General features: G+C 56.0%; 44 protein-coding genes, 1 pseudogene and 1 riboswitch. Of the genes and pseudogenes, 23 read left to right on the top strand and 22 right to left on the bottom strand.

All coding sequences use genetic code 11. The annotated features are described in order from the left end of the window. Positions 1–230 precede the first annotated feature (230 nt). Positions 231–1,328, top strand: a complete 1,098-nt coding sequence (locus H7848_RS15810; protein WP_208353373.1) for a glycerol dehydrogenase — start codon at positions 231–233, stop codon at positions 1,326–1,328. Between the two features lie 95 nt (positions 1,329–1,423). On the opposite strand, the gene H7848_RS15805 is transcribed toward H7848_RS15810, so the two are convergent. The 3 genes from H7848_RS15805 to H7848_RS15795 all read right to left on the bottom strand — a co-directional run bounded on the left by H7848_RS15805 (position 1,424) and on the right by H7848_RS15795 (position 3,934). Continuing rightward, positions 1,424–2,419 (bottom strand): GSU2403 family nucleotidyltransferase fold protein, encoded by a 996-nt coding sequence (locus H7848_RS15805; RefSeq protein WP_208353372.1) that lies wholly within the window; start codon positions 2,417–2,419, stop codon positions 1,424–1,426. A gap of 562 nt (positions 2,420–2,981) precedes the next feature. Next, a complete protein-coding gene (gene gspG, locus H7848_RS15800; RefSeq protein WP_208353370.1) occupies positions 2,982–3,416 on the bottom strand; it encodes a type II secretion system major pseudopilin GspG in 435 nt (144 codons plus the stop codon). Further along, on the bottom strand, positions 3,416–3,934 hold the full coding sequence (locus H7848_RS15795; protein ID WP_208353368.1) for a prepilin peptidase: 519 nt from the start codon (positions 3,932–3,934) through the stop codon (positions 3,416–3,418). The genes gspG and H7848_RS15795 overlap by 1 nt, the downstream gene beginning before the upstream one ends. Between H7848_RS15795 and H7848_RS15790 the strand changes: the two genes are divergently transcribed. Then, positions 3,933–4,658: a hypothetical protein gene (locus tag H7848_RS15790; protein ID WP_208353366.1), complete on the top strand. Its 726-nt coding sequence runs from the start codon at positions 3,933–3,935 to the stop codon at positions 4,656–4,658. The genes H7848_RS15795 and H7848_RS15790 overlap by 2 nt on opposite strands. Before the next feature lie 837 nt (positions 4,659–5,495). Here H7848_RS15790 and H7848_RS15785 read toward each other — a convergent pair. The 3 genes from H7848_RS15785 to H7848_RS15775 form a co-directional block, all read right to left on the bottom strand. Beyond that, entirely contained in the window at positions 5,496–5,672 is a 177-nt protein-coding gene (locus H7848_RS15785; RefSeq protein ID WP_208353363.1) for a hypothetical protein, read from the bottom strand. A 262-nt stretch (positions 5,673–5,934) separates the two neighbouring features. Then, on the bottom strand, positions 5,935–6,204 hold the full coding sequence (locus H7848_RS15780; protein WP_208353361.1) for a head-tail connector protein: 270 nt from the start codon (positions 6,202–6,204) through the stop codon (positions 5,935–5,937). Then, complete coding sequence (locus H7848_RS15775; protein WP_208353358.1) at positions 6,201–6,554, bottom strand: hypothetical protein; 354 nt, start codon at positions 6,552–6,554, stop codon at positions 6,201–6,203. Before H7848_RS15775 ends, H7848_RS15780 begins: the two co-directional genes overlap by 4 nt. A 206-nt stretch (positions 6,555–6,760) precedes the next feature. On the opposite strand from H7848_RS15775, the gene tig reads away from it, so the two are divergent. Beyond that, positions 6,761–8,092, top strand: coding sequence for a trigger factor (tig, locus tag H7848_RS15770; RefSeq protein WP_208353354.1), 1,332 nt, complete (start codon positions 6,761–6,763; stop codon positions 8,090–8,092). A 160-nt stretch (positions 8,093–8,252) separates the two neighbouring features. After that, the gene (locus H7848_RS15765; protein ID WP_208353352.1) at positions 8,253–8,645 is read left to right on the top strand and encodes a c-type cytochrome; all 393 of its coding nucleotides are present in this window, start codon (positions 8,253–8,255) and stop codon (positions 8,643–8,645) included. Between the two features lie 48 nt (positions 8,646–8,693). Here the strand turns inward: H7848_RS15765 and H7848_RS15760 are convergent, their stop codons facing one another. Together H7848_RS15760 and H7848_RS15755 are read right to left on the bottom strand one after the other, a co-directional pair. Then, positions 8,694–9,152 carry a flavodoxin family protein gene (locus H7848_RS15760; protein WP_208353349.1) on the bottom strand — a complete coding sequence of 153 codons (459 nt, stop codon included), beginning with the start codon at positions 9,150–9,152 and terminating at the stop codon, positions 8,694–8,696. Between the two features lie 91 nt (positions 9,153–9,243). Continuing rightward, positions 9,244–9,930, bottom strand: coding sequence for a D-lyxose/D-mannose family sugar isomerase (locus tag H7848_RS15755; RefSeq protein ID WP_208353347.1), 687 nt, complete (start codon positions 9,928–9,930; stop codon positions 9,244–9,246). Between the two features lie 77 nt (positions 9,931–10,007). Between H7848_RS15755 and H7848_RS15750 the strand changes: the two genes are divergently transcribed. Beyond that, positions 10,008–10,346: a hypothetical protein gene (locus H7848_RS15750; protein ID WP_208353344.1), complete on the top strand. Its 339-nt coding sequence runs from the start codon at positions 10,008–10,010 to the stop codon at positions 10,344–10,346. Positions 10,347–10,446: 100 nt separating this feature from the next. Here H7848_RS15750 and H7848_RS15745 read toward each other — a convergent pair whose 3' ends face one another. Next, positions 10,447–11,226, bottom strand: coding sequence for a gamma-glutamyl-gamma-aminobutyrate hydrolase family protein (locus H7848_RS15745; RefSeq protein ID WP_208353342.1), 780 nt, complete (start codon positions 11,224–11,226; stop codon positions 10,447–10,449). 111 nt (positions 11,227–11,337) lie between these two features. Beyond that, the gene (hspQ, locus tag H7848_RS15740) at positions 11,338–11,664 is read right to left on the bottom strand and encodes a heat shock protein HspQ (RefSeq protein ID WP_208353340.1); all 327 of its coding nucleotides are present in this window, start codon (positions 11,662–11,664) and stop codon (positions 11,338–11,340) included. Positions 11,665–11,745: 81 nt separating this feature from the next. Between hspQ and H7848_RS15735 the strand changes: the two genes are divergently transcribed. Then, the gene (locus H7848_RS15735; RefSeq protein WP_208353339.1) at positions 11,746–12,627 is read left to right on the top strand and encodes an AEC family transporter; all 882 of its coding nucleotides are present in this window, start codon (positions 11,746–11,748) and stop codon (positions 12,625–12,627) included. Between the two features lie 76 nt (positions 12,628–12,703). Next, positions 12,704–13,297, top strand: coding sequence for a transglycosylase SLT domain-containing protein (locus tag H7848_RS15730; protein ID WP_208353337.1), 594 nt, complete (start codon positions 12,704–12,706; stop codon positions 13,295–13,297). Positions 13,298–13,863: 566 nt separating this feature from the next. Here H7848_RS15730 and H7848_RS15725 read toward each other — a convergent pair. The 6 genes from H7848_RS15725 to H7848_RS15700 all read right to left on the bottom strand — a co-directional run bounded on the left by H7848_RS15725 (position 13,864) and on the right by H7848_RS15700 (position 20,071). Further along, positions 13,864–14,829, bottom strand: coding sequence for an ABC transporter ATP-binding protein (locus H7848_RS15725; RefSeq protein ID WP_208353335.1), 966 nt, complete (start codon positions 14,827–14,829; stop codon positions 13,864–13,866). Continuing rightward, positions 14,826–15,806, bottom strand: coding sequence for an ABC transporter ATP-binding protein (locus H7848_RS15720; protein ID WP_208353333.1), 981 nt, complete (start codon positions 15,804–15,806; stop codon positions 14,826–14,828). The genes H7848_RS15725 and H7848_RS15720 overlap by 4 nt, the downstream gene beginning before the upstream one ends. Next, entirely contained in the window at positions 15,806–16,732 is a 927-nt protein-coding gene (locus H7848_RS15715; RefSeq protein WP_237072792.1) for an ABC transporter permease, read from the bottom strand. Before H7848_RS15715 ends, H7848_RS15720 begins: the two co-directional genes overlap by 1 nt. Positions 16,733–16,769: 37 nt before the next feature. Next, positions 16,770–17,789 (bottom strand): ABC transporter permease, encoded by a 1,020-nt coding sequence (locus H7848_RS15710; RefSeq protein WP_208353379.1) that lies wholly within the window; start codon positions 17,787–17,789, stop codon positions 16,770–16,772. A 103-nt stretch (positions 17,790–17,892) separates the two neighbouring features. After that, a complete protein-coding gene (gene dacB, locus H7848_RS15705) occupies positions 17,893–19,377 on the bottom strand; it encodes a D-alanyl-D-alanine carboxypeptidase/D-alanyl-D-alanine endopeptidase (protein ID WP_208353329.1) in 1,485 nt (494 codons plus the stop codon). A 73-nt stretch (positions 19,378–19,450) separates the two neighbouring features. Continuing rightward, entirely contained in the window at positions 19,451–20,071 is a 621-nt protein-coding gene (locus tag H7848_RS15700) for a nicotinate-nucleotide adenylyltransferase (protein ID WP_208353327.1), read from the bottom strand. Positions 20,072–20,171: 100 nt separating this feature from the next. Here H7848_RS15700 and H7848_RS15695 point away from each other — a divergent pair, with 100 nt between their 5' ends. Genes H7848_RS15695 through H7848_RS15685 form a run of 3 tightly spaced genes read left to right on the top strand, consistent with a single transcriptional unit; the run spans position 20,172 to position 23,155 of the window. Then, complete coding sequence (locus H7848_RS15695) at positions 20,172–21,221, top strand: glycosyltransferase family 2 protein (protein ID WP_208353324.1); 1,050 nt, start codon at positions 20,172–20,174, stop codon at positions 21,219–21,221. Between the two features lies 1 nt (position 21,222). After that, a complete protein-coding gene (locus tag H7848_RS15690) occupies positions 21,223–22,668 on the top strand; it encodes an NAD-dependent succinate-semialdehyde dehydrogenase (RefSeq protein ID WP_208353322.1) in 1,446 nt (481 codons plus the stop codon). Next, a complete protein-coding gene (locus H7848_RS15685) occupies positions 22,622–23,155 on the top strand; it encodes an RNA pyrophosphohydrolase (RefSeq protein ID WP_208353318.1) in 534 nt (177 codons plus the stop codon). The genes H7848_RS15690 and H7848_RS15685 overlap by 47 nt, the downstream gene beginning before the upstream one ends. A 4-nt stretch (positions 23,156–23,159) precedes the next feature. Here H7848_RS15685 and H7848_RS15680 read toward each other — a convergent pair whose 3' ends face one another. Both H7848_RS15680 and metK read right to left on the bottom strand, forming a co-directional pair. Then, positions 23,160–23,636: a hypothetical protein gene (locus tag H7848_RS15680; RefSeq protein WP_208353316.1), complete on the bottom strand. Its 477-nt coding sequence runs from the start codon at positions 23,634–23,636 to the stop codon at positions 23,160–23,162. A gap of 21 nt (positions 23,637–23,657) precedes the next feature. Then, a complete protein-coding gene (gene metK, locus H7848_RS15675) occupies positions 23,658–24,839 on the bottom strand; it encodes a methionine adenosyltransferase (RefSeq protein ID WP_208353314.1) in 1,182 nt (393 codons plus the stop codon). Between the two features lie 5 nt (positions 24,840–24,844). Continuing rightward, positions 24,845–24,893: riboswitch (SAM-SAH riboswitch) on the bottom strand. A gap of 154 nt (positions 24,894–25,047) precedes the next feature. Here metK and pth point away from each other — a divergent pair. Continuing rightward, positions 25,048–25,731, top strand: coding sequence for an aminoacyl-tRNA hydrolase (pth, locus tag H7848_RS15670; RefSeq protein WP_208353312.1), 684 nt, complete (start codon positions 25,048–25,050; stop codon positions 25,729–25,731). Beyond that, positions 25,728–26,753, top strand: coding sequence for a DUF2332 domain-containing protein (locus H7848_RS15665; protein WP_208353310.1), 1,026 nt, complete (start codon positions 25,728–25,730; stop codon positions 26,751–26,753). Before pth ends, H7848_RS15665 begins: the two co-directional genes overlap by 4 nt. Here H7848_RS15665 and H7848_RS15660 read toward each other — a convergent pair. Next, positions 26,741–27,430 carry an HD domain-containing protein gene (locus H7848_RS15660; protein ID WP_237072791.1) on the bottom strand — a complete coding sequence of 230 codons (690 nt, stop codon included), beginning with the start codon at positions 27,428–27,430 and terminating at the stop codon, positions 26,741–26,743. The two genes, H7848_RS15665 and H7848_RS15660, sit on opposite strands and share 13 nt — an antisense overlap. On the opposite strand from H7848_RS15660, the gene H7848_RS15655 reads away from it, so the two are divergent. Continuing rightward, positions 27,429–27,818 carry a c-type cytochrome gene (locus H7848_RS15655; RefSeq protein WP_208353308.1) on the top strand — a complete coding sequence of 130 codons (390 nt, stop codon included), beginning with the start codon at positions 27,429–27,431 and terminating at the stop codon, positions 27,816–27,818. The genes H7848_RS15660 and H7848_RS15655 overlap by 2 nt on opposite strands. Before the next feature lie 4 nt (positions 27,819–27,822). On the opposite strand, the gene gltX is transcribed toward H7848_RS15655, so the two are convergent. Next, positions 27,823–29,145, bottom strand: a complete 1,323-nt coding sequence (gene gltX / locus H7848_RS15650) for a glutamate--tRNA ligase (RefSeq protein WP_208353304.1) — start codon at positions 29,143–29,145, stop codon at positions 27,823–27,825. Between the two features lie 111 nt (positions 29,146–29,256). Here gltX and H7848_RS15645 point away from each other — a divergent pair, with 111 nt between their 5' ends. The 3 genes from H7848_RS15645 (at position 29,257) to H7848_RS15635 (ending at position 32,233) form a co-directional block, all read left to right on the top strand. Continuing rightward, positions 29,257–30,186 (top strand): MBL fold metallo-hydrolase, encoded by a 930-nt coding sequence (locus H7848_RS15645; RefSeq protein WP_208353301.1) that lies wholly within the window; start codon positions 29,257–29,259, stop codon positions 30,184–30,186. An 84-nt stretch (positions 30,187–30,270) separates the two neighbouring features. Then, complete coding sequence (locus tag H7848_RS15640) at positions 30,271–31,557, top strand: lipoprotein-releasing ABC transporter permease subunit (RefSeq protein WP_208353298.1); 1,287 nt, start codon at positions 30,271–30,273, stop codon at positions 31,555–31,557. Then, positions 31,550–32,233 (top strand): ABC transporter ATP-binding protein, encoded by a 684-nt coding sequence (locus H7848_RS15635; protein WP_208353295.1) that lies wholly within the window; start codon positions 31,550–31,552, stop codon positions 32,231–32,233. The genes H7848_RS15640 and H7848_RS15635 overlap by 8 nt, the downstream gene beginning before the upstream one ends. A 561-nt stretch (positions 32,234–32,794) precedes the next feature. Here the strand turns inward: H7848_RS15635 and H7848_RS15630 are convergent. Together H7848_RS15630 and H7848_RS15625 are read right to left on the bottom strand one after the other, a co-directional pair. Further along, positions 32,795–34,176: pseudogene (locus tag H7848_RS15630) on the bottom strand (transposase). Between the two features lie 263 nt (positions 34,177–34,439). Then, positions 34,440–35,060, bottom strand: a complete 621-nt coding sequence (locus H7848_RS15625) for a TetR/AcrR family transcriptional regulator (protein ID WP_208353291.1) — start codon at positions 35,058–35,060, stop codon at positions 34,440–34,442. 106 nt (positions 35,061–35,166) lie between these two features. Here H7848_RS15625 and H7848_RS15620 point away from each other — a divergent pair, with 106 nt between their 5' ends. From H7848_RS15620 to H7848_RS15590, 7 genes are all read left to right on the top strand, one after another. Next, a complete protein-coding gene (locus H7848_RS15620) occupies positions 35,167–37,407 on the top strand; it encodes a xanthine dehydrogenase family protein molybdopterin-binding subunit (RefSeq protein ID WP_208353288.1) in 2,241 nt (746 codons plus the stop codon). Further along, positions 37,404–37,862 (top strand): (2Fe-2S)-binding protein, encoded by a 459-nt coding sequence (locus H7848_RS15615; protein WP_208353286.1) that lies wholly within the window; start codon positions 37,404–37,406, stop codon positions 37,860–37,862. The genes H7848_RS15620 and H7848_RS15615 overlap by 4 nt, the downstream gene beginning before the upstream one ends. Continuing rightward, entirely contained in the window at positions 37,859–38,815 is a 957-nt protein-coding gene (locus H7848_RS15610) for an FAD binding domain-containing protein (RefSeq protein ID WP_208353284.1), read from the top strand. The genes H7848_RS15615 and H7848_RS15610 overlap by 4 nt, the downstream gene beginning before the upstream one ends. Further along, positions 38,812–39,324 (top strand): hypothetical protein, encoded by a 513-nt coding sequence (locus H7848_RS15605; protein ID WP_208353282.1) that lies wholly within the window; start codon positions 38,812–38,814, stop codon positions 39,322–39,324. Before H7848_RS15610 ends, H7848_RS15605 begins: the two co-directional genes overlap by 4 nt. Then, positions 39,261–39,974 carry a flavin reductase family protein gene (locus tag H7848_RS15600; protein ID WP_208353281.1) on the top strand — a complete coding sequence of 238 codons (714 nt, stop codon included), beginning with the start codon at positions 39,261–39,263 and terminating at the stop codon, positions 39,972–39,974. Before H7848_RS15605 ends, H7848_RS15600 begins: the two co-directional genes overlap by 64 nt. A gap of 238 nt (positions 39,975–40,212) precedes the next feature. After that, on the top strand, positions 40,213–40,572 hold the full coding sequence (locus H7848_RS15595; protein ID WP_208353279.1) for a YdeI/OmpD-associated family protein: 360 nt from the start codon (positions 40,213–40,215) through the stop codon (positions 40,570–40,572). A 65-nt stretch (positions 40,573–40,637) separates the two neighbouring features. Further along, complete coding sequence (locus H7848_RS15590) at positions 40,638–41,279, top strand: exonuclease domain-containing protein (RefSeq protein ID WP_208353375.1); 642 nt, start codon at positions 40,638–40,640, stop codon at positions 41,277–41,279. The last annotated feature ends 323 nt before the right edge of the window (positions 41,280–41,602 follow it).

Here is a 41,602-nt window from a genome sequence, read left to right as displayed (position 1 = left end):
CGAGACGCCGCCGAACGCACGATAGAGGCAACATGGCGCAGGATCGGTAAGCTGCTCGACCGCTTCACCCCGCAGGAATGTGCGAATTACCTTGTCAACTCAGGATACGCTTCAACCTGATCTCATCTTGCTCTAGTATCCCAAAATGGGCACCTTAAATGAAAATCGAACGCTCCATAAAGTGAGACCAAAAACACCAATGAGATTGAATAAGAAAAGGACAGACTGATATGTTGACGACTGCAATATTTCCAGGCCGCTATGTGCAAGGCGCCCATGCCTTGTCTATTTTAGGAGAGGAAGCGGCGCGCTTTGGTACCCGGCCACTGGTTGTCGAGGATGCTTTTGTTGTCAATCATCTGCATGATAGCGTGACAGCAGCGCTTGCTGACATGCCCGCAGCCACTTTTGAGCAATTTGGTGGAGAATGTTCTCAAAATGAAATTGATCAGTTAGTTGAGCAAGGCCGTAAAGCCTCCTGCGATGTGGTCATTGGGATAGGTGGTGGCAAAACACTTGATGCATCCAAGGCCGCCGCCCATGCGTTAGAATGTCCGATTATCATTATTCCGACTATCGCCTCAACCGATGCTCCCTGCAGCGCACTTTCTGTCATCTATACCTCTGAAGGGGCGTTCGAGCGCTATCTGATCCTGCCTCGAAACCCTGATGTCGTATTGGTCGATACTGCTATTATTGCACGGGCACCGGTACGCTTTCTTGTGGCCGGTATTGGTGATGCGCTTTCAACATGGTTTGAGGCGGAATCCTGTCAGATTAAGCGTGCCAGCAATATGACCGGTCGACCTGGCCCAATGAGCGCCCATGCGCTGGCGGGTCTGTGTTATGACACCATTCTCGAATATGGCATGCTTGCAAAGGCTGCAGTTGAGGCGCAAAGCGTCACGCCCGCGCTGGAGCACGTTGTTGAAGCGAACACTTTGCTCTCAGGCCTGGGCTTTGAAAGCGGCGGCCTTGCAGCCTGTCATGCGATACACAACGGACTGACCGTCCTGAAACAGACACATGACTACTGGCATGGCGAGAAGGTTGCGATCGGTGTTCTGGCAGCATTGTTTCTAACAGGCAAACCAACGGCTCAGATAGATGAAGTGTTCACATTCTGTGCGTCTGTTGGTCTGCCTACGACACTTGCCGACCTCGGTCTGAAGGATGTCACAGATGAACAACTGATGCAGGTCGCTGAAGGTGCCTGTGCCCCTGGGGAAACGATCCATAATGAACCAGTCGAGGTGTCCCCAGAAGCCGTTTTCTGGGCCCTTCGTACAATGGATGTAGAAGGACGGCGCCGAGCCACCATGGCATGATATAAGATATGTTACAACAATGGGAGGGCGTGACGAACTTATCGGGAGTTGATATGGACCATGGGTGCAATCTGTTTTGTCAGTCGAATAAAGTTCTATCCTCTCATTTCGATTATCGCGGCGACATCAGGGCGCTGCTTCAGTGAGGCTTGTATAGCTTGCTGCCATTTCGAACCGCGGGACATTGCATCATTGAAGGCGGTTTGCAATTCATAGGGCCGTGCCTCGGCCAGAACTTCAACCAGGGCCGCCGCCTGTTGCAGGTCTTTTTGCGATTTTGCACGATGCGTCCCGGTGCGTGCGGATGCGACAATCAGCTTGTGGATTGCATAACGTTCAGGCGCCGGGATGCGAACCAGGATGCCCTCACGATACAGCACGACCGCCTCAATCGGATCAGTCAAACTGAACTCCAGATAGGGCAACGCCTGCGCCCACACGCCAAGCCCCTTATGATGCACAATCGCTTCGCCGCCCCGTTGCCGTGGCGTCAGAATATCCAGAACCGTGCCGTCCTGCATCGACCACCGCACCGGGTGCTTTTCCATCGGGCTTGCGACCGGCTGCAACCCAATCGCATCAATCGGGTTGAACAGGCTGATCTGCGCATCAGTGATGATGCTGACCGATCGCGTTGCAGCAACATCCACATCCTCGGTCATGGCCAGGGCATCCTTTAGCCGAACCCCAAGTTCAAGCGCATAAAGCCCGAAAGCATGGGTGCCCGCCAGCACACCGCCTTTCTCAAACAAACCGGTACGGGACAGTGCGTTGATCAGCTTGCCCGTCCCGATGGCAGGAACAGGCAGACGCGCGGCACGCAGCTGCGCAACAAGGGCACTGACCTCTTGGCGCCAGGCTTGTAAATCGTCCTGCTGGCGCTTGATGACCTCAACCCGTTTCCGATTTTCGGGCGTGTCCGGACCAATCCGGCGTTCCAGCACACGGTCGCCCATCCGCTGACGGGCCACCCAATAGCCATCCCTGGTTTGCAAAAGGCTGCCCTCTAGATCGGGCACCGGCCTGCGGCGATGGCGGTCCAGCACATCCTGATAGGTGGTCTGCAGCCCAAGCGGAATCGTTTCGATCATGAATACTCCTTTGCCTACACAAATATTTTTTCCGTGTAGGTAAAGCAAGGGCTGATCCTGTCCAAAAATCCAAGGCCAGCTCTAAAATGCCACTCTAGCCGAAAAATAAATGCAATATCTCATACAGCAATGTCGATATATGCTTCGATTGTTTAACTCTTTATACTTTAAGCTATTGATTTAAATCATATTTGTTGATGATCTAACCAATGGAATTCCAAAACTGCACTTTTCTCAGCACTTTGAAACACCTGAATTTTCCATTTACGTGAAAAAATCTCTGACTGAGAGAAGCACGGGTCTAGGGCTGCTGCTGTTCCAAGTTTTACCCTCCCCCCCATGACAGAAATGCCGCCGATCATCTCAAAAAGCCTTTGATCTGCAGCTGTCTAGTCTTAGTCAAATAGTCTAGCTGTACACGATACTGGTTGGGATCTGGCCACAACAGACTGTCTTGTCCTGTCTTTTCTTTTATCTGTCATTGTCTCTGTCGTAGCGGAAGTCCGAAAGTGTCTTGAACTGTCCGAATCTGTCCGATGGACACTTCAGGACAGTTTTTAGATCAAAAGCTTACATCCGTATCTTCGCCCGTACCGCCGCGGGACCCGTCACGGCCCAAAGATTGGATCGTGAACGCCCCTTGCCCTGTCGGTTCTTCATATACATAATCCCGCCCCCACGGATCAACCAGTGCATCCGCAGTCGGCATATAGGGGCCCTGCCACGCAGCCTCGCCTGCGGGGGCATTAACCAGCACACCCAAGCCTTCGGACGTCGTCGGATAGCGGCCCATGTCAATATAGAACAGCTGCACCGCCTCGCCCAGGTTTTTCACCTGCAGCTCGGCCGTCTCGGTTTTGGCCCGACCCAGATACCCCACCAGTCGCGGACCAACCACAGCGGCGATCAACGCAATAATCGACAGAACAATCAGCACCTCAAGAATAGTGGCCCCGGCCCTGCGACCCATCTTCTGCAAGGGTTTGACAATGCGCATCAAGAAACTCCTGTCAGCCAAACGGCCCATGCCGAAAAACAAAGAAACGGCCCAAAAGCGACCGCCGATTGCTGCGACCCCTGAAATTGACCGCCCTTAAGTACAGCATTTATCAAAAGCATGCCGATGCCCGCAATGGCCGCCGCGAAAACAACCCAGATTGTGCCGTAAAAACCCACCCAGGCCGCGATGCCCGCGATCAGCTTCACATCGCCAAACCCCAGGCCATCCCATCCGCGATAGCGCCGATAAAACGCAGCCACAGCCCAAAACAGCGCGGCCCACAGCACAGCGCCTGCCACATGCCAAACCAAAACACCCGCGCCATACGCAACGGCCAGCCCGGTCACAAACAGGAACAGACTGGCCAGATCCGGGATCTCGAACCGTTCGAAATCCACCACGCTGGCCCAGATCAGACACGCCCCCAGCACCACACTGAACCACGGGCCCTGCAGCACCGCGAATGCGCCTGCATAAACAACACCATGCAATAAAATCAGAACAGGTCGCGACATGATTTCCAAAAGCCGTTCAATCCGCTATCCAAGTGCCATGTCACAGACCCCTTGGAAAGCCAAAAACCGCGCTGGTTTTGCCCTTGTCACCGTACTGTTTTCACTGGCAGTACTGACCGTGCTGCTGGCCGTGGCCAGCGAACGCACCATGACCCGCCTGCAAGAGGCATCGCTGGACCGCCAGGTCGCGCTGACCGGCCACACCAACCGCGACACATTGCGCCTGTCGATGGCGCTGCTGACCAACAACCAGCCCCCTGCGACTGAAGACATCCGGTTCCAGGATGTCGGTGGCCTGATCGATCTGAACACCGCCTCCCCTGACCTGCTGGAGTTACTCTTCGACGATCTAACCGAAACCAGCGCTGACCGCGACGCCGCCCTGCGCGCTTATCGTGACTGGCGCCGTCTGGGGCGCCGCCTGATCCGGGTCGAGGATCTGCCCCGCATCACCGGCCTGCCCTGGCAGGTCACCACACGCCTGCACCAGATCGCGACCGTTCAGTCCGGCCGGACCGGCATCGCCCCCGATGTGGCTCCTCTGGCTGTGCTGGAACTGGTCACAAGCCAGACCGGCACACGCGATCAACTGTCCGAACTCGTCGCTCCTGCCTTTTCCACACCACCCTCAAACGCCAATTACGTGATCTACAGAGATGGCCGCCTGATCGGCGCCGTCCACGCGCCCCAGGGCGGCACCCCCCGCATTCTGTCCAGTCAGTAAAGCCCAGACTTCACTAAGAAGCTTGATAATATAACAATTCTCAATCCAGCCCAACAACTGGCTCATAGAGTTTTCTGTAGGGGCAACATCGATCAGTGCCTCACCTTGCGCAAAAATTCCGAAGTCTCTGACTTGGTTCTGCTGTAACTTTATATAGGCGCCATTGAAGCCGTTGCCAAAAAGGTCAAACTGATGATGCGATGACTTGGCAGGCGGCAGCGCTGAATAATCTGCCTTCAACAGCTTCCTTTCCTCTCTGTGCCATTTCAAAAATCCTCAATATCTGTCTTGCTCTTTGGTGAGTCTCTGAGCAGAAGGCATAGGACGACTGCCCACGAGCGCGCGGCTCCTGGCAGTCCCTATGCCTCCAGCGTCTAGAGCCTGCTCTTCGGAGCCGTCCCTTCGCTTTTGGCCCAACTGGTCATGCGCTTCTGCCAGTTGGTTGGTTGCTGCTTGCGACACCTGAGCGCGGTGCCGGGGATCGGGCCTCAACCTTTCGGACTGCCCTCTGCATCTGATCCCGCCCGTGGTATGCAATCACCCGTGGCGCCACCGTTGTTAGCCCGGTCCACCACATCTGCCCTGCGTTGCTTCGGCGCGCAGGGGCGCCTTATTCTTCACCTCTCTCTATGGTTCGATTGTCTCGGCGCGCGCAAAACATTCGCGCACCCGTTGAAGTGCGATTTGCCACTGTCTTTAGGATCCTTTTCTCGAGAGTGACTTTTTCTATTCAATTTCGACACAGTCCGAAGAAAGGCTCCCTCTCCGGTCCCAGAGCCAGCCCCCTTTTTGATCCAACCACCCCCACCCACTCCACTGGATAGGGTGGGTATGGTGTTACTTGTTGGCCGGATGGTTCGGATCGATGGGCCACCCATCTGCCCCGCGTTCCTCGGAATAGCCTCGCAGCTCAGCCCGTTGCTTTTGCCTGTCGTGATGATGCGGACAGAGCGTCTGCAGGTTCGTCCGATCCCAAAAGAGCTTTGGGTCACCCGCAAATGCCTCGTTCCGCATCGGCACGACCGTTTGCTGGGCAGGCTTGCGCCCTTTTCTTGCCGTGACATCGGTGTGTCATCGGTAAGACGAATGCCGTCAGACTGCCCAAAGGCATCACGCACCAAGCGGCGCATGATCTGCATCTGCTTTTTGCTGGGTTTCCAGTTCTTCCAATGGCCGCGCTTGGCCATGTCAGCTGCGAATTTACGCTCCCATTCTGTAGCGGCGTTCTCAGACAATGGGCGCATGTGCCATAGCAATTCTTCAACGCAATGCCCCGTCATAGCGCCACCCCGCGATACCTAGCGCTGACCCACGCGATATGCGGCGATGCGGACGGGCCCCTGGCGTCCATCGGTGACCGGCCGTCATAGTGAAGCGCGGCCTGGTCCATCAGCGCCTCAGACAGATCGGCAGGAATATCTGCGGTCGTCAGGCCAAACCCGGCGGTGTATTCAACGGTCATGTCCATCGAGATCAACGCGTGGAAATCTGACGTCCAATGGACTAGACAAAAGGCAACTCTGCGCTCAGCGACGTGCATCTTCATGCAGCGATCTCAATTTCGGTGATATGCCTGCGGAACGCCATCTGATCGGCAAATGGCAGCGCCTCATAGGCCGCCAGAGCGTAGGCTTTGCGTTCGGTATTGGTCGCCATCTCGGCCCACCACCGGGCGTCTTGCATAGGATTGAGGAAGGTGGGCAGCGGATCGCCAGCGGGGGTTAGAACGGCCTCGGTGACCAGCTCGGCCTGTTCGGGTGTGTCCAGAGACTGAAGCGCAGCCCAGGCCAGGGCGGCGCGTTCTTCAACAGTCAGCCGCGCCATTGCGAGGGCTGCGAAAGCCGTCCAGCCCTCAAAATCACCCGTCGTCAGGCAATAGCCCAAAACACGCGACATGCGCTTATGGTTGGGCTTGATGTATTTGGATATGGTCGATATTCGGTTTTTCGCAGGTTCACGTTGCGTTTTCGCTTTGTCTTGCGAAACTTTTTCGCTATCTGCTTGATCCGCTGTGGAGTTCGTGGAATTTAGGTTCTGGCGCCGCAAGGCGTGGGGGTTCAAGTCCCTCCACCCGCACCAAATAACGTGAGAAGGATACATAGATGCAGGTCACCGAGACCCTGAACGACGGCCTCAAGCGTGGCTATTCCATCGTCGTCACAGCCAACGAGCTGGACGAGAAAGTCAACGAAAAGCTGGCGGAAGCACAGCCAGACGTCGAAATGAAGGGCTTTCGCAAGGGCAAGGTACCTATGGCGCTGCTGAAAAAGCAGTTCGGTCAACGTCTGTTGGGCGAGGCCATGCAAGAAGCCATCGACGGCGCGATGAACAAGCATTTCGAAGATAGCGGCGACCGCCCCGCCATGCAGCCCGAGGTCAAAATGACCAACGAGGACTGGAAAGAAGGCGACGACGTTCACGTCGACATGAATTACGAGGCCTTGCCAGAAATCCCCGAGGTCGACATGAAGTCGATTTCGCTGGAAAAGCTGGTGGTCAAAGCCGAAGATGAGGCCGTTGACGAGGCGCTGAAAAACCTGGCCGAAACCGCGCAAAGCTTCGATGATCGCAAAAAGGGGTCAAAGGCCAAGGACGGCGATCAGGTTGTGATCGATTTCGTCGGCAAGGTCGATGGCGAGGCCTTTGATGGCGGCGCTGCCGAGGATTATCCGCTGGTTCTGGGCTCAAACAGCTTTATCCCCGGGTTCGAAGATCAGCTGGTCGGCGCGAAAGCGGGTGAAGAGGTCGAGGTCAAAGTGACCTTCCCCGAAGAATACGGCGCCGCTAATCTGGCCGGAAAAGACGCCGTGTTTTCCTGCACCGTCAAAGCGGTCAAGGCCCCCAAAGCGGCCGAGATCGATGATGAACTGGCCACAAAATTCGGGGCCGAGGATCTGGCAGGTTTGAAAGGTCAGATCAGCGAACGGCTTGAGGCCGAATATGCCGGTGCCGCCCGCGCGGTGATGAAGCGCGCATTGCTGGATGCCCTGGATGAAAAGGTCAACTTTGATCTGCCTGAATCGCTGGTCAAGGCCGAAGCCGGTCAGATCGCCCATCAGCTGTGGCACGAAGAAAACCCTGATGTCGAAGGGCACGATCACCCTGAAATCGAACCGACCGATGAACATACCAAACTGGCCGAACGCCGCGTGAAGCTGGGCCTTCTGCTGGCCGAGCTGGGCCAGAAGGCGGAAGTTCAGGTCTCAGACGCGGAAATGACGCAAGCGATCATGAACCAGGCGCGTCAGTACCCCGGTCAGGAACGCCAATTTTTTGAGTTTGTTCAGCAAAACGCGCAGATGCAACAGCAAATCCGTGCGCCTTTGTTCGAAGACAAGGTCGTCGATTACGTCTTCGAATTGGCGAAAGTCAAAGAAAAAGAAGTCAGCAAAGACGATCTGCAAAAGGCGATCGAAAAGCTGGAAGAAGAGTAATCTGAAAATCTATATCTTTGAAAAGGCCCCCGTTTGGCGGGCCTTTTTTCTTGCCGGTGCTTTATTGGTCAATTGAAATCTTGCGCCGACGTGATCAGGATCAAAGTTTGTTTTCGGGCACACGCTAGACTGGATCGAAAGCACCAGGATGGAGGACGCTATGCTGATCCGAACACTGATCATACTTGGACTGATGGCAACGGGCGCATCTGCCGAAAGCGTCGAAGCCGGCCGACAGATATTTCTTCAGAATTGCGCAACCTGCCATGGGATAAACGGTCGTGGTGACGGACCAATGACGGGCGCACTGGCCACCCAGCCCCCTGATTTGACACGACTAACCGCGAATAACGAAGGTGTCTTTCCGATGGTGCGCGTGGTTTTCCGCATCGATGGGCGCGACCCGATCACATCGCATGGCGGCCCTATGCCGATGTTTGGCCATATGCTGGACGGGCGCAGTGCAGCACTTGATGCCGAAGACGGCACGCCCATTCTGACCAGCGAAATGATGGTTGATCTGGTCAGCTATCTGCAGACAATGCAGCGATAATATATTTGCAGTGTCCCGGACCTGATCCGGGACCTCATATCATCAACTTCAGGAAAAAGCGTCGGCCAGTTCGGCCACTTGCCGCCCCAGATCACGGGACCGCCGCAGGTTGGTATTGATATCTCCCAAATCATCCGGTTCACCCGGCGCAACCCAGGTCATGCCGTGCCGGCAGGCCAGATCCCAGAACCTTTGCTGCGCTTCTGTTTCAGCTCCGATGGCGGGGGGCACAAAACAGGCGGCGATCTTGTCGCCCCAATATCGCCGAAAACTGTCACGGGTCAGTTTGTTCAGGGGGTCATTGGCTGCATCAGATTCATTTTCAGCCCCGAAGACAATGGCATCAGCAGCATCGAGCGCGCGCCAAGTATCATCGCAGATATCGCCGTCGTGCGGTATTTCACGCACAGTCGCCTCTGCCAGTTCACTGGCGCCTGCTTGAATGGCCTGGGCATGTTGCGCTGTATGGGCGCTGCCCGAAAAATAGATGACTTCTATGCTTGGCATTCCCGAATCCCCTGTCATCAGCCTAGCAACTGCATCTCACAGGGCAAATGTTTGTTTTCAACTTGGCTAAGACCGGCGTGACTTGGCCACATCAGTTGCCCGAAAACCATTTAACATAATCGCTGACCAACAGATGCAGGGGTGCTTCATCCTCATCAATATTGGAAAATCGACCGATCGGATCGCGAAAGATGTTGTCGGTTTCGTCGTCGTTCACCGTCGAGACCTCACCAATCAGCACATCGCCGCCGTCGCCCCAGAAGGCGTGCCAGTCGCCGGGCATCAGCGTCACGCTTTCGCCGGGGGCCAGTTTCAGCACCTCGCCCGCGGCAAAGGGGCGCTTGACCCCGTCGCAAAAGACGGACCCACCCGCGGTTTCGTCAAATCCACCCTGATCATCAGACCCGTAAAGCTGCACCGCCAGCGTCGCACCGCCGCGGTTGATGATGTCTTCGGCCTTGATCACATGCGTGTGCATCGGGCTGATCTGATCCTGACGCGAAATCAGCAGCTTTTCAGCATAACACATGCCGCCGCCGCGCTTTAGGTCCGCCAAAAGACCATTGCGCAGGGTGAACAGAAACAGGCCCATCTGATCAAAATCGCCCGCGCCATAGTCGGTAATATCCCAACCGCAACGACGTTCGATGATCGTTTGCGCCGTGGGGCCCTGAAAATCATCACGCCCCCACCACGCAAAAGGCGGCAAGGCAATGCGATAAGTGCGGATGAACTCAACCGCGTTTTCCATTATCATATTGATTTCGCTGCGTTTCATAAATTCATCATAGTTTTTTCGACGGAAGATGGAATAGGGCCCGTTCAATGATCATAGGACCTAAACAGGAGAAACCTATGAGATATGTTATGATTGCCCTTATGGTTTTCGGGTCATCGGCGGCCGTTCAGGCAGATGACTTTAGACCGCGTGTTCTTGACAGATCGGATGTCATCGAAAATCGCATTGATCGCCGCGAGGACCGGTTTGACCGTCGGGAAGACCGCTTGGATCGTCTTGAAGATCGTGTCGACCGTCGCGAAGATCGGCGCGACGATCGCCCTAACCTGCGTCGTATGGCGGTGGCTGACAGTGTCGAAGATCGGATTGACCGCCGCTATGATCGCGGCCCGCTGGACCGGATCGAAGACCGCCGCGACCGCCGCAACCTGCGTCCTTACCGGTGGCGTGATTAGAGCGTGTCTGCGTTCATTTGCATTCACGCAACGCGCTCTAACCTTTTCGGGTCGCATGTCTTTATGCGCAAAACTGGTACCCACTTTTGCGCGACATGCTCTAAGCCCGCATCAGTGTTTGTGGCGCCCGGCGGTCTGTTGCCCAATCCCGCACTGCCTCTCCGAACGCTTTGAACAGCGGACGGGACACGGGATCGGTCGCAGCGTTCCATTCGGGATGCCACTGCACTGACAAGGTAAAGCCCGGGGCATTCTTGATATAAATCGCCTCGGGCGTGCCGTCGGGCGCATGACCATCAATAACCACGTTGCGCCCGGCGGTCTTGATCCCCTGACCGTGCAAGGTATTCGTCATCACCTTTTGCGACCCCATCAGGCGATGAAACACGCCCCCTTCGGTGAATGTCACACAGTGGCGCAGGGCAAACTTTTCTTCCAGCGTCCCATCGGGCGGCATGCGGTGATTATCCCGCCCCGGCAGATCGCGGATTTCGGGATATAATGTGCCGCCCATGGCGACGTTGACCTCTTGAAAACCACGACAAACGCCCAGAAACGGCTGCCCGCGTTCAACACAGGCCCGTACCAACGGCAGGGTGATCGCATCGCGTGCCCGGTCAAAGGCGCCATGGGCCTCGGTCTCGGGCTCACCATATTCATTGGGGTGCACATTGGGCCGACCACCAGTCAGCAGAAAGCCATCGCAGACCTCAAGCAGTTCTTCGACATCGACCAACGCGGGATCGGATGGAATAACCATCGGAATGGCATCCGACACCTGACTGACAGCCTCAGAGTTCATGGTGCCGCCCGCATGGGCAGGGTATTCGTCATTGATCAGATAGCTGTTGCCAATGATACCAACGATCGGGCGTGTCATCGAATCCTCAATATATGTCTGAACCGTTCCATACATATAATGCGATAAGAAAGCGTGAAAGTCCGATTTACGGCAGACACCCCCTTGCGCAAATGCACAAAACGGGTGGGATCAGTTCAGCTGAAAATGAACAGAATAGCTGCCGTCTTCGAAATGGCCAAACAGCTCGGGCAGATCGGGGTGTGTCACCGGTTCGCCGGAATAATCCGCCACAAGGTTCTGTTCCGACACATAGGCCACATAATAGCTTTGATCGTTTTCAGCCAGTAAATGATAGAACGGCTGATCCTTTTCAGGCCGGCTTTCTTCGGGAATGGCATCATACCATTCTTCGGTATTCGAAAATTCAGGGTCCACATCAAAGATAACCCCGCGAAACGGATGTTTGCGGTGGCGGACAACTTGCCCAAGGTTATATTTGGCGCGTGTTTGCAACATAATAGACAGCCCTATACAGGATATCTAGACCTATCAATGCCCAGAGTCCACATTTGAGCCATCACATAGCGGAAACAGTTTGTGAACATCGTCCTTACAGTTCTTGAGGTTACGGCCCCCGTTTTTCTATTGGCTTTGATCGGCTTTATTTGGGTCAAACTGGGGTTTGAATACAGAGTTGAATTTGTCACACGGCTTGCGATGACGCTATCGGTGCCGTGTCTGATTTTTGTCGCGCTCATGCAAACCAGGATCGACCCCCAGGCGCTGACGGCGCTTTCCCTGGCCTCGGCCGTGGCCTATGGCGTTGTGACCATCGTGTTCTTTGGCCTTGTCTTGGTGGCCAAACTTGATCGCCGCACGTATCTTGCGCCGCTGATCATGGGAAATACTGGCAACCTTGGCTTGCCGTTGGCGCTTTTTGCGTTTGGCGACACGGGGCTTAGCTATGCTGTCGTGGTTTTCGCGGTCATGGCAATCTATTCCTTTACCTTCGGCGTGTGGTTGGTGTCGGGCGGAGGATCTGTGCTGAAGGTCATTCGCGAACCGATTGTCGGCGCGACGCTTTTGGGCGCGGTCTTTCTTTGGCAGGGGTGGCAGACGCCCCGGTTTCTGACCAACGCGCTGGATCTGATCGGTCAGATGGCCATTCCCATCATGCTGATTACCCTGGGCGTCGCCATCGCCCGGTTGCACCCCGGTCGGCTGACGCGCGCGATCTGGTTGTCGGTCGTAAAAGCCATCCTGTGCGCGGCCATTGCCTGGGGCGTGGGTCTGTGGCTGGCGCTGGATTCCGTCGCGCTGGCCGTTCTGGTGCTGCAACTTGCCACGCCGGTTGCCGTCACATCTTACCTTCTGGCTGAAAAATACGGAGCCGATGCAGATGCCGTCGCGGGGCTTGTCGTTGTTTCAACCCTGCTATCGGTGATCACAATTCCGATTTTGTTAGTATTTTTGATCTAACCCCACCGGAAATAGGCTTTTCGGCAGGGGGTGTTTTCGGGTACCCTGTCAAAAAACAAAGAATGACGAGAGGCAGATGAGCAGAACGCTTCGCGCAATGATGGTCCTGTTGCTGGTGTCCGGATGCGGCGGCGGTGGCAGCGATAACTTTTCCGCGCCCCGAAACCTGGATGATGCCTGCAGCATCGTGGACGAACGCCCCAATTATCTGCGCGCCATGCAGCAGACACAGCGCAAATGGGGCGTGCCGGTGCATGTGCAGATGGCCACGATCTATCAGGAAAGCAAATTCATCGGCAACGCGCGCACGCCGCTGCAGTATTCACTGGGTGTGATCCCGATGGGTCGTCAAAGTTCGGCCTATGGCTATTCGCAGGCGCTGGATGGCACATGGGATGAATACCGCCAGGAGCAGGGCCGGTCCCGCGCCCGCCGGGATAGCATCGACGATGCAACGGATTTCATGGGCTGGTACATGAACAAAACGCGCGATCGAAACGGCATCGCCCTGACCGACGCCCGCAATCAGTATCTGGCCTATCACGAAGGTCACACCGGCTTTGCCCGTGGCAGCTACTACAGCAAATCCTGGCTGCTGCGCGTCGCGAACGAGGTCGAATCCCGCGCGTTGGTCTACCAGCTGCAACTGCGAAGCTGCGGCTATTCTTGATTTTTGGAACCCCGCGCAGTCCCGGACTTGATCCGGGACCTCTTGCTAGAGCGTTATCCTAAAAACCTGCAACGCTGTATTCGCCCATCTTGCCCGGTGGACACCACCGGGCAGCGCCCGACCCGCCCCCCAGGGCGGGCGCTTGTCTCGCACCCACCCTCGGGCCGGTCGCTGCCCTCGGCTCCTAAACACATTTCAGGTTTTTAGAACGATGCTCGGCCATACTCATAACCGGCAAAACCATCCCACTTGGCCAAACACGACAGCCACTGCACCTGATCGATATGTTTATGAACGTCTTAACAGACCCCAAAAAGGGTTAACCCGGCCCGAAAGTTGCCAGAACCCGACCCTTGCGGGTGCATTGACAGCCCGTTTTGTACGTTCGGGAATCGTACAAAACCTGCGTACAAAACGTACGTTTTGTGACAAACGCCGAAGGTCGCTTTGCCGAAAACCCCGAAAATGTGCAATTTGCACATGTATTTCCGGCCAAAATTCCAACCGCACATTGGTTTAACTTTCATGACGTTGCGTCGGATCAGGCCGATGCTGAATAATCCTTTTTATTCAGCAAGATGGCAGGCCACGCGTGACCCGCCGACCTGACGTATCTTTGGGCGTTCCGCCTTGCAGCGATCCACCGCAATCGGGCAGCGCGGGTGAAAGGCACACCCCGACGGCGGGTTGATCGGATCGGGAATTTCGCCCTTGGGCGGCTCAACCTCGCGCCCGAAACCATCCATTTTCGGCGCGGCAGCCAGCAGCATCTGCGTATAGGGATGCCTGGGGTTTTCGAACAGATCGCCCGGTGCGGCCTCTTCCACCAGACGACCCAGATAGAGCACCCCGATCTTGTCGGCCATATGCTGCACGACCGTTAAGTCATGGCTAATAAACAGATAAGTCAGGCCAAATTCGTCTTTCAGATCACTCATCAGGTTCAAAACCTGTGCCTGAACCGACACATCCAGGGCCGAGGTCGGCTCATCACAGACAATTAGTTTCGGTTCGGATGACAGGGCGCGGGCGATACAAATCCGTTGCCGCTGCCCGCCGGAAAATTCATGTGGATATTTGTCGGCATCTTCGGCCGACAGACCCACTTGCTCTAACAGTCTTTCTGCCAGCCCGTTTGTATCTTCGCCCCGCGCCGCCACCGGTTCATTGATGATCGCGCGCACTTTCCACCTAGGGTTCAAACTGGCGTAAGGGTCTTGAAAAATCATCTGAATTTCGCGCCGCGCCTGATCGATTTTCTGCTTGTCCCGCTCAATCGCCAGATCAACTTCACCGATGGTCACATGCCCGTCGGACGGTGGCAAAAGCCCCACGATCATCTTGCCAATCGTCGATTTTCCAGACCCGCTTTCGCCCACCAGCGCATAGGTCGTCTTTTCATCGACATCAAAACTTACATCAGAAACCGCCGTCAGAAATCGCTTGGGCAAGCGTTCCAGCACCCGGTTCAACCAGGGCTTTGAGACATCAAAAATTCGGGTCAGTTCCGAAACCGAGATGAGCGCGCTCATGCAGGGACTTTCTTTTCAATTTCAATAGGATACAAGCAGGCCGCGCGACCGTCTTCCATTGTCGGGGGCGGGTCTATCCGGCAGGCGTCCTGTGCCTTGGGGCAGCGCGGGTTAAACGCACATCCCGCGGGTAGCCGACCCAGACGCGGCATCGATCCTGGGATCTGCCGCAGCCGCTTTTGCCCCTTGGAAGCCAGCGGCGTCGACCCCATCAATCCGTCCGTATAGGGGTGCCGCGGGTTCTGAATCACCTCGCGCACCGGGCCCAGTTCAGCCAAACGCCCGGCGTACATCACCGCCACACGGTCGCAGGCTTCGGCAATCACGCCCATGTCGTGGGTGATCAGCATCACGGCCGTACCCCTTTGACGACAAAGACGTTTCAGCAGCGCGATGATCTGCGCCTGCACCGACACATCCAGCGCGGTTGTGGGCTCATCCGCGATGATCAGCGACGGTTCGGCGCAGAGTGCCAGCGCAATGACAACCCGCTGCCGCATACCGCCGGAAAATTCGTGCGGATAGGAATTCACGCGTTCGGCGGCGGCGGGAATGCCGACCTCTTCCAGGGCCGCAACGGCGCGCTTTTCAGCCTCGGACCGGCTGATATCCAGATGGGTCAGCATCGTTTCCGTCAGCTGATCGCCGATACGTAACAAGGGGTTAAGCGATGTCAGCGGGTCCTGAAACACCATCCCCATGTCCTTGCCCCGCAGCCGGCGCAGTTTTTCCCGTGGCAGATTGTCGATGCGGTTGCCGTTCAGCCAGATTTCGCCCCCCGAAATATGCGCAGGCCTGTTCAAAAGCCCGATCACAGCGTTCCCCGCCATGGATTTACCCGCGCCAGATTCCCCGACAACGCCCAAAATCTCGCCCGCGGCAATATCGTAGCTGACGTTATCGACAGGCCGTAAAACGGCATGGCGCGTGGGAATATCAACCACAAGGTTGCGGATCGATAGAACTGTATTTGACATTAACGCAACCTCGGATTCAGGGCATCGCGCAGCCAGTCACCAAGCAGGTTCACTGACAGGGCCAGTGCAAGTAAGGTCAACGCAGGGAACAATAAAATCCACCATTCGCCAGACAACAGGAAATCCCTGCCCGTGTTGATCAACGTACCCAAAGATGGCTCGGTGGGTGGCGCGCCGACGCCCAGAAAGCTAAGCGTCGCCTCGGCTATGATAGCCAAAGCAAATGAAATCGTTGCGATGACCAAAACCGGATTCAAAACATTTGGCAGAATATGCCAAAGCATTATGGCGCCTCGGCTTCTGCCGATCATGCGGGCGGCTTGAACATATTCTTTGTTTTTTTCGATCAGCGTCGTGCCCCGGACAACGCGTGCGAATTGCACCCAGTCAGAAAGACCGATTGCTATGATTAGCACCCAAATTGCAACTTCGTCCCGATATTGTACGGGGGTAAATCCGCGGGCTATGCCCGATATCAACATTGCAATCAGTATGGATGGAAAGGTCAGCTGAACATCAGCAATTCGCATGATAATGGTGTCAACCCAGCCGCCGACATATCCGGCAATCAGACCTAAAGTGACTCCTAAAACCATGGCAAACAAAACAGCCAGCGACGCCACAAATAACGAAATTCTCATACCATAAAGAATTGTTGAGAAAATATCTCGTCCTTGACCATCAGTCCCTAACCAAAAGGTTTCCCCAGTAAAAGCATTAGGTTGCATGGGCTGTGAAAATCCGTTCATCAGGTTCAGTGTTGACGGATCAAATGGATTATGTGGTGCAATCAACGGTGCGAGTATTGCAGTAAGAACAAGTATCACCGTGACCAAGGTGGATATGATAGCTACGGGCGACCGTCGAAAGCTGTAGACCAGATCGCTGTTCCAGAACGCTGCGCCACGACCGGATTTCGCGGTCATCTTGGAAATGGGCGTGTTCAGTCCGGTGTCTGCCATCTTAATGCCCCCGCGCCGTGCGATCGACCCTTAGGCGGGGATCAATGGCGAAATAAAGAAGGTCAACCACCAGGTTGATGGCCACGAACATCACTGAAATCAGCATCAGATAAGCAGCCATTACCGGGATATCGACGGTTTGGATTGAGTTGATAAACAGCAGTCCAACGCCCGGCCATTGGAACACCGTCTCAGTGATGATGGCAAAGGCGATGATCGATCCCAACTGCAGACCGGTAATGGTGATCACCGGGACCAGGGTGTTTTTCAGAGCATGGCGGAAATTCACGGCCCGCTCGCGCAGACCGCGGGCACGGGCGAAGCGGATATAGTCCTGTCGCAGAACCTCAAGCATTTCTGATCGGACCAGTCGCATGATCAGTGTCATTTGGTAAAGACCAAGGGTGATCGCGGGTAGTATCAGCGCTTTCAGCCCCGATTCAGTCAGAAAACCGGTCGACCATCCCCCGATCTTCACCGTTTCGCCGCGCCCGAAACTGGGCAAACCCAGATCAGTGCTGATCGTCTGACCAAATAGGGTGAACTGCATCCCGACGGAAAAGAAATAAATCAACAGAACACCTATCAGGAAGGTCGGCAGCGATACCCCGATCAATGATATGGTCATGATTGTGTTTGCAGCGAAACCGTCCCTTCGGATGGCGGTGAAAATCCCCAGCATGATCCCGAAAATAATTGCCATGGCGCCTGATACGGCGGCAAGTTCAAGCGTAGCAGGGGCGCGTTCCAGCAGGATTTCCACAACGGGGCGGGATTGGCGGTAACTGACGCCCAGATCCCCTTGGGCCGCACGGGCCAGAAAATTCCAGTATTGCACGACAAAGGGTTGATCCAGGCCAAGTTCAACGCGCAGCCGTTCGATATCGGCCTGCGTGCGTTCTTGTCCCAGAATATTGTCGATCGGATCGCCGACAAATCGGAACATGGCAAAGGCTACCAACCCCACGACCAGCAGGACGATGACAGATTGAACGATGCGTTTGATGATGTAAGCGAGCATTGCGTGGTTTTTCACTGACAGCGCGCCGGGGTCAAGGGCTGCATTGCCCATCCTTTCGGCAATTTTAATTTTGTGATGACGTTTTAATCACTTTTAGCGGTGTCTAGGTCCCATAAACAGCACCCCAACGTTGCATCAGACGTTGTTGCAGATGGCGTGACTTGCGGTTCCAGCCGCGTGAACCCTGTGGCCGGTCCTGCCCGGATGACCGCGCCTGACGGCGTTTGGGCATATCAGCGGTAAAGATGGCAAAGGCCAGTTCGGTGCCATCCGGCGTTGACAGATACCCGCCCAGGCTACTGACAAAATTCAGAGTGCCGGTTTTCGCCTGCACGTTGACAGGATGATTTTTAACGATTTTGTAGTTGGCATCCCGCATGGGGATATTCTTCATCAGGCTGGCCAATGGCCCGTGATGCAGTTTGACAAAGGCTTTGACCATTTCACGCGCTGAAATGCGCGACGCATCCCCAAGGCCCGAATGATCGACAAAGTCGGCGTTGATCCCATAGGTCTGCTTGGCCCAGTCTGACATTTCCCGGGCCGAGGCACGCAGGCTATTGACCGACCCGTTCCGTGTTTTGGTCGCCATCATCCCCAATGACTCGGCTGTTAGATTTGTCGAATATTTCAACATGCCACGGCAAAGTGAGGCCATCGAGGGGCTGCGATTTTCCGCAATCACTGTGCCGCCACTGACTGTTTTTCTGATCGTTGCACGGGGCAGGTACACGCCCAGTTCCTTGGCGACGGCGCGAAATATATCGCCGGCATAGATCTCGGGGTTGCGGACGGGCAGCCATCGCGCGCCGCCGCCGCCCAGGGCTGTGCGTGACACGGTCCAACGCTCGGACTTTTGATCGCGGTTATAAGTATAGACCGGGCGTTTACGATCAACGATCTCCATACGGGACACGGAAACCGCTGGTTTAAACCGTTCCGCAGGCGCCCCCATGATTGTCGTATAGCTTTGGCCCGCCCGTTTCCATTCAAAGTGCACCCGGTTGAAATTCACATTCATCCCGGAAATCGTGGCATTATAGCCATGGTGAGCGGCCTGGTCGCGATCAATCGAATAGACAAAGGGCAGGGCCGTTCCCACCACGTGAAATTTGCCTTGAACCCGACGGATGCCGCGTTTTTTAACACTGGCGGCCATATCCGCCAGATCATCGGTGTTCAGAACCGGATCGCCGCCGCCAACAAGATACAGGTCGCCCTTCAGAACGCCACCCTGGATAGATCCCTTGGTAATAACCCGCGTTTTGAAGCGATATCCGGGCCCGAGAACTGCCAGGGCATAGGCCGCGGTAATGGCCTTGGAGACGCTGGCCGGGGGCAATTCGGCGTTAGGGTTTCGGCTTTCAAGAATGCGGCCGGTTTTCGCGTCAGCAACTGCAAAACCGATATCGCCAGACAGACCGGCCGACCGCACAATTTGATCCAGAGATGCAGCCTGGGATTGCTTGAAACTGATCGGATGCGGTTTGGGGATCGTTGGGCTGCCAAAGTCATTGGCAAAGGCGCCCGACGCCACGCCGGACAAAAGCCCGCCTAGAAAAACCCGTCTTGAAACACCGCGATCCATGAAAGGATAAAAGCGGACTATAGCCGATCTGACAATATATTTTCGGCATTTTTTCGCCGAATTCATTGGGTTTTTACTGTAATGCGGCAGATTTGCTGACCCAATCGCCCCGATTGCGGATAGCTGATGAAGAAACATGCATCAAGGGAACATTCACAAAACACCATGCCGGGGCCGACGCCTGGGCCAGCATTGGTGCCTGACGGCCCTTGATCCGGTAACGGCGATAGATGCGCGCGGCCTTGGATGTTCTGGCAGAAATCCGATCACCGGGGCGGGCTATGACACCGATTGGGACGTTCTGCATAATCCACTGCCAGTTGTCCCAACGGTGAAACTGGGCCAGGTTATCGGCCCCCATCAGCCACACAAACCGGACACCTTGGTAAAGCTGTTGCAGCTTTTGCAGGGTTGCGGCTGTATACCGCGTGCCGATCCGCGCTTCGATATCGGTAACGGTCGCATTGGGGTGCGTCAGCAGACCGCGCGCCGCCTGCAAGCGGGCGTCAATATGCGCCGGACCGTGGGCCTTTAACGGATTGCCGGGCGACACCAGCCACCACACACCATCCAGATCAAACCGCTTCATCGCCTCGTGCGTGATGTGGACATGGCCTGCGTGCGGTGGGTCAAATGACCCGCCCAGCAAACCAATTGTCTGGCCTGCGCGCGCGAATGGCAAATCTGCCCTCATCTCTGGTCCTTTGGTTCGGATGCCCGAAAGGTGTGACGCGAACCGCCGGAAAGAACAAGGGTCTGTTATTGCTGGATAATGTCCTCTAACGTCCGGCGTTATGAAATCGCGGCGCATCCTGATCATCACAACTGTCTGTAACGAAGGGCCGTTTCTTCTGGAATGGATCGCGCATCATCGCGCGTTGGGCGTTACCGATTTTCTAGTCTTTTCAAACGATTGCACCGATGGCACCGATATCTTGCTGGATCGTCTGGCGACGACAGGCTGGCTGACCCATGTGCGTCAGACGCAAGGGCAGAAGTCTGTGCAATGGCAGGCTTTGAAGCTGGCCGCGGCGCATCCGATTTTAGCGCAGGCTGACTGGGCGATGTGCATCGATTGCGATGAATTCGTCGTTCTGAAATCCCCCGCTGAAAACCTGACCGACCTGATAGACCGGGCGCAGGCCGATGCTATCATCCTGCAGTGGCGGTTGTTTGGGCATTCGGGGCATCTGACCTTTGTTGACGAACCTGTCGCACAGCGCTTTACTCAAGCGGCGCCTGAGGTTGCCTTGTTCCCTGCCGTCACGCGGTTCTTCAAAACGCTCTACCGAGTGAAAAACGGCCCCTTTCGCAAACCGGGCGTTCACCGGCCAAAGCAACGCCAGAACGCCAGACCCAGATGGGTCGACGGGGCAGGCCGCGAGATGCCCGATGAATTTGTTGCAAACGACGATCAGATCGTTTTACTGCCGCAAACGGACCCTTATGCCATGGTGCAGCTTAATCACTATTCGTTGCGCTCGGCCGAGGATTTCATGGTTAAACGACGCCGCGGCTTGCCAAACCGCAGGAACAAGAAAATTGATGCAACTTATTGGGCCGAGCGGAATTTCAATAACGTGACCGACACCAGTATCCAACGTCATGCGGACACCAGCCGCGTTGCTTTGCGGGGCCTGATCGGGCTGCCGGGTGTCGCCGATGCTCATGATACCTCGGTCAAGGCGCACAGCCAGGCAATCGAGGATATTCTAAGCGACCCGGATGAGGTCACGCTGTTCACCCGCATCGCCTTGCTGCAGACCAGCGTCCCGCCGGACAAGACTGCTGCACAAATGCTGTTTCAAAGATTTCACGGCGCCCGCGCGCCAAAGGGAGGATGAGATGAAATTGAATGACACCGATCTTCTAAGGTCGCAAGCCTATATCAATGGGCAATGGATGGATGCCGATCAGACGTTTTCCGTCACGAACCCCGCGACGGGTCAGGTGATCACCGATGTCGTGGATTGTTCGACGGGGATGCTGAAAGAGGCGATCGATCTGGCTGACAAAGCGCAGAAAGACTGGGTGCGCAAGACCGGGAAAGAACGCGCGCAGATTTTGCGCAAGTGGTTCGATCTGATGGTTGAGCATGCCGATGATCTGGCCCAGATCCTGACGGCCGAAATGGGCAAACCACTGGCCGAAGCCAAGGGGGAAATCCTGTATGGGGCATCCTTCATCGAATGGTTTGGGGAAGAGGCCAAGCGCATTTACGGCGATGTGATCCCTCAGCATCAGCCTGACAAGCGGATTGTGGTGATCAAGCAGCCTGTTGGTGTTGTGGGGTCCATCACGCCCTGGAATTTCCCGAATGCCATGATCGCCCGCAAGGTTGGTCCGGCCTTGGCTGCGGGCTGTTCCGTTGTCGCGCGTCCGGCTGAACTGACACCACTATCGGCGCTGGCGATGGCGGTGTTGGCCGACCGCGCGGGTGTTCCCGCAGGCGTTCTGAATATCCTGCCAAGCAGTGATGCCGCCGCCGCGGGCGAAGAACTGTGCGCGAACCCGAAAGTCAAGAAAATCACCTTTACCGGGTCCACGCGCGTCGGTCGCATTCTGATGAAACAATGCGCTGATGGCATCAAGAAGATGAGCCTTGAGCTGGGCGGCAATGCCCCCTTTATCGTCTTCGATGACGCCGATCTGGATGCGGCAGCCGACGGTGCGGTCGCCGCCAAATACCGCAACGCCGGTCAGACCTGTGTCTGTGCCAACCGGATTTATGTGCAGGCCGGTATCTATGATGCCTTTGCCGACAAGATGGCCCAGAAGGTCGATGCCCTGAAAGTCGGTGATGGTTTCGAAGACGGGGTTGAGATAGGCCCGCTGATCAACGAAGCGGCCGTCGAAAAGGTTCAGGCGCATATCGATGACGCGACGGGCAAGGGCGCGTCAGTCAAGACCGGCGGGCACAAGATGGACGGCACCTTTTTCGAACCCACCGTCATGGTTGATGTCCCGCAATCGGCGAAACTGGCGAAGGAAGAAACCTTTGGCCCCCTGGCCGCGCTGATCCGGTTCGAAACGGAAGAAGACGTCATCGACATGGCCAACGATAGCGAATTCGGTCTGGCGGGGTATTTCTATGCCCGCGATCTGGGTCGGGTCTGGCGCGTGGCCGAGGCGATGGAAACCGGGATTGTCGGCGTGAACACTGGCATCATCTCGACCGAGGTTGCGCCCTTTGGCGGCGTCAAGCAGTCGGGCCTGGGTCGCGAGGGGTCGAAATACGGTATCGATGATTTCATCGAGATCAAATATATCTGCATGGGCGGTGTCGACTGATCATAGGAAAAAGAACGTGAAGGATCTGCCTTATCGCCCCTGCGTGGGCATTATGCTGGTCAACAAAGACGATCAGGTCTTTGTCGGCCAGCGGATCGACAGCCAGTTTGATGCCTGGCAGATGCCTCAGGGCGGGATCGATGCGGGCGAAACGGCAGAACAGGCCGCCCTGCGCGAATTGGGGGAAGAAACCGGGCTGCGGTCAGACCGCGTCAGCATCATGGCGCAGACGGAGGGTTGGCATAACTATGACCTGCCAGATGATCTGATCGGAAAGCTTTGGGGCGGCAAGTACCGGGGGCAGCGGCAAAAATGGTTCCTGATGCAGTTTCTGGGTCAGGACGGCGATATTCAGATCGAAACCGAACATCAGGAATTTTCGCAGTGGAAATGGCTGGATCGGGCGGATTTGCTGGATGCGATCGTGCCGTTCAAGCGGGACGTTTACCGCAACATCCTGCAGGAATTCGACGTGCACTTTTCCTGAATGCTCAGTTACGTTCGGCCCATCTTAGGGCCGAGCGCATACCGGTCCAAAGCAGTATTCGGAATAGAAATAGAATGACCACAAAACTGATCGCGGCCAGCTGCGCAAGTTCAGTTAGATCGCTGTTCAGGTTTCGCCAGTCAAATGTACCACCTGCGGTGCCGTAGATTGCCAGATTGGATGCGATCCTCAAAACAACCACCAGCACAATTGCAATCAACGTGAAAAGAAAGGTCAGCGACCAGCCTTCGAAAAACCGCATCGAGCGATTTTCGTGGGTCACGAAAACGCGCGCAATCATCGAAAACGGAATGATCAGCGCGACGACACCACCCCCCATCAAGGCGCCTGCAAATGCGGGGGTGCCTATTATATGTGGGGCGATGCGTTCAAGTCCGTATAACGCCGCGCCAAAGACAACGATCGAAAGCGCAAAGATGACGGCAAAGATCATACCGTACTGCGCTTTCGACCGTTTCATCGTTTTTGCCATAAGGGCAGATTAGACAGCCTTTTTCAAAGCCTCAACCAGATCGGTGCGTTCCCAGCTAAAGCCGCCATCTGCATCCGGTTCACGCCCGAAATGGCCATAGGCCGCGGTGCGCTGATAGATCGGTTTGTTCAGTTCCAGATGCTGGCGAATGCCGCGCGGGGTCAGGTCCATCACCTGATCGATTGCCTTTTCGATCTGAGATGGGTGCACGTCGCCGCTGCCATATGTATCGGCATAGATTGACAAAGGCTTTGCCACACCAATCGCATAGCTCAGCTGGATCAGACAGCGGTCGGCCATGCCTGCGGCCACGACGTTTTTGGCCAGATATCGTGCTGCATATGCGGCGGATCGGTCAACCTTGGTCGGGTCTTTGCCGGAAAACGCACCGCCGCCATGGGGGGCAGCCCCGCCATAGGTGTCAACGATGATCTTGCGGCCCGTCAGACCTGCGTCACCGTCCGGTCCGCCGATGACGAAGGTTCCAGTGGGATTGACCCACCATTCCGTGTTTTCCGTGATCCAGCCGTCTGGCAGAACCTCGCGAATATAGGGTTCGACAATCAGGCGGATGTCATCGCTGGTCTGACTTTCGTCTGCGTGCTGGGTGGATAGAACGATCGATGTGACCTCAACCGGTTTACCGTCTTCGTACCGCAAACTGATCTGAGATTTCGCATCCGGGCGCAGCGTCGGTTCCTGACCGGATTTGCGCGCCTCGGCCAAACGGCGCAGGATAGCGTGGGAATACTGGATCGGTGCTGGCATCAATTCGGGCGTTTCGCGGGTGGCATAGCCGAACATGATGCCCTGATCGCCCGCGCCTTCGTCTTTGTTGTCCGAGGCATCGACGCCCTGGGCAATATGTGCCGATTGTTCGTGCAGCAGGTTCGTGATTTCGCAGGTCCCATGGTGGAATTTATCCTGTTCGTATCCGATGTCTTTGATGCAGGCGCGGGCGATATCGTCGATCCGCCCCATGTATTCAGCCAGTTTGCTTTTGTCGGACAGGCCGACTTCGCCACCGATGACGACGCGATTGGTTGTGGCAAAGGTTTCGGCGGCCACACGCGCTTCGGGTTCTTCGGACAGGAAAGCATCCAGAACGGCGTCAGAAATACGGTCACAGACCTTATCAGGGTGGCCTTCGGACACGGATTCCGAAGTGAAGATATAATTCTTACGGGACATGAAAGTGCTCCATTAGGGTTAATCCACCACGCCAGGAAGCCGTTGTGATGGTGATCGCACGCCCCTACGCGGCAAACGGGTCATGGTCAATGCGAAATCGGATTGGCCTGACCTGTGACGTAAAGGAAGTGGTCCACAGACCACAATCAGTGTCGTTTCGTTTTGGGATCAGCGCTGCTATTGTCGACCCGCAGAAAAGGGGATTGGTATGAAACTGTTTGTTGGTTTGGGCAATCCGGGGCCGAAATATGCCGGTCACAGACACAATATCGGTTTCATGGCGCTGGACCGGATTGCCGATGATCACGGGTTTGCACCGTGGCGTGGCAAATTTCAGGGCAGTCTGTCCGAAGGGCGCCTGGGCGGTGAAAAGGTGATCTTGTTGAAGCCCGAGACGTTCATGAACCTGTCCGGCCAGTCGGTGGGCGAGGCCATGCGATTCTACAAGTTAACGCCCGAAGATATTGTCGTTTTCCATGATGAACTGGACCTTGCCCCTGGGAAACTGCGTGTGAAAGCGGGGGGCGGCCATGCGGGCCATAATGGATTGCGGTCGATGCACCAACATATCGGCGCGGACTATCAGCGCGTGCGAATGGGTATCGGGCATCCGGGTCACAAGGATCTGGTGTCGCATTATGTGTTGCATGATTTTTCGAAAGAGGACCAGACCTGGCTGGACGATCTGCTGCGCGGGATCGCCGATGGTGCGCCTGATCTGGCGGACGGGGACAGCGGTAAATTCATGAACGCCGTTGCCTTGCGTGTCAAACCGGCCCGGTCATCAAAAACCAAACCGGTGGCTGAAACGGAAAAGCCCGCGGTCAAGCAGGAACAACCGGTCGAAGACAACCGCAGCCCCTTGCAGAAACTTGTCGATAAATTCCGATGACCCTGAAAAAGGCGTTCCTGTCGCAATCAAAAAGCTGCGGCAAGCTTGGGTCGCCGTTCATGCAGCGGCTTTTTGCGATATGTGCGGACCGGATGCAGCCGGGAACGCCCCTGACGGATCGGATGTTCAACTGGCCGGGCGATGTCAGTTCGGCCGGTGACTCAGTCCCGTTGCGATTGGCGGGCGGATTGCATGCGTTGGTTTTGCAAGGCGATGCCCGGCTGGGGCAGGTTTATCCGCCGAATGGTGTTTCAGACGACCAGCTTTGGGATACTGTCGCGGCCAGCATGACCCGCCATCACGATTTTCTGGATGACTGGATCAACAGCCCACCCCAAACGAATGAGGTCCGCCGGTCAGTTGCTCTGATTGCAGCAGGTCACGTTATTCATAGCTTTTATCAGCTTCCATTTATTGTCTCGGAACTGGGGGCCAGCGCGGGTTTGAACCTGATGTGGGATCAGTATGCGATGCAGGTCGGGCAACAGATTATCGGTGCTGATGGCCCGGCGCTGACCTTTGAGCCCGACTGGTCGGGGCTGGTTCCGTCCGTTGCACATCCTAAAGTGGTCGAACGGCGGGGTGTCGATTTGAACCCGATTGATGCGCGGTCTGCCGCAGGCCAACTGCGGCTGCGCGCCTATCTTTGGCCTGATCAGCCAGAACGACGGGCACTGACGGACAAAGCGATCAGCATCTTTGACGCCGCTATTGACCAAGGTGATGCGATTGACTGGCTTGAAACCCGCCTGACCCCGCGGGCGGGCCATTTGCACATAATCTATCACACGATTGCCTGGCAGTATTTCCCTGGCAAGGTTCAGGAACGCGGCAACAAACTGATAGAAGCGGCAGGGGCTGTGGCAACGCCGGATGCCCCCCTAGCACTGGTGTCGATGGAGGCCGACGGCACACCCAAAAGTGCAGCACTGACCCTGCGCCTTTGGCCCGGTGATCTTCGGTTCAATCTGGCCCGTGTCGATTTTCACGGGCGGTGGGTGAATTGGACCTACGACGGCTGACACCGTGTGCGCGTTTCGGCATCCACAACGTCGCGGATCTGTTGCAACAGCGGATGGCGCCCGGTTTGCCTGGTGCCGTAGTCAAGGTTGAAGGCATAGTCGAAATCGGGTGCATTTCGACCAGCCAGATGTTGCAGCATTGTTTCTAGCTTATCGAATCCCTTGACCATAATCGCCTCGGGCGATGCGGCATTTGTGTATTCGTCCCAAAGCGACGTGATTTCATCACGCAGATCGGCAGGCAGAGGCTGGCAAAGCTGGTGAAGGTCTTCGCGCTCTCGGGCTTCGCGGTCATCCCCTTGGCTTTGATGAATGGCGGGGACATCGCCTGAAATCGCCTCGCCCAGATCATGAACGATGCACAGCTTCAGGATCTTTAGCAGATCGTAATCGCGCAGCTCTTTGTCGAACATCAATACCAGCAAACACAGCCGCCATGTATGTTCTGCCACACTTTCTGAACGCCCCTGCGCGGTGTGACCACTGCGCAAAGTGTCTTTCAGCGCTTCGGCCGCCTGAATAAACTGCAAAATCGCGTGCAGACGATCCGGATCTATCGGCGAACTATCGGCCATGGGGGTATTTCCTGTGTAAAGGAACGGCATGTGATTCAGATCAAAACGGAATGCCGCCAAACGTGCAAGGTTGATCGCAATCTGGATGAGGGAGGTGGACATGCGGATTGGCTTTGCTGCGATTTCAATCGCTATGGCGTTGGCGGGATGCCAGACCAATGAACAGGTCGGGCGATCAGATTATGCAGCACTTTGCGCGGGCTGCCACGGTGATACGGGCAGGGGTGACGGACCAGCCGCTGCAGGTCTGCCCATCGCGCCACCTGATCTGACGACGCTGTCGGCGCGCAACGGCGGCGAATTTCCAATGGTTGAGGTGATGTCGACCATCGATGGCTATTCCCGCGGCGATCATTATGGTGCCATGCCCAAATTCTGGCCCAGGCTGGAAGGTGAACTGGTGATGGTCGAAACTGAACCGGGTGTTATGACACCCACGCCCCGTCGCCTTGTGGCCTTGGCTGAATACCTGAGGACGATCCAGCAATAAGGTGTCAGGGTTTCGCCTTGATCACCTGCAGCAGCGGCAGCAGGTGCGACATATCTGGCCCGTGTGACTGACCCGTCAGTGCCTTGCGCAGGGGCATAAACAGCCCGCGCCCCTTGCGACCGGTAGCCTCTTTCACACTGGTCGTCCAATTGCCCCAGGTGGTCTGATCAAAGGGTCTGTCCGGCAAAAGCGCCATGGCCTGATCGACAAAATCCCGGTCTTCGTCATCAATCACAGGGTCGGCGCCATTCTGACACAACGCCCACCATGCGGTCAGGTCGTGCTTTGTCGTGATATTATCCCGCACCACAGCCCAGAAGTCTGGCGCGATATCATCCGGCACGCCTAGCGCGCGGATGTCGCCCGCCATATGGTCATAATCAAGCGTCTGCAGGTAGCGCCCCGTCAGCGGAAACAAGTCGTCCACGTCAAACTTCGTGGGCGCTGCACCAAAATGGGTGATGTCAAACCCTTCGACCAGTTCATCCATCGACACGCGCAGCTCAAACGGATCAGACGACCCAAGGCGCGCCATATGGCTTAGCAGTGCCATTGGTTCAACGCCTTGTGCGCGCAGATCACGTAAGGCCAACGTGCCCAGACGTTTTGACAGCGCCTCACCCTGGGGGCCTGTTAGCAGCGAATGGTGTGCAAAGTCCGGGACAGTACCGCCAATCGCCTGGATCATCTGGATTTGTGTCGCCGTGTTGGTCACGTGGTCAGACCCGCGTACCACATTTGTCACGCCCATATCGGTGTCATCCACGACCGAGGCCAGCGTATAAAGGACCTGCCCGTCACCGCGGATCAGCACAGGGTCCGACACGCTGGCCGCGTCGATTGAGGTATGACCCAGAATGCCATCTTCCCATTCGATCCGTTCCTGATCCAGCAGGAACCGCCAGTGGGGTAACCGTTCCGCGCGCAAGGCGGCTTTCTCATCCTCTGACAGTTTCAGCGCAGCCCGATCATAAACGGGCGGCTTGCCCATATTCAGCTGTTTCTTACGCTTTAGATCCAGTTCGGTCGGCGTTTCAAAACATTCGTAAAACCGCCCCATATCGCGCAGGTTATCCGCAACCTGCGCATAGCGATCCAGCCGTGCAGACTGCCGTTCCACCCGGTCCCATGTCAGGCCAAGCCATTCCAGATCCTGTTTGATGCCATCGACATATTCTTCTTTCGACCGCTCGGGGTCGGTGTCGTCTATCCGCAAGATAAACGTGCCGCCCACTTTACGCGTGATCAGATAATTGAACAAGGCCGTGCGCAGGTTACCGACGTGCAGATAACCAGTGGGCGACGGGGCAAAGCGGGTGGTGGTCATGGCAAACTCCTGTTCGGGCTTCCCTTTTCATATGATCACAATTTTGTCCATATGCGTCGCCGCGCCGGTCAAATGCTCTATCTTGCCGTCCATGGATGAAGGAGGGACGCCATGTCACTGAAAATCTCACGCCGTCAGGCACTTGCAGCCACCGCAGCCACGCCTTTGCTGGCCGCAGCCCCCGGTTTTGCAGCCGGTCATGGCGGGAATGCCCCGATGAAACTGGCCCATACATTCAAGCTGGGCAGCATGAATGTGACGACATTGCTGGACGGCACCACGCCGCGGGATGAACCGCAAAGCATCTTTGGCATGAACGTGTCGGCGGAAGAATTTGCGCAGGTTTCCGAAGAAAACTTTATCCCGACCGACATGGCGCAGTTCTTTTTCACCCCGACGGTCGTAGACACTGGCGCAGACATCGTGCTGTTTGACACCGGTCTGGGGCAAGGCGGCCTTCAAAACGCGCTGGCCGAGGCCGGAGTGGCCCCCGATGCCATAACGATCGTCGTGATCACCCATATGCACCCCGACCACATCGGTGGTCTGATGACCGACGGGCAGCCGACTTTCCCCAATGCCCGCTATGTGACCGCCAGCGCCGAATATGATTTCTGGAAGGCGCAAGAGGCGGGTAATCGCGTGGGCGACATGGTCAAGGCGAATGTGACCCCCCTGGCTGAAAACATGACCTTTGTCGAAGATGGCGCGTCGGTTGCGTCAGGCGTCACCGCGATGGCGGCTTTTGGCCATACGCCGGGGCACATGACCTATATGCTGGAAAGCGACGGTCAGCAGTTGCTGCTGATTGCGGATATGGCGAACCACTATGTCTGGTCGCTGGCGTATCCCGATTGGGAGGTGCGCTTTGACATGGATAAAGAAGCGGCCGCCGCAACGCGTCGCCGTGTTCTGGGGATGCTGGCCGCTGATAAAATCCCGATGATCGGGTATCACATGCCTTTCCCGGCCGCGGGTTTCGTTGACACGCGCGAAGATGGTTTCCGTTATGTCCCAGTCAGTTACCAGCTGATGGGCTAAAACATCAGGCGGCGTGGGGCACGCGCCGCCTTGCACTTTACCGCGTGGCGCGTATTGTCCTGCCAAAAGCAGATGAGGCAGAACATGGCGGGTCGAACGGCACCTTTTTCCAACTTCGAATGGATGATCGCGTGGCGCTATCTTCGGGCCAAACGGGCCGAGGGCGGCGTCAGCGTGATGACCTGGATCAGCCTTGTGGGCATCACTCTGGCGGTCTTTGCACTGATCGCGGTGATGGCGGTGCGGTCGGGCTTTCGGGCCGAATTTGTCGATACGATCCTGGGCGCCAATGCCCATGTGACGGTCTATCAGTCTGCCGAGGTGAACGCGGTTGGCGGGCTGGATCGTAGGATTGCCGATTATGATGCAGCGGCCGAGCGGTTGCGTCAGGTGCCCGGTGTCATCCGCGCCGCGCCGGTCGTGAAGCGTCAGGTAATGGGCACGCGGGGCGAACGGAACACGCTGATTGAAGTCTTTGGAATTACACAGGAAAACCTGAAGGGTATCCCCCGGATCGCTGAACCGGAACGGTCCGTCGGGGACATCAACCGTTTTGACGAAGGCATCGCCATCGGTTGGGGTGTGGCCCGTGAACTGGGGGTCACTGTGGGGGATCGTGTACAGGTAACCTCGCCGAATGGCACGGCGACCGTTATGGGGCGCGTTCCCCGCACCAGCAGTTATGAGGTCGTCTATATCTTCCAGGCCGGTCGTTACGACATCGACCGCATTCGGGTCTACATGCCGTTTACTGAGGCACAGTCGTTTTTCAACCGCGAAGGGTTCGCGGATGAAATCGAGGTTATGGTCGAAGACCCTGAAAACATTGACGATCTGACGCTTGATCTGGTGCGTGCGGGCGGTGAACGCACGTTGCTTTTCACGTGGCGCGATGCCTCGGGCGCGTTCCTGCGGGCGCTGACGATCGAGGATAATATGATGTTCATCATCATGGCGATCCTCGTGCTGATTGCCACGATGAACATCGTGTCGGGCCTGATCATGCTGGTGAAGAACAAGGGTCGCGATATCGGTATCCTGCGCACCATGGGCCTTAGCCAAGGCTCTGTTTTAAGGGTGTTTTTCATCTGCGGCGCGTTCACCGGGCTGATCGGTACGACGGTCGGTGTGATCCTGGGATGCCTGTTTGTGATCTATATCGACTTCATTTTCAGCATCGTGAATTACGTTGCGGGCGGCGGCGTGTGGGACCCGTCGATCCGCGGGCTATACAGCGTACCGGCGCAGTTGCAGTTGTTCGATGTGCTGGCGGCGGTCAGCCTGTCGCTGGGATTGTCGTTCGTTATCACGCTTTTCCCGGCCTATCGCGCGGCCAATCTGAACCCGGTCGAGGCGCTGCGGTATGAGTGATGTTGTGTTAGAGTTGCAGGATATCCACAAATCCTACAACCACGGAAAGCCGAATGAAATCAACGTTCTAAGCGGCGCGTCGGTTCAGGTGAAATCGGGCGAGGTCGTGGCACTGGTCGCGCCGTCGGGGTCCGGTAAATCCACCCTGCTGCACATTGCGGGGCTTTTGGATACGGCCGACAGCGGATCGGTGACCATCGGCGGGCATAGCCCGAAACGGTCGGCGGACTGGGAAAGGACTATGGTGCGACGGGGCGAGGTTGGGTTCATTTACCAGTTTCACCATCTGCTGCCCGAGTTCACGGCGCAGGAAAATATCGTTTTACCTCAATTGGCTAACGGTATTTCGCGCAAGGATGCTGACGCACATGCGACCGACCTGCTGACCCGCGTCGGGCTGGCTGAACGGGCATCACATCGCCCGGCCGAGCTGTCGGGCGGCGAACAACAGCGCGTCGCCTTTTGCCGGGCTTTGGCGAATAAACCTGCGCTTTTGTTGGCGGATGAGCCGACGGGGAACCTGGATCCTGCAACGTCTGATCAGGTTTTTGCAGCGCTGATGGAGCTGGTGCGGGACCGGGGGCTGGCTGCAATGATCGCGACGCACAACCTTGATCTGGCGGCGCGGATGGACCGCGTTCTGCATTTGCGGGATGGTCAGTTGGTGGATGAATAATCTGATAAAGTATTGATAAATATAATTTATCATGGCAGAATTTGAATTCTACGCGTCTCGGATTTCATCCGGGAGCTCATGAAATATCTGCCCGCCTGAACATCGACGCAACGTCATAAAAGTTAACCCGCCGTTCGGTGATGTTTTTGAATGTGCAATTTGCACATTTTCCGCAAAACCACGTAATTCAGATGTGCAATTTACACATTTTTCGCGGGATTTACCGCGTTTTCCTGATTTCCACGGATTTTTCACGAAATCGCCTTGTGGATAACTTTTATGTCAACGCGCGCGGGTGGGTCAGAGTTCGGTAACACTCTGCCCAAATTAACTACTTCTGCAGGTCATTAACCCTTTATAAATCGCACCGTACGGTACCAACTTTCGCAAGTTTACAAAAATCGAATCAAAAACTTCGCAAAGTTTGCAGTGTTAAGGTTTGGGTAAGGAAGGTCGGATGTCAGCTATGAGCTGATTTTGTTGGAAAAGTCTTTGATTTGGATGCGTTTGTTTCGGGTACCGGTTTGATTTCGTTCAGATATCTAAGGCTTAGCGACCGCTTCAACCTGGGGCGGGCAGTATTGGCTTGAGCTTTGCGAGTTTCTGGAGGTTTTGGGCGGTGGCTGCCAGGGTAAACTCGTCTTGGACGCCGCCTGGGCCTCGTAATCGGAGCCGCCCCAAGCCGAGGATGCGTTTGAGGTGGGCAAAGAGTATTTCAGCCTTCTTCCGTCGCGCCTGAGCCTTCGGATTGAACTCTGATCCTGTGCATTGGCGGGCAAAGTCTCTGACGATCTCAAATTTGTCGCGATGGACCGAACGCGTTTCAGCGTTGGGGTAGCACTTTGGCTTCAGCTCGCATCCTGTGCAGTCCGATTTCAATGCCCGATAGTTTCTGGATTTCCAAACTGGCGCATTCCGTTTTGGATCAGAATAGGTCCGCCATGTATGCCGCATCTCTTTGCCGTCGGGACAGATGTACCGGTCGTTTTCATCATCCCATGCGAAGTCGGATCGTGAGAAGGTTCCATCAGTCCGTTCGCCCTTGTCGAAGACCGGAATGAAGGGGAGGATTTGCCGCTTCAGTGCCAACCACACCAGAGTGTCGGAAGAACCGTAGGCGGTGTCTGCCGCAATCCAATCGGGCTTTAGGCCGAAGCGGTCTTCGGTCCGGTCGAGCATCTTGCGCATCGCACCAACCTCAGCAGTCTTATTGGACCGGCTGGGTCAACGTCCATGATGATGCCGTGGTCTGTGTCGATCAGATAATTGTCAGAATAGGCAAAGAACGCAGGACCTTTCCGGGCTGCAGTCCATTGGCTGGCGGGATCGGCATGGGCTGTGAACTTGGGCCTGGCTGTGGTCGCCACCCCGAAGGCCTCGTCGTCCAAAGTGTCGAGGTACTCGCGCACCGCGCGCGGAGCGTCTGCGGGATCAATCTCGCGGGCCGCCCAGTCCTCCGGGTTGCTGGAGTTTTGTTTTTGGACATCGGCGCTGATCAAGCTGGCGTCGACTGCAAAACCCTGACCACCGACCAAACCTTCTTCCATACACCGCGCAACCGTCATCTCGAACACATGGCGTAGCAGGTCACTCTCACGGAAGCGACCGTGACGGTTCTTGGAAAAGCTTGAATGGTCCGGGATGCGGTCCGAAAGATCGAGGCGGCAAAACCAGCGATATGCGAGGTTCAAATGCACCTCCTCACAAAGCCGTCGCTCTGAGCGGATGCCAAAGCAATACCCGATCAAAAGCATCCGGATCAGAAGTTCCGGATCAATCGAGGGGCGACCTGTGTGGCTGTAGAAATCCGCCAAATGTGCGCGAACGCTGGTCAGATCGACAAACCGATCAATCGACCGCACCAGATGGTCATGGGGAACGTGATCCTCTAGCGAGAACTCGTAGAACAAAGCCGCCTGCGCCTCTTGCCTTGGTCCCATCATCGCCAATCCTCCCGCTCGATAAGAGAATTGAATCAGCCGTTAGGTCATCAATCAAGCAGGAGTTTTTCAACAAAATCAGCCAAAATCGACTGATGCTGCGCAAAACACGAAAGTCCGGTATTCATAACTCAAACAAAAATCGACCAAATTTTAACTTAGTTTTGGCAACGCCAAGCCGGGAAAGAGTGCTGGCTCTCTCCTGAAAGTCCGCACCTTATTTACTAAGCAGAGGGTCGCATTTCGCGATCACTGGGAGAGCCGTATTACTTTCTCTCCGCAAACCAAGCATCAAAACACTCAGCACTGGTCAGTTCTGGTTCTGGATAGGGCTGATGGATAAGCCCGAGAACGGCCATTTCATAGCGATGGCCTTTCAGCATTGAGATATAACGTTCACCCGCATTGGAAATTGCTTTGCCGTTCGAAAAGGACAGACCTGCATCAATGATCGCTTGAACACGATTGGCTGTTGCTACGTAAGATGCCTCAAAATACAGGCGCGTGACCTTTGGATGGGTGCGGGACTGTTCGTGCATGATCTTGGAAAACCGAATGGTTTCTGACAGGTCAAGAAACGCCAACATACCGGTCCCAAAGGACACCAGGGTTTCCCGAAATTCGTCAAAACTTTTTATCTCGCGGGTAGGGCCAGGATCGAAGCGTTCGATTTCAGCTGTAATGACGGCTTCTAGCAAGCCCTCCATCGATCCAAAATGATCGTAGATCGCGGCCTTGGATGTACGGGCCGCCTGTGCGACTTCACGGTTAGATGTTGCCACAAAGCCCTTCTCAAAGAAGAGCTTACGTGCCGCTTCGAGGGTTCGATCCGCTTTTGTTTTCTGTCTATTGTCCATCATTCCATTAAATAGATCGTCTTTCATCATCAGAAAACAGCTAACGCACACTTGACGACTATATCCTTTGCATCACTTCTCTGGTACCACGTGGTATCAATAAGGCCAAACGACAATCGGCGACAGAGGATAGCGAATGCAAGGACATCGAATTGAAGGCGCTGACAAGGTCCGCGGCTTGGCAAAATATACAGATGACCTGCGGTTTGCCACTCCACCTCTAATCGCGCTGACGGCTACATCACCAGTTGCTCGTGGAAGGGTGCAAATAGATACCTCAGCCGCACTTGCTCTGCCGGGAACGCGCTGCGTGATCGATCACACGAATGCGCCAAGGCTCAAAAGAGCTATCCTGATTTCAATGTGCGAACCTGGCACGCGGATGCCGCTGCAATCGGATCAGGTGGAGTATGCAGGTCAGCCAGTTGCTATCGTGGTTGCCGACAGCCTTCACGCTGCGCGGGATGCTTTGGCGGCTCTTATCGTAACGATTGAGAATCATGATGCTCCTGCAGTCGTTCTCAGCGACGCAGAAAATCGCCTGAAATCTGTAAGACGCGCGGGTATCGGTCCAGGGGCGATGAAGAAGGGCGACGCCGACGCCGCGCTAGCCGATGCATCTGTTTCAGCTGAGGTGAACGCTCATGCAGCCCCGCACCACCAGAACCCGATGGAACCAGGTGCCGTTGTAGCGCGGTGGGACCCCGATGGTGGGGTTACTGTTCATGCGGCGGTCCAATGGCATCATCTCGATGCCTCCATGATCGGGCAAGCCTTCGGTCTCAGTTGGGCGGATGGCATGACCGGTCTGCTGGGGCGCGCGGTATTGGGCACGTCCGGCAAGAGCAAAGTGCGGCTGCATAACCAGCTTTCCGGCGGCGCGTTTGGGCGCAACATTTCCTATCTTGCGTTGCTGCTGGCCCCGATTGCCGCGAAGGTAGCGGGCGGGCCGGTTAAACTGGTGCAGAGCCGCCGCGATACCTTTAGCCTCATGTCACATCGCTCCGAGGTCAAACAGCGCCTCCGGGTTGGTGCGGACACTGACGGAAAGCTGAAAGCGATCGTTCTCGAACCCGATATCGCACGCGGGAACGCCGCTTTCGTTGAGCCGATTGGAGAAATGCCAATGCAGCTTTACGCCCACGACACACACCGGCTGACAACTCGGGTGGCCAAGCTTGATCTGCCTGGTGCCGGTTGGATGCGTGGCCCAGGTGTCGCCCATGCGATCTTCGCGCTGGAACAGGCCATGGACGATCTGGCTCGGCAAGTTGGAAAAGACCCATTGGATATCCGCCTTGCAAACTATTCTGAAAAAAATCCGGCGAACGGCAAATCGTGGGAAGCAAAAGCCCTGCTGGAAGCGTATGAAGTCGGCGCAGCAAAGTTTGGCTGGCGGGATCGCCCCAAGGGCGGCAGCGTTCGGCCCGATGGGAGAGTGTCAGGGTTCGGAATGGCCTCTGCTATCGATCTTGGCCGACAATTTCCTGCTCATGCGACCGTTACTATGACAAAAGACGGACGGGTCGTCGTATCGCTCGCGGTTTCCGAAATGGGCCAAGGTTTGCTGACGGGCCTGACAGGTGTTGTGGCTGAGATGACAGGTGTTTCGCCTGACCGGGTCGAGTTCAAACGCGAGGCCACCAAGGAAGGATACGCTGCGGGGTCCATCGGATCGACTGGAACGTACTCTAACGCGGCCGCCGTCAAGACGGCGGTGGAGAAGATCATCAAGAAACTTGCGAAGGCGGGTGGACTGCCGAAAAGCTCCAAACTTCAAGATGGCATGCTTGTTGCACCAAACGGCGAAAGTGCGGCGATTTCGGATCTGCTCAGTCGGACGGGGGATCTTACTGCGAAAGGCAGAGCAGGCCTGACATTTGGCGCATCTAAGCAAGCCAAGGCCTCATTTGGTGCAGTCTTCTGCGAGATGGCCGTTGATCCGATCACATTGGATGTTGAGGTCATACGACTAGTTGGAGCCTATGATTGCGGTCGTGTTCTACAACCCAAGATCGCCCGAGCACAATTGATAGGCGCAATGATCATGGGCATGGGACAGGCCCTGATGGAAGAAACCCGCCTTGACCGTAAACGCGGCCATTGGACCAATGCGGAAATCGGCGAAGCGCTTGTTCCAACTCAGGCCGATTGCCCCCATGTCGAGGCGCATTTCGTAGGCGATACGCAAGGCAAGCCGGGCGCGCTGGACTTCAAGGGGATTGCAGAGACCGCAATCGTCGGCGTTTCACCGGCCATTGCCTCGGCATTTGCGGATGCCACAGGCGGTGTCGTTCATCACCTTCCCCTCAACCATGCCGCGCGGCTCGCTGCCGTGTCCCGCGCGCAATTCTCATTTAAGGAAGCCGCAGAATGACACTTTGTATAAACGGCGCGGACTACCCGATGCCCAATGACCCGCGCACGACCTTGCTCGACCACATGCGCGAAAAGCTGAACCTGACCGGCACCAAAAAGGGCTGCGATCACGGTCAATGCGGGGCGTGCACTGTTCTGGTGGACGGCAAACGCGTGCTCTCGTGTCTACAACTGGCACAGACAGTCCGCGGTGATGTGACAACGATCGAGGGTCTTTCGAAAAACGACACGCTCCACCCAATGCAAGCGGCCTTTCTGGAGCACGATGCTTATCAGTGCGGCTTCTGCACGCCCGGTCAGATTATGTCGGCTGTCGCCTGCGTCTCCGAAGGGCATGCTGGGTCGGATGCTGAAATCGCCGACTGGATGTCGGGAAACCTGTGCCGATGTGCAGCCTATCCTCAAATCCGCGCTGCTATTGCATCTGTGGCGCAAGCGGAGGCCGAGGGATGAGCGCGTTTGACATTACGGAAGGCGGCACGCCCGTAGATGGAGCTGCTTGGATCGCGGGCGGCACGACCATGGTCGATTTGATGAAACTAGGTGCGACCGCGCCGTCGCGTCTTTTCGATCTGGGCGCGCAACGTGACGCGCTCTCAGGCATTTCCGAAACATCGGACACCATCACGCTTGGCGCCCTGACCACAATGGCAGATGCCGCAAAACATCCTGCAATCCGCGGCTTGACCGCAGTTCACACTGCCCTTGTTCAAGCGGCCTCGCCGCAGATCCGCGAGATGGCCACGCTTGGTGGAAACCTGCTGCAACGCACGCGGTGCAGTTACTTCCGAGATACCCGTCAGCCGTGCAACAAGCGGGTGCCGGGTTCGGGATGCCCCGCAATAGGTGGAGAAGACGGCCACCATGCTGTGCTGGGTGGCTCGGCTCAATGCATCGCCACCTATCCGGGCGACTTCGCTGTAGTCTGCGTTGCATTGGGGGCTGAGATCACAATTCGTGCTTCAGATGGATCGGAACGCAAGATCCCCGTCCAAGACCTGCATCGACGGCCGGGGGCAACACCACATACTGAAACCGCGCTACAAACCGGCGACCTGATCACGGCGATCCATCTCCCCAAGGGCGGGGCACAATCCTACATAAAGATCAGGGACAGGGCATCTTATGCTTTTGCGACGGCATCTGCCGCCGTCGTTCTCCATATGGATGGCGCAATGGTCACGTCCGCCCGCATTGCCTTGGGTGGGTTGGCGACCGTTCCATGGCGTGCGGCAACTGCCGAACACGTTCTAAAAGGCAGTATGATTGATCAGAAAACGGCATTCGCAGCAGGCGAGGCCGCCCTGCAAGACGCGCACCCCACACTGACAAATGCACATCGTGTCGAGTTAGGCATTCGAGCGGTTGCAAAGGCCATCCTGTCGGCAAGGGGGAACTCGGTATGAATGTACCCTTCAAACGGACGCTAACAAATGGCTCAATTTCGCTGGTCATCAAAGGTGGCTCGCGCGCCTTTCAGGCGATTTATGCAAATCGCTACAGAAAAACGTGCGAAGCCGGTGAGGTGTTCTACGTAGACGATCTTCCAATGGTGAGGCCGCTGGCCGAGGAACATCGCGCCGCCAATGCGGGCCTCGTCCCTGCCGCTCCGGTCCATGTGTCGCACCCGTTTAAGGCGCGTATCACCAAGCAAGGACGCTATCCCAAAGCAACACCAACCATTGGTTTCAAGGATCCGCCGATATCGGGGCGCATCCTTGCCGGTATCGGTGAGACCGAGCCGCGCACGTTTTTTCATGGTCCCGCAACACCCTATGGCGGATTCGAGATGGCGTACCAAATCTACACGCCTATTCGCTGTCGAACCTGCCGGGCGAGGGTGTTTACCGTTTGGGTGTCAAAATCGACCTCTCCGGAACTGGTGGGTCCCTTGAACTCGGCACGCTGTCTTTAGGTGACACGCTGACTGTGTCGCGGCTCGGAAATAACTACCTCGTGCCAGAAGACCGCTCTCACTACGTTTTATGTGCCGGCGGTATTGGTGTCACCGTGATGGTGCCGTTGGCGCAGCATCTGGCCAAACTTCAGAAATCATTCGAGGTCCATTATTCTGTCAAATCAGTTTCGGAAGCTGTCTTTGCCGACGAGCTAGAAGAGGCCTCAGGTGGAAAGCTGACGGTTCACACAAATCGCGACTGGTGCGACACTTTCCTAGATGCCAAGCCAGAAAAGACCGCCATCTGCATATGCGGTCCACGTGGCTACATGGACGCAGTATATGACGCCGCCCACCTCAAAGGGTTCGACATCTATTCTGAGGATTTTGGATCGGACACTCCTGACCGGCCCTTTGACGTCGTGCTCGCCTCGTCGGGTGCAAAGTTGACTGTTCCTGCAGGCGAAAGCATCGCGCGGGCCCTTGGACGGCGCGGGATCGATGTACCAGTCTCCTGCGGTTACGGCATTTGTGGCACATGCACGGTTGGCGTGCTCGAAGGCACGATAGATCATCGCGATCGTTTGCTTGCGGATGGCGATCGTGACCGCAAAATAACGTTGTGTTGTTCGCGGGCGGCAAGCGAGACAATCACCCTCGACATTTAGGGACATGAATATGGTGAAAGGGATACCGACAGAACGGTTTGCGCAAATTGAGGTGCGTTCGGTCGCGGAGCTTGGCAGTTGGCTTGCAGCGAACCACAGGCAATCCGAGAATATCTGGCTTGTGACTTGGAAGAAAAGTTCTCCTCGAAACTACATCTCTACAGATGATATTCTGGACGCACTTATTTCTTGGGGTTGGATAGACGGCATTCGTCGCAAACTTGACGATGATAGAACGATGCAAATCATCGGCCCGCGGCACACCCAAGCCTGGGCAAAAAGCTATAGGGATCGGGCTGCGCGGTTGATCGCCGAGGGTCGCATGCAAGCGCCCGGGATCGCATCTATTGAGGCGGGAAAACAGAGCGGGCTTTGGGACTACTGGGCGGACGTCGATGCGCTCATCGACCCCGATGATCTTCGTGCAGCTTTGGCGGCATCACCAGATGCACAGACATACTATGACAACACTGGCGACAGCTATCGCCGCAACCTGCTGCGTTGGCTCAAGCTGGCCAAAACCGATGCAACGCGTCAGAAACGTATTGCAAAGATTGCCGAGTTTTCTCTGCGAGGTGATCGTATTCCGCAAATGTAGCAAGTGCTACAGTTGCGCGGACGCGCGGCTGGCGGACAAGGTGAAAGGACCTCAATGTACTTACCATAGCTAATCTCGGGCATCTCTCGTCTCTTCCTCAAGGAATATTCCGCTTCATCTCTGTCGATGTCGAAACTGCGGGCAGGTCAATCGCGAGCATCTGTCAGATCGGGCTGTGCGCCGTCGATGTCAGCAATGACCTGCATACCTATTCAACGCTCGTCGACCCCGAAGAACCATTCGACGCCTTCAACACCGAGCTCCATGGCATCAATTCGGATATGGTATCCGGTTCGCCCACTTTCCCTGAAATATACGAAACGCTGTTCGATGTGTTGCAAACCCACCAACTTGTTCAGCATAGCCGCTATGATGAGAAAGCGTTTACAGCTGCTTGTGTCTGTTACGGCGCTCCGATGGTAACGTCTTATTGGACAGACAGCGTTCAGATCGCGCGGAAGGCATGGCCTGAATTGAAGGGTGCTGGTGGGCATGGCCTGGCCAGCCTAAAGGATCATCTCGGTATCGATTTCCGACACCACGATGCCGGCGAAGATGCACGTGCCGCCGCTATTGTGATTCTGAGAGCGGAAAAGACGCTTGGGAAGCCAATTAGGCACTTGCGAGCAAAACAACAGTTAAGTCTTCGTTTTTGTGAATCGCAAAATTCGTCAGCTGGCTGTGCGTCGTGGATAACACCAAGCTGAATTTACAGCCTCCGACAATATCCTAGTCTCTGATCTCTAAGAATGGCATGAGATTCGGATAAAGTGCTTGGTGCGCGGACATGGGAATACGCACACCCTGTGAAACTGAAGCGAAGATCTAAATCAAAGACTTATCTTAGCGCTTTGCTGGAAAGATCTCGGTGCAGGAGTTGCCAATCAACTAGAAGAATGGATTTGGAGTTCCCCCGGTTTGATGGACGGTTATGGGCTTAGAGTTTCCAGCCCCTCAGCAGCGGTCCTTTCGTAGTTGATCGGCGACTTGTAACCCAATGCTGAGTGGCGACGCGAGGGGTTGTACCAGC

The organism is Pseudaestuariivita rosea (assembly GCF_017592335.1).
Lineage (GTDB): Bacteria > Pseudomonadota > Alphaproteobacteria > Rhodobacterales > Rhodobacteraceae > Parasulfitobacter > Parasulfitobacter rosea.
Note: the sequence above shows the minus strand (reverse complement) of the source record. Positions and strands in the feature narration are given on the sequence as shown.

Bases quoted from the DNA above. Each gene is read 5' to 3' on its own strand.
- H7848_RS15645 (WP_208353301.1), top strand. From the start codon at position 29,257: ATGTCACTGAAAATCTCACGCCGTCAGGCACTTGCAGCCACCGCAGCC.
- H7848_RS15795 (WP_208353368.1), bottom strand. From the start codon at position 3,934: ATGTCGCGACCTGTTCTGATTTTATTGCATGGTGTTGTTTATGCAGGC.
- H7848_RS15695 (WP_208353324.1), top strand. From the start codon at position 20,172: ATGAAATCGCGGCGCATCCTGATCATCACAACTGTCTGTAACGAAGGG.
- H7848_RS15765 (WP_208353352.1), top strand. From the start codon at position 8,253: ATGCTGATCCGAACACTGATCATACTTGGACTGATGGCAACGGGCGCA.
- H7848_RS15700 (WP_208353327.1), bottom strand. From the start codon at position 20,071: ATGAGGGCAGATTTGCCATTCGCGCGCGCAGGCCAGACAATTGGTTTG.
- H7848_RS15625 (WP_208353291.1), bottom strand. From the start codon at position 35,060: ATGATGAAAGACGATCTATTTAATGGAATGATGGACAATAGACAGAAA.
- H7848_RS15760 (WP_208353349.1), bottom strand. From the start codon at position 9,152: ATGCCAAGCATAGAAGTCATCTATTTTTCGGGCAGCGCCCATACAGCG.
- H7848_RS15720 (WP_208353333.1), bottom strand. From the start codon at position 15,806: ATGTCAAATACAGTTCTATCGATCCGCAACCTTGTGGTTGATATTCCC.
- tig (WP_208353354.1), top strand. From the start codon at position 6,761: ATGCAGGTCACCGAGACCCTGAACGACGGCCTCAAGCGTGGCTATTCC.
- H7848_RS15680 (WP_208353316.1), bottom strand. From the start codon at position 23,636: ATGAAACGGTCGAAAGCGCAGTACGGTATGATCTTTGCCGTCATCTTT.
- hspQ (WP_208353340.1), bottom strand. From the start codon at position 11,664: ATGTTGCAAACACGCGCCAAATATAACCTTGGGCAAGTTGTCCGCCAC.
- H7848_RS15605 (WP_208353282.1), top strand. From the start codon at position 38,812: ATGAATGTACCCTTCAAACGGACGCTAACAAATGGCTCAATTTCGCTG.
- H7848_RS15660 (WP_237072791.1), bottom strand. From the start codon at position 27,430: ATGTCCACCTCCCTCATCCAGATTGCGATCAACCTTGCACGTTTGGCG.
- H7848_RS15810 (WP_208353373.1), top strand. From the start codon at position 231: ATGTTGACGACTGCAATATTTCCAGGCCGCTATGTGCAAGGCGCCCAT.
- H7848_RS15715 (WP_237072792.1), bottom strand. From the start codon at position 16,732: ATGACCGCGAAATCCGGTCGTGGCGCAGCGTTCTGGAACAGCGATCTG.
- H7848_RS15710 (WP_208353379.1), bottom strand. From the start codon at position 17,789: ATGCTCGCTTACATCATCAAACGCATCGTTCAATCTGTCATCGTCCTG.
- H7848_RS15785 (WP_208353363.1), bottom strand. From the start codon at position 5,672: ATGCGGAACGAGGCATTTGCGGGTGACCCAAAGCTCTTTTGGGATCGG.
- H7848_RS15780 (WP_208353361.1), bottom strand. From the start codon at position 6,204: ATGAAGATGCACGTCGCTGAGCGCAGAGTTGCCTTTTGTCTAGTCCAT.
- H7848_RS15690 (WP_208353322.1), top strand. From the start codon at position 21,223: ATGAAATTGAATGACACCGATCTTCTAAGGTCGCAAGCCTATATCAAT.
- gltX (WP_208353304.1), bottom strand. From the start codon at position 29,145: ATGACCACCACCCGCTTTGCCCCGTCGCCCACTGGTTATCTGCACGTC.
- H7848_RS15665 (WP_208353310.1), top strand. From the start codon at position 25,728: ATGACCCTGAAAAAGGCGTTCCTGTCGCAATCAAAAAGCTGCGGCAAG.
- H7848_RS15775 (WP_208353358.1), bottom strand. From the start codon at position 6,554: ATGTCGCGTGTTTTGGGCTATTGCCTGACGACGGGTGATTTTGAGGGC.
- H7848_RS15620 (WP_208353288.1), top strand. From the start codon at position 35,167: ATGCAAGGACATCGAATTGAAGGCGCTGACAAGGTCCGCGGCTTGGCA.
- H7848_RS15745 (WP_208353342.1), bottom strand. From the start codon at position 11,226: ATGACACGCCCGATCGTTGGTATCATTGGCAACAGCTATCTGATCAAT.
- metK (WP_208353314.1), bottom strand. From the start codon at position 24,839: ATGTCCCGTAAGAATTATATCTTCACTTCGGAATCCGTGTCCGAAGGC.
- dacB (WP_208353329.1), bottom strand. From the start codon at position 19,377: ATGGATCGCGGTGTTTCAAGACGGGTTTTTCTAGGCGGGCTTTTGTCC.
- H7848_RS15790 (WP_208353366.1), top strand. From the start codon at position 3,933: ATGATTTCCAAAAGCCGTTCAATCCGCTATCCAAGTGCCATGTCACAG.
- H7848_RS15725 (WP_208353335.1), bottom strand. From the start codon at position 14,829: ATGAGCGCGCTCATCTCGGTTTCGGAACTGACCCGAATTTTTGATGTC.
- H7848_RS15685 (WP_208353318.1), top strand. From the start codon at position 22,622: ATGATTTCATCGAGATCAAATATATCTGCATGGGCGGTGTCGACTGAT.
- H7848_RS15730 (WP_208353337.1), top strand. From the start codon at position 12,704: ATGAGCAGAACGCTTCGCGCAATGATGGTCCTGTTGCTGGTGTCCGGA.
- H7848_RS15640 (WP_208353298.1), top strand. From the start codon at position 30,271: ATGGCGGGTCGAACGGCACCTTTTTCCAACTTCGAATGGATGATCGCG.
- pth (WP_208353312.1), top strand. From the start codon at position 25,048: ATGAAACTGTTTGTTGGTTTGGGCAATCCGGGGCCGAAATATGCCGGT.
- H7848_RS15750 (WP_208353344.1), top strand. From the start codon at position 10,008: ATGAGATATGTTATGATTGCCCTTATGGTTTTCGGGTCATCGGCGGCC.
- H7848_RS15610 (WP_208353284.1), top strand. From the start codon at position 37,859: ATGAGCGCGTTTGACATTACGGAAGGCGGCACGCCCGTAGATGGAGCT.
- H7848_RS15595 (WP_208353279.1), top strand. From the start codon at position 40,213: ATGCAAATCATCGGCCCGCGGCACACCCAAGCCTGGGCAAAAAGCTAT.
- H7848_RS15755 (WP_208353347.1), bottom strand. From the start codon at position 9,930: ATGAAACGCAGCGAAATCAATATGATAATGGAAAACGCGGTTGAGTTC.
- H7848_RS15615 (WP_208353286.1), top strand. From the start codon at position 37,404: ATGACACTTTGTATAAACGGCGCGGACTACCCGATGCCCAATGACCCG.
- H7848_RS15805 (WP_208353372.1), bottom strand. From the start codon at position 2,419: ATGATCGAAACGATTCCGCTTGGGCTGCAGACCACCTATCAGGATGTG.
- gspG (WP_208353370.1), bottom strand. From the start codon at position 3,416: ATGCGCATTGTCAAACCCTTGCAGAAGATGGGTCGCAGGGCCGGGGCC.
- H7848_RS15635 (WP_208353295.1), top strand. From the start codon at position 31,550: ATGAGTGATGTTGTGTTAGAGTTGCAGGATATCCACAAATCCTACAAC.
- H7848_RS15655 (WP_208353308.1), top strand. From the start codon at position 27,429: ATGCGGATTGGCTTTGCTGCGATTTCAATCGCTATGGCGTTGGCGGGA.